The organism is Kitasatospora sp. YST-16 (assembly GCF_026802215.1).
GTDB classification, from domain to species: Bacteria; Actinomycetota; Actinomycetes; order Streptomycetales; family Streptomycetaceae; genus Kitasatospora; species Kitasatospora cineracea.
In genome coordinates this window covers 1134457-1190997 of record NZ_CP113837.1, presented here as the reverse complement: position 1 = coordinate 1190997, position 56541 = coordinate 1134457, and the positions used below count along the sequence as shown (strand labels likewise).

Genomic DNA, 56541 nt, shown 5'->3' with positions numbered 1-56541 from the left:
GGCGCGGACGTCCGGGATCCGGACCACCCAGGCGGCGAACAGGAAGCCGTCGACGGTGAAGAAGGCGGTGAGGGCGAGGCGTGCCGCCGACCAGGAGGAGCGTCGGCCGGACGGGGAGGTGGGGGAGGAGGGGAGGGCGGGACGGGCTTCTGTTTTGTTCAGTAGCGGCACAAAGTCAGAATAGGGGAGTGCCGCACACACCTTCAAGTCCGAATCCGAGCCAGAATCCGAGCCAGAATCCGAGCCGGAGTCCGAGCCGGAATCCGCCCGGGAGCCCGGAACCGCCGCCGGGCTCGCCGCCGGGACAGCAGGCGCCCCCGCGCCCGGCCCGGCGCGCCGCGCCCGACCGCGGCCGGACCCTGCTCGGACCGGCCCTGCGCCTGATCCACACCGGGCAGGCCCCCACCCGCTCCGCGCTCACCGGCGCCCTCGAGGTCACCCGCGCCACCGCCGGCGCCGTCACCGGGGAACTCGAGGCGCTCGGCCTGATCACCGTCGACTCCCGCCCGGCCGGCGGCGGCCGCGGCCGCCCCTCGCACCGCCTCGCCCCGGCCGACCCCGGCCCCGCCGTGCTCGCCGCCCGGCTGCACGCCGACGGCCTCTCCGCCACCCTGGCCGGGCTCGGCGGCCGCCTGCACGACCCCGTCCACCTGCCGCTGCCCGCCGACACCTCGCCCGCCGCGCTGCTCGGCGCCGTCGCCGAGACCGGCGCCCGGCTCGCCCGCGACAGCCGCCGCCGGATCCTCGGCTTCGCGCTCGCCCTGCCCAACCCCGTCACCGAACCCGACGGCACCGCGCTCGCCGCCCTGCACTTCGGCTGGCCCTCCGGCACCCCCGCCGCCGAACTCTTCGCCGCCGCCGTCGCCCGCGCCGACCTCGGCCCGCGCGCCCGCACCGGCCTGCCCACCGCCGTCGCCAACGACGCCAACCTGGCCGCCCTCGCCGAACACCGGCACGGCGCCGGCCGCGGCGCCCGCCACCTGCTGCTGGTCACCTCCGGCCACCGCGGCGTCGGCGGCGCCCTGGTCATCGACGGGCACCTGCACACCGGCAGCTCCGGCCTGGCCCTCGAGGTCGGCCACCTCACCGTCGACCCGCTCGGCCGCCCCTGCGCCTGCGGCAACCGCGGCTGCCTGAACGCCGAGACCGACACCGACGCGCTGTTCGCCGCCGCCAAGCGCCGCCCCGACCCGGACCGCCCGCTGCTCCCGCAGGCCCGCGCGCTGGCCCGCGACCCGGAGGCCGCCGACGCCCTCGACCACGTCGTCGACCGGCTCGGCCTCGGCCTCGCCGGACTGGTCAACATCCTCAACCCCGACCGGATCGTGCTCAGCGGCCTGCACCTCGACCTGCTCGCCGCCGCCCCCGACCGGCTCGCCGCCGTCGTCGCCGAACGCTGCCTGTGGGGCCGCAGCGGACGCATCCCGATCGTCCCCGCCCAGGTCGTGCACGCCGGACTGGTCGGCGCCGCCGAACTCGCCTGGGAGCCCTACCTGGACGACCCGCAGGCCGCCGCCGCGCCCTGAGTGTCCCGAGTGCCCCGAGTGCAGGGGAACGGGGCCGGGGGAGCCGGGGATCGGGGCCGCGGAGCCGGGAAAACGGAACGGCGCGGGTGACGAATCGTCGACCCGCGCCGTCCGGTGCGCCCCGGGGGTGCCGTTACTTCTTGCCGAACCGCAGCTTCCACGGGGCCACCGCGGACTCCAGCTGCACGCCCAGGCTCATCTTCGACATGCCCTCGACCCGCTCCTCGAAGCGGATCGGCACCTCGGCGATCCGCAGGCCCTGCCGGACCACCCGGTGGTTCATCTCGACCTGGAACGAGTAGCCGTTGGAGCGCACCGACTCCAGGTCCACGCTGCGCAGCGCCCCGGCCTCCCAGGCCTTGAAGCCGGCGGTGGCGTCCTTGACCTTCAGCCGGAGGATCGCGTTGACGTAGAAGTTCGCCCAGGCCGACAGCGCCTTGCGGTGCCACGGCCACTCCGAGGCGGTCGAGCCGCCCGGCACGTAGCGCGAGCCCAGCACCACCGAGGCGTCCGTCCCGGTCAGCTTCTCCACCATCGCGGGGAGGGCGGTGTGCGGGTGCGACAGGTCGGCGTCCATCTGCACCACGATGTCGGCGCCGTCCTCCAGCGCCCGGGACATGCCCGCGACGTAGGCCCGGCCCAGGCCGTCCTTCTCGGTCCGGTGCAGCACCGAGAGGGTGCCGCCCGAGTCGGCCGCCAGCTTGTCGGCGACCTCGCCGGTGCCGTCCGGGGAGTTGTCGTCCACGACCAGCACGTGCAGGTTCGCCATGCCGAGCTCGGCCAGCCGGCCGACCAGGACCGGGAGGTTCTCCCGCTCGTTGTAGGTCGGCACAACCACAACCACCTTCGGGTGGACCTCAGTCATGTTCTTCTTTCCTCGATGCCGTGCGAGCCGGATGCGGCAGTCTAGCGTTCTTGTCCGAACGTCCGTCCCACCGGGCCGTTCCCGCCCCCTCCCCGCCCTCTCCCCGGCCCGGGTCCGGGGAACCGCGGGCCCGGATCCGGGGAATCCCGGGCCCGGCCGCCCCGTTCAGCAGGCATGACCGACACCGCACCGGGCCACCGCCCCGAGCCGCTGCAGTACGCCGCCTTCACCGCCGACCCGGCCGGCGGCAACCCCGCCGGAGTGGTCCTGGACGCCGCGGCGCTCACCGACGAGGAGCAACTCGCCCTCGCCGCCCGCCTCGGCCACTCGGAGACCGCCTTCCTGACCGCCGACCCGGACCGGCCGCGCGGCTACGCCGTCCGCTACTTCAGCCCGCTCACCGAAGTCCCGTTCTGCGGCCACGCCACCATCGCCGCCGCGGTCGTCCTCGGCGAGCGGCACGGCCCCGGCGAGTTCCGCTTCGAGACCAAGGCCGGGCCGGTGCCGGTCACCGTCACGGGGGACACCGAACACGGCTACCGGGCCACCCTGACCAGCGTCCCCACCGCCGTCGAGGACGCCGCGGCGGCCGACGTCGCCGAGGCGCTGGCCGCGCTGCACTGGCGGGCCGACGAACTCGACCACCGCTTCCCGCCGCGGATCGCCTACGCCGGGGCGCGCCACCTCGTCCTCGCCGCGGCCACCCGGGCCCGGCTGGCCGACCTCGACTACGACTTCGACGCGCTCGCCGTCCTGATGCGGCGGCTCGACCTGATCACCCTCCAACTGGTCTGGGAACAGGACGCCACCACCTACCACGTCCGCGACCCGTTCCCGGTCGGCGGCGTCGTCGAGGACCCGGCCACCGGCGCCGCCGCGGCCGCCTTCGGCGCCTACCTGCGCGAGCTGCGCGGCCTGGGCACCGCCCGCCTCACCCTCCACCAGGGCCAGAACCTCGGCCGCCCCGGCGTGCTCACCGTCGACCTCACCGAGGGCGACAGCCGGGTCCGGGTCACCGGGCGGGCCGTGCGGATGTGACGGTCCGGCCCCGGCCGCCGCGTACGCCACTGGTCCGCCGCCGGGCTGCTGCGCTGCCGCACTACTGCGCGGGGAGTAGGCGTGTCTGCTCCGTGCGGACGATGGTGGGGCGCGGCGGTGTGGTTAGCCTTCGGGTATGGGTGAGACGCGGCTGTGGGTGCCCCCGTGGGTGCGGGCGGCGAAGGCCGGGTGGCCGGTGGCGGGCGCCGTCGTGGTGGCGGTGCTGCAGGTGGCCGGGACGACGGCGGCCCAGCGGCACCAGGGCGGCCGGGTGCCGTTGGACGGCTGGGGGTACCTGCTGCTGGTGCTCGGCCCCGCGCTGCTGGTGCTGCGCCGCCGGTGGCCGGCCGCCACCGTGGCCGCCGTCTCGGCGGTGACCGCCGGCTACCTGTGGGCGGGCTACCCGTACGGGCCCGGGTTCCTGGCGCTGGTGGTGGCGTTCTTCGGCGCGGTCCGGCACGGGCACCGGCGGGCGGCCTGGCTGAGCGCCGCCGGGTTCTACCTGGTGCACCTGCTGACCAGCTACGCGCTGCCCGACGCCTGGCTGCGGGCCCCGAACCACGCCGTGCGGGGCTGGCAGGAACTCGGCGTCACCGCCTGGCTGCTGCTGGTCTTCGCCGGGGCCGAACTGGCCCGCTTCCGGCAGGAGCGGATCGCCGCCGTACGGGCCGCCGAGGAGGAGGCCCGGGCCCGCCGCAACGACGAGGAACGGCTGCGGATGGCCCGCGAACTGCACGACATCCTGGCCCACTCGATCTCGCTGATCCACGTCCAGGCGGGCGTCGCCCTGGAACTGCTCGACGCCCGCCCCGAACAGGCCCGCGACGCCCTCACCACCATCAAGGCCACCAGCAAGGAAGCCCTCGGCGAGGTCCGCCAGGTCCTCGGCACCCTGCGCGGACCCGGCGCGGCCGCCCCGCGCACCCCCGCGCCCGGACTGCAGCGCCTGGACGAACTGGTCGAACAGGCCGGACACGCCGGACTGGCGGTGTCCGTCACCCGCCGCGGCCGCCCCGCCCGCACCGGGGCCGGACTCGAACTCGCCGCGTTCCGGATCGTCCAGGAAGCGCTCACCAACGTGCTGCGGCACTCCACCGCCCGCACCGCCACCGTCGAACTCGCCTGGGACACTGTCGGATTGACGGTCACGGTGACCGACCCCGGCCCGCCCGGCGGCGGCGACGCGGGCGGCAGCGGCAACGGACTCACCGGCATGCGCGAACGGGCCGCCGCCCTCGGCGGCAGCGTCGAAGCCGCCCCGACGGGGCCGGCGGCTGGCGGGTCCGGGCCCGGCTGCCGGTGACGGCGACGACGACGGAGAACGGGGACACGACGTGATCAGGGTGCTGCTGGCCGACGACCAGACCCTCGTCCGGGCCGGATTCCGCGCCCTGCTGGACGCCCAGCCCGACCTGGAGGCGGTCGGCGAGGCCGAGGACGGCGAACAGGCCCTCGCCCTCACCCGCGAACTGCGCCCCGACGTGGTCCTGATGGACATCCGGATGCCCCGCCTGGACGGCCTCGCCGCGACCCGCCGGATCTGCGCCGACCCGGAACTCGCCGACGTCCGGGTCGTCGTGCTGACCACCTTCGAACTGGACGAGTACGTCTTCGAAGCACTGCGCGCGGGCGCCGCCGGCTTCCTGGTCAAGGACACCGAACCCGGCGACCTGCTGCGCGCCGTCCGGGTCGCCGCCGCCGGCGACGCCCTGCTCTCCCCGGGCGTCACCCGCCGCCTGATCGGCGAGTTCGCCGCCCGCTCCAAGGAACCCGCCACCACCCGCCTGGACGTCCTCACCGACCGCGAACGCGAAGTCCTCGCCCTGGTCGGCCTCGGCCTCACCAACGAGGACATCGCCCGCCGCCTGGTGGTCAGCCCCCTCACCGCCAAGACCCACGTCAGCCGCACCATGGTCAAACTCGGCGCCCGCGATCGGGCCCAACTGGTCGTCCTCGCCTACGAATCGGGTCTGGTCCGGCCGGGGTGGCTGGGGTAGTCGGCAGGGCCGGGGCCGGGGGCCGGGGGCCGGTTGGCACGGGGTAGTGCGGGGGGAGTAGGGCGGGTGTCGCCCGGTGGGGGACGTGCCGGGGCGGGGTGCGGGGGGACGGTGGAGGGGCCGGCAGGGAGTCGGTGGCTCGACCGAAGGGGATGAGTGGTGATGGTGACGTTGCTGGCCGATGGGTGGTCCGGGCACGGGCCCGGGCCGTGGGTGCTGGTGTTCCCGCTGTTCTGGCTGCTGGTGGTGGTGCTGGTGGTGACGGTGCTGCGGCGGTCGGTGTGGCGGCGGCGCGGCTGGTGCGGCGGTGGGGAGCACGCCCCGCTGGCGGTGCTGGGGCGGCGGTACGCGCAGGGGGAGATCGACGAGGCGGAGTACCGGGAGCGCCGGGGCGTCCTGACCGAGGAGCAGGGCAGCGGCGGGGGGAAGCGGTGACGGCCGCGGCCCGGGTCGAGGGCGCCGTGAAGGAGTACGGCGCGGGGGAGACCCGGGTGCGGGCGCTGGACGGCGTCAGCGTGGAGTTCGCCGAGGCCCGGTTCACCGCCGTGATGGGGCCCTCCGGGTCGGGCAAGTCCACCTTGATGCACTGCGCGGCGGGCCTGGACACGCTCAGCGGCGGCCGGGCCTGGATCGGGGGGACCGAGCTGTCCGCGCTCGGCGACCGGGAGTTGACGCTGCTGCGCCGGGAGCGGATCGGGTTCGTGTTCCAGGCGTTCAACCTGGTGCCGACGCTCACCGTGCGGGAGAACATCACCCTGCCGCTCGACCTCGGGGGCACCGCCCCCGACCGGGAGTGGCTGGACACCCTGGTCGACGTGGTCGGCCTCGGCGACCGGCTGCACCACCGGCCCGCCCAGCTGTCCGGCGGCCAGCAGCAGCGCGTCGCCGTGGCCCGGGCGCTGGCCGGGCGGCCGCAGGTGGTGTTCGCCGACGAGCCGACCGGCAACCTGGACTCCCGCAGTGGCGGTGAGGTGCTCGGCCTGCTGCGCTCCGCCGTCGACACCATGCGCGGCTCGGTGGTGATGGTCACCCACGACCCGGCCGCCGCCGCGTACGCCGACACGGTGCTGTTCCTGGCCGACGGCCGCCTGGTCGACACCATGGAACGGCCCACCGCCGAAGGGGTGCTGGACCGGATGAAGGCCTTCGACACCCGTCGCGGCCGGGCGGCCGCCCGGTGAACGCGAGCGTGCGGATCGGGGCGCGCTCGCTGCTCGCCCACCGGCGCCGGCTGTTCGGCACCGTGCTGTCCATCGTCCTCGGAGTGGCCTTCCTGACCGGCACCATGGTGCTCGGCGACACCTTGCGGGCCAACTTCGACACCCTGTTCGCGGACGCCAACGCCGGCACCGACGCGGTGGTCCGCAGCGCCGAGGTGCTGGACGTCCCCAACGCCCCCGGCGGGGTCCGCGCCCCGCTGGACGAGGCGCTGACCGCGAAGCTGCGCGCCGCGCCCGGGGTGAGCGCCGCCGAACCGTCCGTGCAGGGCGCGGGCCAGCTGATCGGCGCCGACGGCAAGCCCGTCGGCGGGCAGGGCCCGCCCACCCTGGCCGGGAACTGGATCGCCGACCCCGGGCTCAACCCGTACCGGCTCGCCGAGGGCCGGGCCCCCGCCGCGCCCGGCGAGGCGGTGATCAACCGGGGCGCGGCGAAGACCGGCGGGCTGAAGGTCGGCGACAGCACGGTGCTGCGCACCCCCGACCCGGTGCGGATCACCGTGGTCGGCATCGCCACCTTCGGCGCCGACGCCGACGGCATGGGCCCCAGCACCTTCACCGCGCTGACCCTCGCCGACGCCCAGGCCCACCTGACGCCGAAGGGCGCCGGGCAGGTGTCCACCGTCCGGCTCCGCTCGGACACCCTGACCCAGCGCCAACTGGTCGACCAGATAAGGCCGTTGCTGCCGAACGGGGTGGAGGCGCTGACCGGCGCGGACGCCACCGCGCAGTCCACCGCCGACGTCTCCGGGGGGTTCCTGCGCCTGTTCACCACCCTGCTGCTGGTGTTCGCCGGGGTCGCCCTGCTGGTCGCCACCTTCACCATCCACAACACCTTCGCCATCGTCACCGCCCAGCGCACCCGGGAGAACGCCCTGCTGCGCGCCCTCGGCGCCGGCCGCCGCCAGGTGCTCGGCACCACCCTCGGCGAGGCCCTCGCCATCGGCCTGCTGGCCTCCGTGCTCGGCCTGCTCGGCGGCTTCGGCGTCGCCGCCGGACTCAAGGCGCTGTTCGCCGCGATCGGCTTCACGCTGCCCACCGGCGGCACCGTGGTCCACCCCGCGACGATCCTGCTCCCGCTGCTCACCGGCACCCTGGTCGCCGCGGTCTCCGCGCTCGCCCCCGCGCTGCGCGCCGCCCGCACCGCCCCGCTCGCCGCCCTGCGCGACACCGCCGTCGACGAGTCGGCGCAGGGCCGAAGTGCCCTGGTGCGGAAGCTGGTCGGAGCGGCCCTGGTGGCGGCGGGGCTGCCCGCCGTGGTGGTCGGCGCGACCCGCGGCCCCTCGCTGCCGCTCACCGTAGGCGGGGCGCTCGCGCTGCTCGCCGGGACGGTCGTGCTCGGGCCGGTCGCCGCCGCGCTCGCCGTCCGGGTGCTGGGCGCGCCGCTGCCCCGGCTGCGCGGCACCACCGGCGCGCTGGCCCGCCGCAACGCGGCCCGCAACCCGAAGCGGACGGCCGCCACCGCGACCGCGCTGATGGTCGGCGTCGCCGTGGTCACCCTGTTCACCGTGTTCGGCGCCTCGGTCAAGGCCACCCTGGACGACACCGTCTCGCGCACCTTCGCCGGCGACCTCGCCGTCACCGCCCCCGCCGCCGGGGCCGGCGGCAGCGGCGTCTCCCCGAAGCTCGCCCCCGCGATCGCCGCCCTCCCCGAGGTGCGCACCGCGGTCGGCCTCGGTCGGGGCGTCGCCCAACTCGACGGACACGGCACCCAGTTGGGCGTCGCCGACCCGCTCGCGCTGGCGCAGGTCACCGACCTCGGCCGGATCGACGGCTCGCTCGCCGCCCTGGGCGCCGACGGCCTCGCCGTCTCCCGCGCCGAGGCCGACGCGCACGGCTGGCGGGTGGGCAGCGCGGTGGCCATGCGGTTCACCGACGGCGCCGCCACCTTCACCGTCCGCGCGCTCTACCAGGGCGGCGGCGTCGCCGGGGACTACCTGGTCAGCCGCGCGGCCTGGCAGCCGCACCGCGTCCAGGACGCCGACACGCTGGTCGCCGTCGCGCTCAAGCCCGGCGTCACGGTCGAGCGGGGCAAGGCCGCGATCGGGCAGCTGGCCCGGGAGTACGGCAACCCGCAGGTGCAGACCCGCGCCGAGTACGCAGCGAGTTCCGCCTCCGGCGTCGACATGATGCTCTCGGTGGTCTACGCGCTGCTGGCGCTCGCCGTGCTGATCGCCCTGCTCGGCATCGCCAACACCCTCACCCTCGCCGTCCACGAGCGCACCCGCGAACTCGGCCTGCTGCGCGCCGTCGGCCAGACCCGGCCCCAACTGCGGGCCATGGTGCGGTGGGAGTCGGTGCTGGTCGCCGCGTTCGGCACGGCCGGCGGGCTGGCCCTGGGCGCCCTGCTCGGCTGGGCGCTCACCCGGGCCGCCGACACCGCCGGGACGGGCTCCTTCGCGCTGCCCGCCGGACGGCTGGCCGTCGTCGCCCTGGTCGGCCTGGCGGCCGGCGCGCTGGCCGGGCTGCGGCCCGCCGCCCGGGCGGCGAAGCTCGACGTCCTGCGGGCGGTGGCGAGCGACTGACCCGCCGTCAGGTGCCCCTCCCGCGCGGATCCGTGCGGGAGGGTCCGGTCCGGATCAGTAGGATGACCGCCATGGCTGAGACCCCGGAAGCGCTGATCGGCGGTCGCTACCGCCTGCTGGAGCCGGTCGGCCAGGGCGGGATGGGACGGGTCTGGCGGGCGCACGACGAACTCCTCGACCGCCGCGTCGCGGTGAAGGAACTGCTGCTCCCGCCGGGCGTTCAGGACGCCGAACGCGACGAGCTGGTCCGGCGGGTGGTGCGGGAGGCCCGGGCCGCCGCCAGGCTGCGGCACCCGGGCATCGTGTCCGTGTTCGACGTCGTGCAGCACCGGGGGGCGCCCGCCATCGTCATGGAGTACCTGAGCGGCCGCTCGCTCGCCGCGGAGATCCGCGCGGACGGCGCCCTCGCCCCCGAGCGGGTCGCCACCCTCGGACTGACCCTCCTCGACGCCCTCGCGGAAGCCCACGCCAAGGGCGTGGTGCACCGGGACGTCAAACCGGACAACGTCCTGCTCACCGAACAGGGCGCCGTCCTCACCGACTTCGGCATCGCCCGGTCCGCCGACGCGACGACCGCGCTGACCGCGACCGGCGTCCTCATCGGCACCCCCGCCTACCTGGCCCCCGAGCAACTGGAGGGCAAGGAGGCGACCGCCGCCACCGACCTGTGGGCTCTCGGCGCCACCCTCTGGCACGCCGCGGCCGGCCAACCGCCGTTCGCCGCCCCCACCTTGACCGCGCTGTACGTCTCCATCCTGACCCAGCCGCCCCAGCCCCTGCCGCCGGGCCCGGCCGGCCCGCTCGCCGCCGTCCTCGCCCCACTGCTGGCGAAGGACCCGCAGCAGCGGCCCCCGACCGCCACGGCCGCCGAGAGCCTGCGCGGCCTGCGGCAGACCCAGGACACGACGACGCTCCGCGCCGCGCCCGTACCGTCCCCGGCGCCCGTTCCGCCCCCGGTGCCGGACGCGCACCCGGTGACGGTGATCGACCGGACCGGTGAACCGGCCGCCTCCCACGGCCCGTTCCGCCCGTCCCGCCGGTTCACGGCCGGTGCGGGGTGGGCGGTGTACGGCGTCGCCTTCGGCCCGGACGGCAGGAGCGTCTTCGCGTACGGCAAGGGCGGGGTCCGGCGGTGGGATGCGGGGACGGGGGAGGAGCTCGCCGCTCCGCGCGTGCCCGGGGAGCCGCGGGTCGTCTCGGCGGTGCTCAGCCCCGACGGTTCCCTGCTGGCCACCGCCGGGGCCGAGAACGTGGTGCGGTTGTGGCACCCGGAGACCGGCGACCCGGTGGAGCCGACCGGGCGGGGCGCGCTCGCCCGGCTGCGGACGGCGCGCCACGGGCCGGCGGCACTGGCCGCCCCCGCCGGGCTGCGCACCCTGGCCATCAGCCCGGACGGGGCGCTGCTGGCTGCAGGCGGAGAACGGACGGTCCGGCTCTGGGACCTGGTCTCGGGCCGGGTCGTCGCCGATCTGAAGGGCCATTCCAAGCTCGTGCTCAAGGCGGCCTTCGCCCCGGACGGGCGGAGCCTGGTCACCAGCGGGGTCGGGGACGTCTTCCGGTGGGACCGGAACGGGCGGCTCCTGGGGAAGTGGGAGCGGGAGCACACGCCCCTGGAGTCGCAGACGCTGGTCTTCCACCCGAGCGGTGAATCGCTCACGACGGGCGTACTGAGCAAGGGCGGTTACCTGCGCGACGTCCGGACGGGGAAGCCGATGCCGGGGGCCATTGACCACGAGGAGGGGTTCGACTTCTCCCTCGCCTTCAGCCCGGACGGTCGGGAGCTCGCGGTGGGAGGGGGCCCGAGCGAGGGGAAGCGGACCAGGGTGTGGGAGCTGGAGTCCGGCCGGTGCGTCGCCCTCCTCGACCCGGGCATCGCCCCGGGGTAGATCAAGCAGGTGGCGTTCTCCCCGGACGGCCGCCTGCTCGCGGTGGCCGGTGGCCCGGTCGTCCAGTTGTGGAGCTGCTGAGGGCCGCCGTCCGCACGGGCCCGCCATAAGGGGAAGCTGGAACCCCGGTAATGGTTACTTATCGTAGTTGGCTGTTACACTCGGTGGCGTACCGGCGGGCGGCGAGGAGAGCGTGCGATGAGCGACCACACCCAGGACGTGGACCGGACCGACCCCGAGTACCGGGCCTGGCTGAAGGAGGCGGTCCGCCGCGTCCAGGCCGACGCCAACCGCTCCGCCGACACCCACCTGCTGCGCTTCCCGCTGCCCGCGGAGTGGGGCATCGACCTGTACCTCAAGGACGAGTCGACGCACCCCACCGGCAGCCTGAAGCACCGGCTGGCCCGCTCGCTGTTCCTGTACGGGCTGTGCAACGGCTGGATCCGGCCCGGCGCCCCGGTCATCGAGGCGTCCAGCGGCTCCACCGCCGTCTCCGAGGCGTACTTCGCCCAGCTGATCGGCGTCCCGTTCGTCGCCGTGATGGCCCGCAGCACCAGCCGGGCCAAGATCGAGCTGATCGAGTTCCACGGCGGCCGATGTCACCTGGTCGACAACGCGGGCGAGGTCTACGCCGCGGCCGCCGAGCTGGCCGCCGAGACCGGCGGCCACTACATGGACCAGTTCACCTACGCCGAGCGGGCCACCGACTGGCGCGGCAACAACAACATCGCCGAGTCGATCTTCGCCCAGCTGCGGATGGAGCCCCACCCCGAACCGGCCTGGATCGTCGCCACCGCCGGCACCGGCGGCACCTCCGCGACCATCGCCCGGTACGTGCACTACATGCAGCACGACACCCGGATCTGCGTCGCCGACCCGGAGAACTCCTGCTTCTTCGACGGCTGGGTCCAGCACGACCCGGACGCGCACTGCCCCAGCGGCTCCCGGATCGAGGGCATCGGGCGCCCCCGGATGGAGCCCTCCTTCGTGCCCGGCGCGATCGACCGGATGATGAAGGTCCCCGACGCGGCCTCGGTCGCCGCCGTCCACCTGCTGGCCGACGTGCTCGGCAAGAAGGCCGGCGCCTCCACCGGCACCGGCCTGTGGAGCGCGCTGCGGATCGTCGCCGAGATGCGCGCCGCGGGCCGCACCGGCAGCGTCGTCACCCTGATCTGCGACCCGGGCGACCGCTACCTCGACAAGTACTACTCCGCGCAGTGGCTCGCCGACGAGCACCTCGACCCCCGGCCGCACCGCGCCGCCCTGGAGGAGTTCCTCGCGGGCGGCGCCTGGCCGGAGGGCTGAGCGCCCGTCAGTCCTGCCGGGCCCCGCCGCGCTCGGTCAGCAGCAGGACGGCGGTGACGACCACGAAGACGGCGGTGGCGAAGTGCACGCCGAAGGCCGTCGCCGTGCTGCCGTGGTGCAGCAGGATGGTCGCGCAGTCCCCGAACGGCGTGACCGACTCCGCGAGCATCGCCCACCCGAGCGCCCGCCGGTGCCCGGTCAGCAGCAGGGCCAGCGGGACGAGCCCGGAGACGATGTCCCGGACGCCCTTGACGTTCAGGAACGCCGCCGCGTCCCCCCGCGGCCAGGCCGGCAGCCCGAAACCGGAGGCGGTGCTCTCCGGGGCGACCAGGAAGCTCACCCCGACGTAGGCGATCCCCAGCGCGACCACCAGGGTGAACCCGGTGGCGAGGTTGACGCGCAGCCGGCTGCTGACCGCGCGGGCGGTGCCGGCGGTGGCGGTGAGTGCGGACATGGTGGTTCCCCCTGCTTCCTCGAACTGCTCCGGTCCGCCGCGTTGTTAGCGGCGCTAGCGACAGGAACGATGCTAGGCCGACGGGCGGTCGGATGTCTAGCGCCGCTAGGATTCGGTTCGCAGCTATCGGATCGGGGTGCCGTCAGCCCCCGAGCCGGACACGGGCGGCGAGGAGGTCGGTGAAGGCGGTGGTGAGGCGGTCGGGGCGGGTGCGGGTGTAGGCGGCGAGGGTGCGGCGGACCGGGGGGTCGGGGCGCAGGACGGCGGCGTCCAGGGCGGCCGGGAGGATGGTGGCGGGGGCGAGGGTGGGGCCGAGGCCGGCGGCGGCGAGGGCGGGAGCGGCGGAGGTCTGCTCGGTGCGGACGGCGGCGCGGGGGGTGAAGCCGGCGCGGGCGCAGGCCGCGTCCAGGACTTCGGCCAGGCCGTGCCCGGGGGCGTAGTGCACCCAGTCGCGGTCGGCGAGCGCGGCGAGCGGCAGGGCGCCGCCCGGAGCGCCGGCCAGCGGGTCGTCCGGGGGCAGCACGAGGGCGAACTCCTCGACGCCCAACTCCCGTACGGGGCCGTCCCAGTCGTCCGGGAGCGGCCCGATCGCGAGGTCGGCCCGGCCGGCTGCCGCGGCGGCGCGCAGCAGCTCCGCGTGCGGGTGCTCGCGCAGCCGGATCCGCACCCCCGGGTGCCGGGCCCGCCAGGCCCGCAGGACCGGCGGGAGGATGCCGAGGGCCACCGAGTGGACGGTGGCGACCTCGAGTTCGGCCTCGGCCAGGCCGCTCGCCCGGCGGGCCGCCGCGTGCAGGCGTTCGGCGTCGGCGAGGACGGCCCGGGCGTGCGGGAGGACGGCCCGGCCGAGCGGGGTGAGCCGGACGGCGCGCGGCAGGCGTTCCAGCAGCGGGCCGCCCAACGAGGCCTCCAGGGCCCGGACTTGGTGGGAGAGCGCGGGCTGGGTGACGTGCAGCCGCTCGGCGGCGCGGGTGAAGGAGCCGGTGTCGACCACGGCGGCCAGGTACTCCAGCTGGCGAAGGGTTGCCATGAACAGATTCTATCGATCCGGTCGAAAACAAGCCTTGGACCTATCACCGCAGGTCGGAGCAGGCTGGTGGGCAGGCCGGGAGCACGACCCGGCCGTCCCGAGAACCGAGGAGGACCACCGTGTCCGCATCCCTGTCCGGCCGCCGCCTGGCCGTCGTCGGCGCCGGCTCCCGCACCGGCCGGCACCTCGCCCGCGCGGCCTCCGCCGCCGGTGCCGAACTGGTCCTGGCCGGGCCCGACCCGCGCAAGCTGGAGTGGACGGCCGGCGAGCTGTCCGGCCCGGCCACCGTGCTGCCCGTCGACCTCACCGACGAGGCGTCCATCGAGACGTTCGCGGCCGAGCTCGGCCGCCTCGGCGGCCTCGACCACCTGGTCTCCACCGCCGGACTGCCCGCCAACGGGCCGCTCGCCGAGCTGCAACTCGCCGACGTGCGGCGGGCGTTCGACGCCAAGGTGATCGGGCCGCTACTGCTCGCCAAGCACCTCGCCGGGCGGATCGCCGCGGACGGCTCGCTCACCTTCTTCTCCGGCGTCGCCGCCTGGCGCCCCGCACCCGCCCGCACCGTGATGGCCACCACCAACGGCGCGCTGGCCTTCCTGGTGCAGGCCCTCGCCGTGGAGATCGCGCCCGTCCGGGTCAACGCGATCTCCCCGGGCATCGTCGACACCGGCTCCTGGGACGGCCTCGGCGCCGACAAGGAGTCCTTCCTGGCCTCGGTCGCCGCCCGCAACCCGGCCCGTCGGGTCGGCACCCCCGACGACCTGGTCAAGGCCGTCCTGCACGCCATCGACAACCCGTACGTCACCGGCACCGTCCTGCACGTCGACGGCGGCGGCCGCCTGGTCTGACCGCCCGGGCCCGCCCCCGGCCGCCGGGGCCCGGCCCGCTGCCGCCGGGCGGGGCTCCGGGCGGGGCTCAGCGGCCGACCCGGGCCCAGTCCAGGTCGGCCGCGCGGTCCAACTCGCTGAGCAGGACGCCCTGCAGGCGGTCCCAGACGCCGGTGTCCTGCCACTCCCGCAGCCGCCGCCAGCAGGTCATCCCGGAGCCGAAGCCCAGCTCCTGCGGCAGCCACTCCCACTGGATGCCGGTGTGCAGCACGAACAGGATCCCCTGCAGGCACCCCCGGTCGCCCAGCGAGGGCCGCCCGGTGGCCGGGCGGCGCCGCACCGGCAGCATCGGCTCGACCACCTCCCACAGGTCGTCCGACACCAGCCACGGCGGTCGCTTTCCCACACCGGGCTCAACGAGCCGGCGGGCGATCGGACATGGGGGAGCCGGGGCCGGTCAGGGGAGGTCGGCGGGGACGAGGAGCTGGAGGTCCTCGGTGGTGGGGGAGGGGAGGTGGGCGACCCGGGAGGCGTGGCGTTCGACCATGGTCTCGAAGACCTGGCGGGCGGTGCGGCCGTTGCCGAAGCCGGTGGAGCGGTCGATGCCGGTGAAGTGGGTGAGCAGGGCGGTCTCGGTGGCGTCGGCGAGCCGGTACTCGTGTTCGGCGGCCTGCGCGCGGGCGATGTCGAGGAGTTCGCCGGCGGTGTAGTCGGGGAAGGTGACGGTGCGGGAGAAGCGGGAGGACAGGCCGGGGTTGGCGGCCAGGAAGCGCTCCATCTCGCCGGTGTAGCCGGCCACGATGACCACCACCTCGTCGCGGTGGTCCTCCATCAGCTTGACCAGGGTGTCGATCGCCTCGCGGCCGAAGTCCCGCCCGCCGTCCTCGGGGGCGAGCGCGTACGCCTCGTCGATGAACAGCACGCCGCCGCGGGCCTTGTCGAAGGCGGCGGCGGTGCGGATCGCGGTCGAGCCGATGTGCTCGCCGACCAGGTCGAGCCGGGCCACCTCGACCAGGTGGCCGCGCTGCAGCACGCCGAGCGAGGCCAGGATCTCGCCGTACAGGCGGGCCACCGTGGTCTTGCCGGTGCCGGGGGCGCCGGTGAAGACCAGGTGGCGGCGCGGCGAGGGGGCCTTGAGCCCGGCCCGCTGGCGGGCCCGGCCGACCGAGATCAGGTCGATCAGGGTGCGCACCTCCTGCTTGACGGTGGCCAGGCCGACCAGGGAGTCGAGCTCGGCCAGCGCCACGTCCGCGGGCCGGCAGTCCGGGATCGGGGCGATCACGGCGGCGGCCGGCAGCGCGGGGGAGGAGGTCTGCACCAGGGTGGCCAGCGGCGGCCCGGCCGGCGCGGGCACGGCGGGCACGGGCGGCACGACCGCGGGCGTCGGCGCCGCGTCGTCCGAGGTGCAGCCCTCGGCGACCGGGCCCGGCTCGGAGAACTCGAACCCGGCCCGGGAGTTGCGCTCGGCCCGGCAGCGGATCAGCTTCGTCCGGCAGCCGTCGATCACGTGGAAGCCGAAGCCGCCCTGGGAGACCCGGACGGTGTCGAACTCGCCGCGGCCCTGCGCCGACACGTACACCCCGGCCTCGCTGGCGCCGCGCACCGTGCACTCGCGCAGCACCGGGTCGGCGCCCTTGGTGACGATCACGCCGGTGGCGACGTCGGCGATCTCGCAGTCGGTGAGCAGGCCGCCCGAGCCGTGGTCGCGGAACCACAGGCCGGTGCCCGCGCCCTGGATCCGGCAGCCCGACAGGTCGACGCCGGCGCCGCCGCTGACCGAGACCGCGGAGGAGCGGATCGCGCTGAACGAGCAGTCCCGGGCGGTGGCCGTCGAGCCCTGGTCGAGCACGAACAGGGCGTCGGGCAGGTCGTCCAGGGCGCAGTCGGCGAGCTCCAGGGCGGCGCCGTCGCTCACCCACAGCGCCGGGTAGTCGCCCTGCGCGGAGTGGAAGCGGCAGCCCTCGGCGAGCACCCGGGTGCCGCCGTCCCAGACCGAGAGCGCGCCCCGGCCGAAGCCGTGCACGGTGACCTGGCGCAGCGTCAGCTTGGCGCCGCCGCGCAGGTCCGCGGCGTTCTCCGGCACCTCGTGCACCCGGCAGGAGGACAGCTCCAACTCGGCGCCGGTGTCCAGGCTCAGGCCGTTGCCGGAGACCCGGTGCACCGTGCAGTCGGTGAGCCGGCCCACCGCCTGCGCCTCGGCCTGCACGCCCGAGCCGCGCACCTCGGAGACCTCGCAGCCGATCAGCTCCGCCAGCGTCCCCGGGTCGGCCAGCAGGACGCCGGCCCCGCCGGTGCGGCGCACCTTGACCCGCTCGGCGTGCAGCCGGGAGCCGGCCAGCACCGCCAGGCCGCTCTGCCCGGCCGCGGCGACCTCGCAGTCCAGCAGTTCGGCCCGGGACTGCGCGCGCAGCCGCACCCCGAGGCCGGACGGGTTCTCCACCACGCAGTCGACCAGCCGGGCCCGGGCGCCGTCGGCCAGCTCCACGCCCACCGCCGAGGAGGTCTCCACCCGGCAGCCGGACAGCACCGCGCCGTCCGCGCCGGCCACCAGCACGGCGGGCGCGGAGCGGTCGGAGCCCTCCACCACCAGGCCGCTGACGGTGGCCGCGGCGGTCACGGTCAGCGCGGTGCCGCCGCGCACCGCGCTCTCCGGCGGGGAGATCCGGACGCTGCCCGGGCCCTGCTCGGGGACCAGCGTCACCGGCTTGTCGACCAGCACGGCCTCGCGGAACGTCCCGGCGCGGACCGTCAGGGTGTCGCCCGGCTCGGCGACCTCCAGGGCCTCGCGGAGGGTGGCGTACTCCCCGCTGCGCCGGCGCCACCGCGAGGCGCTGTCCTGCGTGACCCGGACCCTGAGCTCAGCCATGACGATCTGTCATCCCCGCCTTCGTCGGTTACGTCGGTTGCGTCGGGACGCCGCGCGATCACCCCACCGTAGCGCGCGGTGCGGACCCGGCGGACCGCCGTCCGGCTTCGGCGCCCGGTTCAACGAGCGGGGCCGGGGGTGGTTCCGGGTGCACGGAGCTGACGGCGCCGGGGAGCGGCGGCGGCGCGGTGGTTCAGCGGCGGTCCGGCAGCGGCGCCGGGACCTCCTCCAGCACCTCGACCCGGTCGCCGACGGCCAGGGTGCCCAGCACCTCGGCGGCCGGGTCGGCGCCGAGCGGGCGGACCGGGACCAGGTTCTGGCCGAACACCAGCTTCTGTCCGAAGCGGTGGTGCCGGCCCAGCGCGCGCAGCGGCTCGGGGCCGCGCCGCTCGCCGGTCTCCTGGTCGGTGGTGGTCATCACGCAGCGGCCGCAGGGCTTGGCCACCCGGAACTCCAGGCCGCCGACCCGGATCCGCCGCCAGCCGTCCTCGGCCCACGGGGCGGTGCCGGAGACCACCAGGTTGGGGCGGAAGCGCTCCATCGGCAGCGCGGCGGCCTTGCGCGGGTCGTCGGGGTGGTCGGCGGCGATCCGGGCGTTCAGTTCGTCGAGCGAGGCGGTGGTGGTGACCAGCAGCGGGAAGCCGTCGGCCATCGAGACGGTCTCGTCCGGGGCGGCGTAGTCCGGGTCGATCGGGCGGCTGGTGGCCGGGCGGTCGAGGTGGACCAGCCGGACCTCGCCGTGCTTGGCCGGCAGCCGTCCGGCCAGCCAGGCGGTGGTCTCCTTGCCGGTCAGGGCGGCGGAGAAGCGGGTGCCGAAGACGTCGACGGCGGCCTCGGGGGCGCCGGTGGCGAGGGCGGGCACCGGCAGGGTGTGGACGTCGCCGTCCGGGCCGGTCAGGGTGAGCGCGGTGCCGTCGGCGGACGGGGCGGGGCGGAACTGTCCGATCGAGGGCTCGTCGCGCTGGGTGAGCGCGGTGCCGTCGGCGTCGACCAGCATCCAGCGGCGGTCCCCGGCCAGGCCCCAGGGCTGCACCACGGCGGACGGCGGGCTGAGCCGGTACATCGACTTGACGGGGTACAGGTGGAGCGCGGCTAGACGGGGCATGGGGCCATCCTGCCAGGCCCGCTCCGGCCGGAGCGGGCGGGTGCGACGGTTCCCCGTGCCCCCGGGCCCTGTCCGGCAGGATCGACCGGACAGGGCTTGGCGCGGGACACGGGGAACCGTGGTGGTGCGGTCCCGTCCGGGCGGTGTGCGCGGGCGGGGGTGTGGGGGAGAAAACGCTCCGTTGCGTGGTGACCTCGCCCCCTCGGGAGGGGTCCTCAGCCGGCCTGGGGGTACTGCCGGTACTGCGGGTACTGCTGGGGGGCGGCCGCCGGGCGGAGCGTGTTGCCGCCGAACGACTGGTCGCCGAACGACTGCTGCTGCGGGGCGGGTTGGGCGCCGAACTGCTGGGAGTTGAAGGTCGGCGTGAAGCTCTGCGGGGCCGCGGCGAAGCCGCCGGGGGCCTGCGGGGCCGGGTACGCCTGCCCGGGCTGCTGGTAGGACGGGGCGGCCGGGCGCTGGCCGAAGCCCTGGGGGGCGCTCGCGTAGCCGGGCTGCGGGGGCTGCGGGGCGTTCGCGTAGCCGGGCTGGGCCGGGATGTACGGGGCCGGGGCCGGGGTGCTGCTCGGGCCGGGGCCGAGGGCGAGACGGGCCGGGGGCAGGGCGGGCAGGTTCGACTGGGGGGCGTCGAAGCCGGTGCCGAAACCGCTGCCGTAGGCGGAGGACCAGGAGGAGGCCGGGAGGGCCGGGGGCACGTTGATGGGTGCGATCTGCGGAATGCCGCGCTCTGCGACCAGGCTGTCGTAGATGGGCGTGCCGGAGGAGAAGGACGGAGAGGGGTAGCCGACTCCGTCGTAGGAGCGGGGCGAGGTCATGGGGCATACCGTAAGCCCACAACGTGCCTGCTGAGGAGAGCGGAACGGCCTGGAGTTCAACTGTTTACAGACTCTTCGCTCGCTTAAATCGGGCAATGCCGGACACAGCCGGGCGAACTGACGTCCCGTTTCGGTCATCCGGGATCCATCGTCCGTACCCCACCCGCTCATCCGGGGTGGACAAAAGCCCTCCGATCGGACGGCCGAAAGGCTGCGCCAAGGTTCCGTTAAGCCGCAGTGGTCCAGACCGCCGTCCGCGGGACGCCGTCCGGGGCGCCGTCCGGGGCGCTGTCCGGGGTGCCGTCCGGGACGGGAACGGGCCGGCCCGGACGGCGGGTGCCGTCCGGGCCGGGGTGGCGCGGGGTGGTGCGGGGTGGTGCGGGAGGGGGCTCAGCGGGCGGCCGCGGCGGCGGCCTGGGCCGGGAAGCCCGGGCGGCCGGCCAGCTCGGTGGTGCAGTGCGCGCAGCGGGTCGCGGCGACCGGGACGGTGCTGAGGCACTCGGGGCAGTCGGCCTTGGTCACCGGGGTGTCCTTGACCGGGTTGAAACGGTTCTGCAGCTTGCCGACCGGCATCACGACGGCGAAGTAGATCACCGCGGCGACCAGCACGAAGCTGATCAGGGCCTGGAGGAACGCACCGTACGGGAAGGTGACCCCGGCGACGGTGAACGCCTCCTTGCTGAAGTCGCCGACCGCGCCGGCGGCGATGCCGATCAGCGGGGTCAGGAAGGCGGAGACGAAACCGGTGACGACGGCGGTGAAGGCGGCGCCGATGACGATGCCGACCGCGAGGTCGACGACGTTGCCGCGCAGCAGGAAGCTGCGGAATCCCTTGAACATGTCAGCCATCCTGGCGCCCCAACCTCCCATCGGTCCAACCGAGTTCACCTGATCCGACTAATCCCCGAACCGCCTTGCGAGACTCGATCGGACGGGCTCAGCCGCGCGCCGTCCCCGCCGCCAGCTCGGCCGCGAAGGGTTGGATGCGCACCACCGCGTCGGCGACCCGCCGGACGGTCGCCGGGTCCATCTGCGACCACAGCGGGACGGTCAGCACCGCGGCCGCCAGCCGGTCGGTGCGCGGCAGGTCGTCCGCCTGCCCGAGGTGGGCGTAGGCGCGCTGCCGGTTGACGGGCGGGAAGAAGTAGCGGCGGGTGTCGATGCCCTCGGCCCGCAGCGCCCCGGCCAGTTGCCGGTTGTCCAGGCCGAAGGCGGCCGGGTCCAGGATCAGCGTCAGGTCCTTGAAGGTGGAGGTGTCGCCGTCCTCCGGCAGGGCCAGCCGCAGGCCGGGGACGCCGGCCACCGCGCGGGCGAACTCGGCGACCAGCGCGCCCCGGTGGGCGACCCGCTCGGGCAGGTCGGCCAGCCAGGTCAGGCCGACCGCGGCGTGCAGCTCGCTCATCCGGGCGTTCAGGCCGGGGAACAGGGTGTCGTAGTCGCCGGGGTTGCCGTAGTCGCGGGCGGTGCGCAGGGTCCGGGCGAGCGCGGCGTCCCGGGTGGCGACCAGGCCGCCCTCGCCGGCCACCGCGACCTTGGTCGGGCTCATCGAGAACACCTCGGCCAGGCCGAAGTTGCCCACCGGCACGCCGCGCCGCTTCGAGCCGAGGCCGTGCGCGGCGTCGTACACCAGCGGCACCCCGGCCGCGTCGGCGACCCGCTGCAGCTCCTCGACCTGGCAGGGCGTCCCGTACACGTGGGTGGCCATCAGTGCGGCGGGGGCGTCGGCGGCCTTCAGCCGGGCCTCGGCGTCGGCCGGGTCCAGGGTGATGTCCCGCTCCCGGGCCTCGGCGAACAGCGGGGTGCCGCCGGCCCAGTGCGCGGCGTGCGCGGTCGCCGAGAAGGTGAAGCCCGGCATCAGCACCGGTCGCCGGTCGCCGACCCCCGCGGCCTGCAGCACCAGCATCAGGCCCGCCGTGCAGTTGGACACCGCCACCACGTGCGGCACCTCCATCAACTCGGCCGCCCGCTCCTCGAGTTCGCGCACCAGCGGGCCGTTGGTGAGCATCCCGGAGTCGAGCACCGCGCCGAGCCGCCCGAGCAGCCCCTCCCGGTCGGGCACCCGGACCCGGGTCAGCGGCAGGCCGTCGGGGAAGGCGGGCGGGCCGCCGAGGGCGGCGGGGCGGTTCTGGTCGGTCGTCATGAGGTCGAGCCCCCCTGGGTTCGGGACGGATCCGGCGCGCCGACGGCGGCCGGAGGTTCGGGGCCGGGCCGGGCGGCGCCCCACGGGGCCGCCCGGGCCGGGCCGGGCGCCGCCGTCGCCGCCGCACCGGGCGGTCGGCGGCCGGCCGGGGCACCGCCAGCAGCACCAGGACCAGCGGCAGCACCTGCACCCGCTCGCGGGACAGGATGCCCATGTTGTTGATGGTCGAGAACGCCCAGCAGAACAGCAGCGTGTACACCACCGCGAAGGCCACGTACGAGCGCTGGACGAACAGCCTGGGCACCCGGGCCAGCTGCGGCCAGGCCCGGACGAACATCACCAGCAGCGCGAAGCACTCCACCGACTGGATCAGGTTCTGCACGTTCGACGCCTCGAACGGGAACGGCCGGAACAGCACGCTCACCACCGACACCGGCAGCTTCACCGGATTGAGGCTGAACCCGGGCGCCGGCTCGTCCGCGGCGGCCGCGTTGATCACCGAGTCGCCCTGCGAGGTGCGCCGCGAGGTCTCCGACAGCACCTGGTTGACCGCGTCCCCGCCGGTGCCGCTGGTCCCGAAGAACGTCGACACCTGCTGCAGCATCAGCATCACGCCCGCCGCCAGCACCGCCGCCGTCAGCACCGTGCGCAGCGGCCCCAGCGCCGACACCTGCCGCGGCCGCTGCCGCAGCAGGTACGCCACGCTCAGGCCCGCGCCCGCCAGCACCGTCACGTGCGGGCGGACCATCGCGGTGCCCAGCGAGCCCAGCGCGATGCACGCGAACGCCCCGAACCGGCGGTCCAGCAGCCGGGCCACCCCGTACGTGGTCAGGCCCAGGCAGAACATCATCCAGGCGTCCTTGCCGATGCTGGACGGCCAGAACAGCAGCGAGGGCAGGAAGAACACCAGCTTCGCGTAGCGCCGCGAGTCCGCCTCCGGGAAGGCGATCTGCAGCGCCCGCCAGAAGAACAGCAGCCCCCAGAAGCCCAGCCAGGAGAACACCAGGAAGCCGCCGACCAGGGTCGGCCCGGTGACCGCGTAGACCACGCCGGTCACGATGATCACGAAGCCGGTGCCCGCGACCTTCATCCCCAGGTCGTAGTGCAGGCCGGCGGAGAAGTCGGTGGTGGTCAGGTAGCGGGCCAGCTCGGAGCCCTTCCGGTCGTACATCTTGGCGTCCGCCGCGCCGCCGTACAGCACGAACGCCATCAGGTAGCGCGGGAAGGCGCAGCCCAGCTTCGCCGCCATCGCCACCATCAGCAGCCGGAACACCCCGCGCTCCGGGTTGGCCGCCGCCACCCGGGCCAGGATCGGCGTGCCGACCGCCATCAGCGCCGGGGCCACCAGCAGCGCCCCCCAGGTGTCGTAGGTGGTGTGCACCATCGCCAGCACGAACACCGTCACGTAGCCCAGCACCACCGCCCAGGCCAGCGCGGACGGGCCGCCCCGGCGCAGTGCCGCGTGCAGCCGCGCCGCCGGGCGGGGGCGGCGCGGGCGGCGGGCGGCGAGCAGCGCCGCCATCAGAAGACCTCCAGGTCGCCGAGGCTGAACCGCCAGTCGGCCAGCGACCGTTCGGCGGGCAGCGGGCCGGTCGGGGTGCGGGCGGCCAGCACCATCCCGGTGCGCGGCGCCCGCACGCAGCCCGCCCGCAGCGCGGCCGCGGCGGCCTCGGTGCCGGGGGACAGGTGGGTGGCGGCGTGGTCGCAGCCGGCGGCCGCGGCGGTGCGCAGCAGCCGGGCGGCGGCGGCCCGGTCGCCCGGGCGGACGATCAGCTCGGCCAGCGTGAACTCGGCCAGCGGGCCGCGCCGCCGGGGCCGCCCGAACGCCACCCCGACCAGCTCGCCGCCCCGCTCCACCGTCGCCACCCGGTAGTCCAGGCCCGGCGCCGCCCCGTACCGCCAGGCCAGGTACTGCGGGGTGCGCACGGTGTGCAGCCGCGGGTCGGCGGCGTCCGCCCGCTCGCGCTCGGCGAGCAGCTCGGCCAGCCGCGAGGCCGTCCGGGCGCCGGGGGAGGCCAACCATCCGGCGGCGGCGGGCAGTTCGCAGCGCGGCGGCCCCGAGGGGCCGGGGCGGCGGGCCAGCGCCGAGCGGGCGCCCCGGGCGAACGACACCGGCCGGGCCACCCGCAGCGCCACCGGGACGCGGCCCAGCTCCCGCCAGCCCATCCCCAGGTAGCCGGGCAGGCTGCTGCCGTTCGGCGTGTTGAACACCAACTCGGCCTCGCCGCGTACCTGTTCGAGCAGGTCGGTGGTCAGCCGGCGGAAGATCCCGCGGCCCCGGAAGTCCGGGTGCGTCGCGGTGTCCACCGGTCGCACCGCCCGCACCTCGCGGCCGCCCGCCCCGCGCCAGCACCAGCGCAGGAACAGCCGCACCCCCACCACCCGCCCGCCGTCCGCCACCGCGACCAGGCCCGGGCTCGACCCGAACGGGTTCTCCCGGTGCTTCCAGTCGAAGAACTCCGCGCTGCGCCGCCCGGTCGGGCCGCCCGCCAGCGAAGCCGTCAACAGCTCCAGCACCGCCGGAACGTCCGCCGGCTCCAGCCCGCGGTACGTCAGTCCACCACCCACGTCGTGCTCCGCCCCACCCGTCGGTTCAGTTCGCCAGGACCCGCGCGTACACCCGCTCGACCGCCCGCTGCGCGCCCGCCACGTCGAAGGACGCCGACCGCTCGCGGGCCGCCGCGCCCATCCGCCCGCGCAGCGCCGGATCGGCCAACTCGCCCAGTGCCGCCGCCAGCCGGGCCGGATCGCCCGGCGGCACCAGCCGGCCCTGCACGCCGTCGTCCAGGATCTCCGGCACGCCGCCGACCGCCGTCACCACCGACGGCAGGCCCGAGGCCATCGCCTCCATCAGCGCCACCGGCAGGCCCTCCTGACGGGAGCTCAGGCAGAACACGTCCCAGCCCGGCAGCAGCGCCGGGACGTCCGCGCGCATGCCCGCGAACAGCACGCCGCCGCCCGCCCGGGCCTTCAACTCGGCCTCCAGCGGTCCCGACCCGACCAGCACCAGCCGGGCGTCCGGCTCCCGCTCGCGCAGCAGCGCGAACGCCGCCAGCAGCGTCGCCTGGTCCTTCTTCGCGGTCAGGTTGCCGACCGTGCCGACCACCAACGCATCCTCCGGCAGCCCGAGTTCGGCCCGCGCCGCGCGCCGCGCCGCCGGGCCGGACGGCGCGCCGCCCAGGTCCGGCCCGTGGTGCACCACCGACAGCCACTCGCCCGCCCGCCGCCGCCCGACCCCCGCCGCCACCGCGTGCGACACCGCGATCACCGCGTCGTTGCGCCCGTAGGTGAGCGCGTTCGCCCAGCGGGTCGGCAGCCGGTAGCGCTCCCACAGGTTGTGCTCGGTGTGCACCAGCCGCGGCCGGGGCCGCCCCGCCAGCAGCCGGGCCGCCACCGCCGGCACCGGCATGTGGGTGTGCACCAGGTCGTAGCGCCGCTCGGCCAGCAGCCGCCGCAGCCGCAGCGGCCAGCGCCGCCCCGGCGCACCGCCCAGGCAGTGCACCGGCACGCCCGCCGCCGCCAGGTCCGGCACCAGCGCGTCCTTGTGCGGCAGCACGTACGCCACCTCGACGGCGTACCGCTCCCGGTCCGCGTGCCGCACGCAGTTCAGCAGCAACTGCTCCGCGCCGCCCCGGCCCAGCCCCTTGGCCAGCCAGAGCACCCGCGCCCGCCCCCCGGTCACCGCTCCTCGCCCAGTCGCAGCTGCAGCGTGGTCTCCACCGGCTCCTCCGGCGGCAGCTCGGCCGGCCGGCGGCCCCAACTCGCCGCCCGGTCCCGCCGGTCGGCGTCCTCGCCCCGCTCGCCCTCGCCGTACACCGGCTCGCGCCGCCGGGTGTCCGCCGCCCGCTGGTGCTCGGCCCGGCCCGGCTCGGCCCGCCGCGGCTGCGGCCGGGACGGCCCGGCCGCCGTCGGACGCGGCAGCTCCGCCCGCTCCGGCGCCGGAGGCAGCGGCGCCCGCCCGCCCGGCCGCCCCGGCCGCAGCCGCGGCGAACGGTTGCGCCGCCCGGTGGCGACCTCCGCGCCCAGCAGCGCCACCCCCGCCACCGGCACCCCGGTGCGGGCCAGCAGCTCGGACACCCGGTCCGCCTCCTCGGGGCGGACGTTGCCCGCCATCACCGTCACCAGCACCGCGTCCGCGTGCCGCACCAGGTCGTACGCGTCGTTGGCGTTCAGCAGCGGCGAGGAGTCGATCAGCACCACGTCCGCGTGCCGCCGGGCCAGCGCCAGCACCTCCGCGGCGCGCAGCACCAGCGCCGCCGGGTACGCGGTGGCGTGGCCGCCCGCGATCAGCGCCACGTTCGGCACCCGGGTCGGCCGGATCAGCTCCACCAGCGAGGCCGGCTGCTCCCCCGACAGCAGCTCCGCCATGCCCGGGCCCTCGTCCAGCCCGAAGTGCGCGTTCAGCTCCGGCTGCCGGAAGTCGCAGTCCAGCACCAGCACCTGACGGCCCGTCTCGCCCAGCGCCGCCGCCAGGTTCGCCACCGTGGTGGTCCGCCCGTCGCCCGAACGCCCCGACATCACCAGCACCACCGGCGCCGGCTCCACCGCCCGCCGCACCCGCCGCTCGTCCTGGTCCAGGCCGCCCTGCCCGAACTGCGCGGACAGCGCCTCCGGGCCGGTCAGCAGCAGCGTCGAGCGCAGCGAACGGAACGCCTCGGTCGCCGGGTCCGCCGGCCGGGCCGTCACCAGCGGCTCGCGCAGCCGCCGCAGCCGCCGCGACAGGCCCGGGATCTCGCCGACCACCGGCAGGTTGAACGCCTCCTCGACGCCGTCCCGGGTGCGCAGCCGGGTGTCCATCCGGGACAGCATCAGCGCCGCCACCACGCCCAGCGCCAGGCCCAGCACCACCGCCAGCGCCAGCCGCACCCCGCGGGTCGGCGAGGTCAGCAGGCTGCCGCCGAGCTCCTTGGTGTCGATCGAACCCCACTGCTGGATCGCGTCGGTCTGGCTGTAGTTCTGCAGGTCGGCGATGGCCCCGAGGGTCTTGGTCAGCGCCGCCGTCGCCGTCGACAGCTGCGGCTGCAGCTTGGCCTGATCGCTCGCGTTGGCCTTGCTGAACGACTTCTGCAGGTCGTCCAGCTGCGACTGCTGGGCGTCCGCCTGGGTGCGCAGCCGCTTGATCGACTCGTCGGCGCTCTTGCGCGACTCCTGGGCGTAGCCGGTGATCGTCGCCTCCGACAGCGCCGCCGCCAGGTCCGCGCAGGACTGCTGGGTCGGGCCGGTGGTGGTGAACAGCAGCATCTGGGTGGACTCCGCCGCCACCGTCCGGCGAGCCGTCAGCCCCGCCACGTCCGTCAGGTGCAGCTTCTGCGCCGCCGCCGTGGTCACCGCCGAACCCTGCGCGTACGACAGCACCTGGTCGGCCCGCACGGTGTCCGCCGCGCCCGCCACCGGCGTGATCGCCACCTTGCACTGCCACTTGCCGTTGTCCACGGCGTCACCGGCCGGCGTCAGCAGGTACCCCACGACCAGCGCGGCCGCCGTGCAGGCCGCCAGCAGCCGCCAGTACCGCCGCAGAACGGTGAACAGATTTGCCGGTTCCACCGGTTGGTTCCCCTCGCCTCGTCACGGTGCCCACGCGCCCACGGCCGCACCCGCCCCATGGGCGGCGCGCATCGGTACGGCCGGCCCGGCCACCCCGGACCTCGGATCCCCCGGGAACGGCACCGGACCCCGGCCCCGTACGCGCCCCCGGCTGCGGCGGAAAGAAAAAGTCGAAACGAACGAGGCCGCCCCCACGGCCCTCCCCTGCGCCCGATGCTTCCCGCCCCGGACCTGCGGCGCAAGCACTTTGGCCATACTGACACCTGCCGTTGGGCCGAATCCGGACGCCCGTACCCGAACTGACGAACCGTCATCAAAAGCCCGCACGGGACGGACCGACGGGCCGGCGGCCCGCCCGGTGGCCGAACCGCCCGCCCGCCGTCAGGACAGTGCCCGCCCGCCGTCAAGCCGGTGCCCGCCCGCCATCAGGACAGTGCGCGCCCGTAGAACTCCACCATCCGCGCCGACACCCGCTCCAGCGTGTACCCGGCCAGGAAGCGCGCCCGCGCCGCCTCCGCCCGCAGCAGCGCCTCCCCGCGCCCCTCCAGCACCCGCACCAGCGCCCCCGCCAATGCCTCCGGCCGCTGCGGCGGCACCAGCAGCGCGCACTCCTCCCCGCCGCCCACCGTCTCCCGCAGCGCCGGCACGTCCGCGCACACCAGCGGCACCCCCACCCCCATTGCCTCCAGCGCCGCACTCCCCAGCCCCTCCCAGCGCGACGGCACCGCGCACACCTCCACCGCCGCCATCAGGTCGAACACGTCGTCCCGCGGCCCCAGGAACCGCACGCCTCCGGTCTCGGCCGCCAACCCCTCCAGCCGGGCCGTCTCCGCCCCCCGGCTGCCCGCCAGCAGCAGCACCGCGTCCGGCCGCGCCGCCCGCACCCGCGGCCACGCCGACACCAGCACGTCCAAGCCCTTCTGGTACTGCTGCCGGGCCGCCGCCAGCACCACCGGCACCTCCTCCGCCAACCCCAGCGCCCCCCGCACCGCCGCCCGCCGCTCCGCCGTCACCCGCCCCAGCAGCAGCGGGTCCCGCCCCCGCGGCACCACGTCGATCCGCCGCCGCGCCACCCGCAACCGGGCCGCCATCACCTCCGCCACGTGCTCCGTCAACGCGTGGAAGCGCCGCACCCCCCGCGCCGTCACCGCGTCCACCGCCTGCGCCGCCCGCACCTTCCACGGACTCAACCCCCGCGCGTGCACGTGCTCCGGCCCGTACGCCGAGTTCACCAGGCTCGACACCACCGGCACCCGCGCCGCGAACGCCGCCGACCGCCCCAGCACGTCCGACTCGTACAAGGTCGTGTGCACCAGGTCCGGCCGCAACCCCCGGAACAGCCCCCGCAACCCCGCCACCCGAGCCCCCCGCGAACCCCCCGGCACCGGGTGCACCCCCGCCCCCGCCGCCGCCAACTCCTTCTGGAACCCGCCCGGCGACTCCTTCAGGAACGCCACGTGCAACTCCACCCCCGCCCGCACCAGCAGCGGAGCCATCGCCACCAGCCCCTGCTCCGCACCCCCCACCCGGCTCACACTGTCGATCACGTACACCACGCGCACCACAGCGACCCCCTCGCCCGACCCGCCCCCCGACCGCCGCCCAGCATCCCAGCCCGCCCCGCCCCCGTCCCCCGAACCCCCGGAAAGCCCGTGCTGCCACGGGCTTTTGAACATCAGCGCCCCCCGCCGGCCCCTGCTCGATATGGTCACGCCATGGCCGACCCCCGGGTACTCCACGTCATCACCGACCCCAGGGCCCGCGGCGCCCAACGCCTCGCCCACGACCTGCACGGGGAACTGCTGCGCCGCGGCCAGCCCTCCACCCTGGCCGCCCTGCACCCGCACCCCGACGCCGACCCCGCCACCGCCGTCCCCGTCCTCGGCCCGTCCCGCCACCACCCCGCCACCCTGCGGGCGCTGCGGCGGGCCGCCGCCCGGGCCGACGTGGTGGTCGCGCACGGCTCCTCCACCCTCCAGGCGTGCGCGCTGGGGCTGTTCGCCGCCCGCACCCCCTTCGTGTACGTGAACATCGGCGACCCCCGGCACTGGACCGCGACTCCGCTGCGCCGCCTGCGGGTGGGTGCGTTCCTGCACCGGGCGGCGGCCGTCGCCGCGATCTCCCCGCACGCCGCCGAGGTGCTGCGCACCCGGTTCCGGCTGCCCGCCCGCCGACTGCGCACCCTCCCCAACGCCCGCCCCGCCGACCGCTTCCGGCCCGCCGCCGACCCCGCCGACCGGGCCGCCGCCCGCACGGCCCTCGGCCTGCCCGCCGACGCCCCGCTGATCGCCTGGGTCGGCGCGCTCAGCCCGGAGAAGCGCCCCGACCTGGCGCTCGCCGCCCACGCCCTGCTCCCGGCGGACGTGCACCTCGCGCTGGCCGGCGAGGGCCCGCTGCGGGCCGCGCTGGCCCCGGGCCCGCGCACCCACCTGCTCGGCCCGCTGGCCGACCCGGCCCCGCTCTACCGGGCCGCCGACCTGCTGCTGCTGACCAGCGACTCCGAGGGCGTCCCGGGCGTGTTGATCGAGGCCGCGCTGGCTGCCGTCCCGGCCGTGGCCACCGACGTCGGCTGGGTCTCGGACGTGGTGCGCCCCGGCGAGGGCGGCCTGCTGGTCCCGCCCGGCGACCCGGCCGCGCTGGCCGCCGCCCTGCGCACCCTGCTCGCCGCTGACCGCACCCGCTACGCGGCGGCCGCCCGGGCGCACGCCCTGGCCCACTTCGACCTCGCCCCGGTCGCCACCGCCTGGCAGCACCTGCTGCGCGAAGTCGCCCGCCCGCGCTGACCGGCGCCCCTGCCTGTGCCCCAGCCTGTGCCCCTGCCGGCGCCCCCGGTTGCGTCACAGCCGGAACCCGCCGGGTGTACGAACCACCCGCTGCCGGACGGGTGCCTGACGGAGCGTCCGGTCTCCTGTGTAACGGCCCGTGTAACAGCGCTGTACCGGACGTTCCGGCCCGCAACCGCCCGATAGCCGGACGCCGTGGTGATGCTTGCCGCCGACCGGCGGCCACCGCAGCGCATCGCAGGAGTCCGAGATGAACGTTCGCAAGCCCGTCGCCCTGGCCGCCCTCGCCGCCTGTGCCGTCCTGGCGCTGACGGCCTGTGACCCCGAGGACAGCGGCAGCGCGGCCCCGGCCGCCTCCACCGCGGCGAGCGCCCCCGGCGCCGCCCCGGCCGCCTCCACCGCCCCGTCCGGCGGCACCGGCGGCAGCACCGCCGCCCCCGCCGGGAACACCGGAGGCACCGGCGGCACGGTCCCCGCCGACATGCCGATCTGCGGCAACTCCGAGAAGGAGAGCGACGTCAAGGCCGAGCTGACGCTCGACAAGAGCGCCAACCCGCGGATGAACGGCATCATCAAGCTGACCAACACCAGCGGCCACGACTGCGTCGTCTACGGCGCCCCCGACCTGCGGATCAACCACGTGCCCACCACCTTCATGAAGCTCAAGAGCGGCGTCCTGGGCGCCGGCAGCTTCGCCACCGACAAGGCGCACGGCACCGTGCTGCGTCCGGGCGTCCCGGTCTACCAGGCCGTCAGCTGGCTCGCCTCGCCGCCGGTCGCCGCCAACGCCACCTGCGCCACCGCCGACGTACTGGAAATGGTCCGCAACGGCGAGGTGCTCGCCCTGCAGATGCAGGTCAAGGACGGCCGCTACTGCCCGATCGCCGAGGACGGCTCCGACCAGATCCAGATCGGCGTCCCGAAGGCCAGCGAGGCCGAGGCCCGCGCCCAGTGGAAGCACGACGGCAAGTAACCGGCCGTCCCCCGACGCAGGTGGGCGCCGGAGCGGGGGCGCGCCCGCCCACCGGAGCCGAGGGGGCCGAGCACCGCAGCCGCGACGGCCGCGGCAGCCATAACAGCCGCGGCAGCTGCAACAGCCAGGACGGCCGGGGCAGTCGGGACTTCGAACGCCCGACGCCCGTTCGAACCGCCGTGCCGCCGTGCTGCTCCGATCCGGCGAACATCCGGCGAATTCCGCCGTCCGGGGCCCGATCGCCTGGAACGCCGCATCCCGGCCTGTCAGTCTGCCGGGGTGAAGTCGCTGCTCAGAACCACTGTCCTGCTCGCCGTCGCCGGGGGCCTGCTGGCCGCCCCGGCCGTCGCCGAGGCCGCGCCGGCCCTCCCCGGGCTGCCGTCCGGCCCGAACGGCCAGCAGTTGCTGACGCCCGGTCACCAGCTTCCCGCCGTCCGGCCGACCGGGCCCACCCAGCAGCACGCGCCGGTGCCCGCGACCCGCCCGCTGGACGCGGCGGCCCCGCTGCCCGCTCCGCTGCCGGCCGCGCCGAAGGCCCAACGGGCCCACGAGGCGGTCGAGTTCTTCTGGTACGACTGCTCGCACTCGGCGCTGCTCGAACAGCCGCTCACCCGCTGGGCCGCCGAGCACCAGGCGGACGTCACGCTGCGCCGCGTCCCCGCGATCTGGGTCGGCAGTCCCGACGAGGCCGAACAGCGGGCCCACGCACGGCTGTTCTACGCCCTGGACCGGCTCGGCGAGGTCGACCGGATGCAGGCCGCGGTGTTCCGCGCGGTCCGCGAGCAGCACACCGACCTGACCACCGAGCAGTCCGCCGCCGACTGGGCCGCCACCCAGGGCGTCGACGCGGCGAAGTTCCGGGCCGCGTACCGCTCCGCCGAGGTCGACCGGGCCGTCGAGGACGCCCCGAAGCTGTTCACCCAGAACCGGATCACCGAACTGCCCACCGTGGTCGTCGACGGCAACGGCCGCACCTCGCCCACCAGGGCCGGGGGCGTCGACGGCATGCCCTCCGCCCTCGACCAGCTGGTCGCCGACTGACCCCGGCCGTCTGACCCCGGCCGTCTGACCCCGGCCGCCTGGCCCCGGCCGTCCCTCGTCGCCCGAACTCCCTGGCCGGAAAGGGCGGTTCGGTCCGGAACCGTCCCGTACCCGGCCGAGTCGCCGCAATCTTCACCGAACCCGCCCCCCGCCCGCACACTCTGTGTCATTGTGGTCGGCGGGTCGGCCCGGCCGGGGGGATCGGCCGCCCGCACCGTCCGCGCGGCGGACGACAGGCAGAGGACAGGCGGACGGCGCGGCCAGCGGGCGCAGCCGGACGGCACAGGCACCGGGGGAGGCCACCGCCCCCCGGGGAGGGCGGGAGTCCGTGGGGGGACAGCGCGCGCAGGTCATCGACGAGCAGCCGGGCCGGGTCGCCCCACCGGGTGCCGCCACCCCGACCGGGCCGCCGCCCGAACTGGTCTTCAAACGCCGGCTTCGCCCCGTCCGGGTCGCCCACGAGCTGTGGGCCGCACGGGAGTTGGTGCGGGCCCTGGCCGAACGCGACCTGCGCGCCCGGTACAAGCAGGCGGTGCTCGGCTTCGCCTGGGCGGTGCTCACCCCGCTCGCGCTGTGCGCGATCTTCACCCTGGTGTTCCACCGGGCGGTCAAGATCGAGACGGGCGCCGTCCCGTACACGCTGTTCGCCTACCTCGGCCTGATCGTCTGGCAGTTCTTCTCCAACACGATGAACCAGGGCGCGCTCAGCCTGGCCAACAACCTCAGCCTGCTGAACAAGGTGTACTGCCCGCGCGAGGTGTTCCCGCTCGCCACCATGCTGGTCGCCACCGTCGACATGGCGATCGGCGTCGGCGTGCTGGGCCTGATGTTCCTGGTGTTCTGGACGGCCCCCGCCGCGACCTTCCTGTGGGTACTGCCGCTGCTGGCCGTCCAGTTCGCCTTCACCTACGGCATCGCGCTGGTCCTCTCGGTCGCCGTGGTCTACCTGCGCGACGTCCGCCACCTGCTGCCGATCATCACCCAGATGGGCGTCTTCGCCACCCCCGTCGCCTACCCGCTGGCCAAGATCCCGCACCGGTTGCAGGAGGTCTACGTCGGCGTCAACCCGCTCGGCGCCGTCATCGAGGGCTACCGCAAGGCGCTGCTGTACGGCGAGGCGCCGAACGCCCAGCTCACCCTGATCGCCGCGGCCAGCTCGCTGGTCTTCCTGGTCGGCGGCTACCTGGTCTTCAAGAAGCTGGAAACGGGGATCGCCGATGTCGCGTGACTACCCGCCGGGCACCATCCGCACCGAGCAGGTCTGGAAGCGGTTCCGCGCCGACCAGCAGCGCATGCTGCTGCGCGACCGGGTCGACCAGGCCGCCCGCCGCCTGCGCGGCGACCGCGGCGAGGACTGGCGCTGGGCCCTGCGCGACATCAACCTGCACGTCGAGCCCGGCGAGTCGGTCGGCCTGATCGGCTCCAACGGCTCCGGCAAGTCGACGCTGCTGAAGATGCTCACCCGGGTCATGTACCCGTACGCGGGCGTCATCGACGTGCGCGGCCGGATCGGCGCCCTGATCGAGATCCGGGCCGGCATCCACCCCGACCTGACCGGCCGGGAGAACATCTACCTGTTCGGCGCGCTGCTCGGCCTCAAGCGCCGCGAGGTCGCCGGACGCTTCGACGACATCGTCGAGTTCGCCCGCCTCGGCGGCGCGATCGACCGGCAGGTCAAGTTCTACTCCTCCGGCATGCAGATGCGCCTGGGCTTCGCGGTCGCCGCCTACCTGGAGCCGCACGTCCTGCTGGTCGACGAGGTCCTCGCGGTCGGCGACGCCGTCTTCCAGCAGCGCTGCCTGGACCGGATGCGCGAGGTCGCCGAACAGGGCACCACCATCGTCTTCGTCTCGCACGACCTGCCCGCCGTGCAGTCCATCTGCCGCCGCGGCATCTGGCTCGAACAGGGCACCGTCCGGGTGGACGCCGGGATCACCGACGCGCTGGCCGGCTACCGCGACTCCATCGAGGCCCAGTCCGAGGCGAGCGCCCGGGTCGGCGAACCCCTGCAACTGCTCACGTACGAGGTGCGCGGCGAGGACGCCGACGACACCACCCTGCACACCGACGAGCCCGTCACCGTCGAACTCACCCTCGGCGGCGACTACCGCGGCGACGCCACCCTGCACCTGGGCGTCAGCGAGGGCACCTCCAGCCCGATCTTCCAGATCAGCCACGAGATCCGGCTCACCGGCGGCGACCACCGCGTCGCCTGCGTCATCCCCCGGCTCCCCCTTCCCCGCGGCCGCTACACCCTGTGGACGGGCGTCTACTCGATCGGCAAGACCGACGGCGGGACGCTGATGAGCTGGCACTCCGCCGGGCAGTTCGACGTCTTCGGCCCGATGCTCGACACCCCGCCGCGCGCCGTCGTGATGGCCGCCCCCGTCTTCGTCCCGCACCAGTGGGAGGACTGATCATGCGCTCCGTCCGGGTCCTGGTCCACCTCAACAACCTCGCCCTCGGCGGCGCCCAGCTCAACGCCGTCGACATCGCCCGCACCCTGCGCGACCGCGGCCACCAGCCCGTCCTGTTCGCCCAGGGCGTCGACGGCCCCGCCCCGCTGGTCGACCTCGCCGCCGGACACGGCCTCGACCTGGTCGTCGCCGGCGACCCCGCCACCCCGCACGCCGTCATCCGCGCCCGCCTCACCCGGCTCGCCGACGAACACGGCTCCCAACTCGTCCACGCCTGGGAGGTCCGGGCCGCCCGCAACGCCTACTTCGGCCCCGGCCGCCAGGGCCGCCTCCCCGTCGTCACCACCTTCTACGGCATCCGGATGCTCCGCGGCATGCCCCGCCACCAGCCCCTGGTCCTCGGCCTCGGCGCGCTGCTCCCCGACGGCCGCGCCTTCGGCCACCGCGACCTGCGCCTGATCGAACCCCCCGTCAACACCGACTCCGACGCGCCGGGCGCGGTCTCCGGGGACGCCTTCCGCGCCGAAGTGGGGGCCTCTCCCGACCAGCTCCTGCTCTGCATCGTCACCCGCCTGGTCTCCGGCCTGGAGAAGGACGCCGGCGTCTCCCGCACCATCGCCGCCCTCCGCCTCCTCGACGACCCGAACCTCGTCCTCGCCGTCGTCGGCGGCGGCCCCAGCGAGGAACGCCTGCGCGCCGAAGCCGCCGCCGCCAACGAGGAACTCGGCCGCCGGGCCGTCGTCCTCACCGGCCAGCGCCCCGACCCCCGCCCCGCCTACCAGGCCGCCGACCTCGTCCTCGGCATGGGCGGCTCCGCCCTCCGCGGCCTCGCCTTCGCCAAACCCGTCATCGTCCACGGCGCGAGCGGCTACACCGTCGTCCACGAACCCGGCCCCCTGGTCGAACCCCACGCCTCCCGCTGCATGTACGGCCACGGCGACCACCCCGCCGACGCCAAGGCACTGGCCGCCCAGATCCGCACCCTCGCCGACAGCCCCACCCGCCGCGCCGAACTCGGCAGCTGGGGCCGCGACTGGGTCGTCGACCGCTTCTCCCTCGCCCACGTCACCACCGCCTTCGAGGAGATCTACCGCGAACTCCTCCACCAGCCCCCCGGCCGCACCGCCTGGCTCCGCGACCTCGAACAGATGTCCCGCTACGAGTTCGTGAAGCCCACCGCCCGCCGCCTGATCGGCCGTTGACGCAACGTCAGCCCTCCGCGAGCGGAATGAACGGGATCGCCTCGCGGATCATGACGGCCGGGTCGGGGGCGTCGTAACCGAGCAGGCGCGCCCACTCGGCGACCTGGGGCAGCGTGGTGCCGAAATCCTGGGCGGCCTGGAGCAGGCTCCAGACATTGGTGCGCCGGTGGCTGTACAGCAGGCCCTGCAGGCGGAGCGCGGCGTGCTCCGGGAGCCCGGGCGGCAGTTCGTCGTTCGAGGTGGGAATCCCCAGGGCCCGCAGTCGCCGGGCGAGCTGCGACGGGGTGATCCGCAGGTTGCCCGCGATGGGGACGAGCAGGACGAACGGAACGGCATCGGTGACCGGGGGATACGGGTTCTGGCCGAGGTTGTTGATGAGCTCCGTCACGGCCAGGTCGAACGGGTCGTCACCCGGGAAGGCTGCGACCGCGGAGCTCCTCCGGGCGATCCAGCGCATGATGCCCCGGAACAGCGGGCTGTCGAACCCGGGGCCGAACCGGAACGGGAGCGGATGGTCGTCGGGGGCGAGGAACCGGACGGCCAGGGAAAGCAGTTCGGCATCCGGCAGGTCTTCGGGGAGACTGCAGCGCAGGCCGATGTCCTCGAACGCGCGGGCCATGGCGGCGGGGGACTGCCCGGTGAGTGCCGAGGCCCTGAGCAGGTGGTCCAGCGGAACGTCCGGGCCGATCCACGGCGGCAGCCCGCCGAAGTCCCGGCTCAGCAGCGGTACCAGGTGTTCCGGGACCGATCGGGGAAGCGCCGGGGCGGCCGGCAGCCCCAGCTCTGCCAGCTGGTCCGCGACCTCCGCCAGCGGAAGCCCGGTCCGCTGGGCGGCCAGCGCGAGATGGCCCAGCGGCACCGGTTCGCCGGGTTCCAGCCTGTGGGGGGAACGCGTGCGGTCCGGCCACGGGAGGAGGAGCTGGTCCCGGTCGCCCCGGTCGTACGTGGACGCGAGGGTGAGGACCGGAACGGGCACCGGGATTCCGAGCTCGTGCAGCAGCCGGGTGGTCGCGGCAGCGTTCCACGGGGATCTGCCCAGTTCGCCGACGCTGGCGGGACCCAGGCCCCACCAGTCGAGCACCCGCAGGGCCTTGATCCGGGGAAGGGTGCTGTGGCGCGAGTCCCGGAGAACGGACTGCCCATTCAACATGCGGGTGAGCCCGCCGGCCCGATTGAGGGGGTCCGCCCGGTAGTGGAACCCCGAGTGCTCCAGCTGGTTGAGGATCGTCAGATCGGAGGGGAACGCGGTGAGCAGCCGGCCGATTTCCGCCAGTTCGGGGACGAGCGAGGTCAGGAGGTCCGCCAGCGGGTGGGGTCGGTGCGCCAGCACCCGCCACAGGAACCAGGGGGCGGGCAGGTCGTTCAGGGAGAACAGCCAGGTGAGGGGCGGTCGTAGTCGGCCGCCCTCGTGCAACCGGCCGCCGTGGTCCTCGGGGAAGAACCCCTGGCGGCGGATCAGCTCCGGGAGCGAGCCCGGCCGGTCCTGTGGTGCCGAGCCTCGGACCGCCTCGGTGATCAGGTCGCAGAGGTAACGGTTGTCCTGTCCGAGGTCGAGCAGCCACCGGTCGCGGAGCAGCCCCCGGTCGTCGTGGACCAGCGTGTGGGCGGCGGAGCGGAGCAGTCCGTCCATGGTCGCGGACAGGTCGTCGAGGACCTCCCGCCGGTCGACGGACAGCCGTTCGGGCGTGGCGGGGCCGGAGAGGTTCACCACAACACCGCGCAGGGCATTCTCGGTGGGGCCGCCGGCGCTCCCCCGCCCCAGCGAGACGACCAGGCCGTCGACCAGCAGGCCGCCGCCCTCCTCGCACCAGACCACCTGCACACCCGCCGGCGCCCCGTCCCACGGCACGAACCGCCCGTACGCGGTCAGGCCGTACTGGTCGGTGCTGCGCGGGTCCCGGGGCCGCAGCACCCCCGGCTCCCAGCGTGCCGCGTAGCCCCGGTGGGTGGCCGTGGTCTCGAACTCGGCGATGCCCAGCAGCCGTTCGAGGACTCCCACCGCCGACCAGTCGTCCGGCAGCACGCCCTCGTCCAGGTACAGGCGGACGGCCGTGCCGGGCTCGGTGCGGGCGGTGGCCTGCGGGGTGATGCGGAACAGGTGCCCGGGGCCGTGGATGGAGGCCGCCAGCTCCGGGCCGAGGCCGCTGTCGCGGCCCATCCGGCAGGTGGTGACGGTCATCCGTTCGGCCAGCATGAAGTAGCTGAGCACGCCGATGCCGAACCGGCTGTTGGGGTACAGCTCGACGGGCGGGTCGACGCCCTGCCACAGGGCCCGTTCCTCCAGCAACTCCTGCTGTTCGGCGAAGCGTTCGCCGGCCTTGGAGAAGACGCCGCGCAGTTCGGCCTCGCCCATGCCGATGCCGTTGTCGCGGCACTCCAGGTACGGGCGGCCCCGCTCGTCGACGCCCTGTTCGAGGGTGATCAGCCCCCGGTAGCCCGAGCTCTCGCCGCCCGCCTTCCGCACCAGGTAGTCGGCCCGGGCCTTGCGGTACCGGCAGGCGTCCAGCGCGTTCTGGTACAGCTCGCGGACGGCCAGGTCCCGGTCGTGGTAGAGCTGTTCGCCCATCAGCAGCGAGCGCATCTGCCGCTCGTTGAGCCGGAACCGGGCCGACTCCTTGAACGTGCCGGGCGCCGGTGCGACGTTCGCGGAGGACAGTCGCAGCGGCAGGCCCGTCACCGCCTCGGACCCCAGGGTGCGCTGGACGGCGTGCAGCAACTCGTCCGCGTGGGCGACGTACTCGCGCAGCGCCTCGGCCACCGCCTCGTGGTGGCACTCGGCCCGCAGCACGGGCAGCCCGGGGGCGCCGCCCCAGTGCATCTCCCGCAGCGTGGACAGGAGTTGCGGCAGCAGCACCGGGTCCTGGATGCCGAGGTGGTCGGCGACGATCTCGGGCAGCGCGGTGGCCTCGACGGCGAGCGCGTACGCCAGCGCGGTCAGCAGCACCAGCCGGGGCGGCCGTACGGTCTGGTGGCCCTCGCAGTCGATCAACTCCCGCTCCGTCAGGTCGTGCAGGAACTCCCGGTTGGCCACCCCGGCGCCGCGCCGCAGCCCGCCGAGTGCGGTCCGCACCGTCAACGGGGTGAGTGCGGCCCGCAGTTCGGCCCCGGGCAGGGCGGCAAGCAGCGCGGTGACGGCGGCCGGTTCCGCGAGGTCGGCGTGCCGGGCCAGGTGGCGGTGCCACAGCCAGTGGGCGAGGGCGGGCTCGGTGCGGGCCCGGTCCGCGAGCTGCCGGTGCTCCTCGCCGTACCGTTCGGGCCGTTCGCCGCAGGCGAGTTGGAGGGCGCGGACCCGGTAGACCATGGGCAGCAGGACCAGCACGGCGGCCTCCGCCGGGTACAGGAACCCGTCTCCCGGTTCCCCCAGCAGCCGGCCCACCGCGCGGACGAAGCGCCGCACCACGTCCGGGTCCTGCCACGGATCGTCCGCCAGCAGCGGCGCCAACCCGTCCCGGAAACAAGCCAGTTCGGTCGCCGCCCGGACGGCTTGCCGCTTCCACGGCTCCGCCTCGCTGCCGGGCCGCAGTCGCGACCACACGGCCGACTCGGCGACCAGCCGGGCCCACTCCTCCCCGGGCGCGGACGGCTCCGCCGGGGCGGCGTGCACGTGGACGGTGCCGATCCGCCCGGCCTGGACGACACTCCCCGCCGTCCCGCCGCTGAACACGTTCCCGCCGTCGAGGCTCCCCGCCGTCCCGCCGTCGAAGACGTTCCGGCCGTCGAACACGTCGCTGTTCCGCTCCACCCGCGCCTGGCTCCCCTCCGGACTGGGAGGACGAGCCTACCGGTCCGGCGGGACGGGGACGCCGAGGGCGCGGAGCAGGTCCCAGGCGGCGTGTTCGGCGTACAACTCATCCGATTCGACGGCCAGTTCGACCTGTCGGGGGTCGAAGGGCAGCCCGGCGGCGCCGGCCCAGGCGAGGGCGTGCCCGAGGGCCTCGGCGCGCTGCTGCTCCCACTCGGCGGTCACCTCGTCGACGCACTCCTGCCACTCCTCGGCGCTCAGCCCCTCGTCGTCCTGCTCGCAGCCGAACCGCTCCCGCACGGCCTGCTCCACGACCAGGTGGACGGCCTGCTCGAACATCCAGGCCGGGCCGCCGGGCAGGCAGCCGTGGATCTCGGACCAGTCGCTGTGGAAGACCCGGGCCACCAGCGCGGGGGCGGCGGTCCGTTCGGCGAGGCGGGCGGCGAGGTCGCCGGGAGAGCCGGAGGCGGCGGTGCCGGAGCCGGTCAGGACGTGCCAGCCACCGGGGCAGGAGAGGACCTCGGCCGGGTCGGGCACCTCGGGCAGTTCCGCGCTCCCGGCGCGGAAGACGATCAGGTGGCCGGTGAAGCCCACGGGTTCCCCCTCGGAACGCTGCCGGGGCTCAACTCCCCGGCCGGAGCACCAGTGTGACGAAGCCGAAGCCGTCGCGGTACCCGGTCAGCCACTCCTCCCGGTGGGTGTCCGCCGCGCGCAGCGCGGCCTCGCGCTCGGGCCCCGGCGGCCGGTCGAGGGCCCAGTCGGCGAGGGAGCCGGTCCAGGCCCACTCGTAGGCGTCGAGTTCGGCCCGGCTGGAGGTGTGCCCGGCGACGGGCAGCCAGCCGGCGTCCCGGACCGCGGCCACCGTCCCGGCCAGGTCGGTGAGGCCGTCACCGAACAACTCCCTGGCGCGGGGCGCCGGTTCGCGTTCCCAGTAGGACTCGCCGAGCAGCACCGCGCCGCCCGGCGCGAGCAGCGGGCCGATCGCGGCGAGGGCCGGGCCGAGCCCGCCGAAGGCGTGGGTCGCGCCCACGCACAGCACCGCGTCGAAGGGCTCGGCCGTAGTGAACTCCCGGGCGTCGCAGTGGTGCAGGCCGATCCGCCGGGCCACGCCGAGCCGCTCCGCGGTGCGCCGGGCGGTGCGCAGCGCGGCCGGGTCGGTGTCGACACCGACCGCCCGCAGGGCCGGGTGCGCGGCCAACGCCCGTACCAGCCACGGGGCTTCGCCGCAGCCGAGGTCGAGCAGCCGCCCGTCCGCCCGGCCGCGCAGCAGCCGCTCCAGCAGTTCCCGCACCGCCTCGTCCGACAGCGGCGCGGCGACCGGGTGGTCGCGGTGCGCGATCCGTGAGATCTCCTGACGCTCCATCGTCGGATCCTTCCCGCCGCGCCGCCCGGCTATTCAGTCCGCCGCGCCGCCCGGCTGCTCGGCGCGCTGCGGCCGCGGGTAGGTGCGGCCCTTCCAGGCGGCGCCCCGGCCGCGCCAGTGCTGGACGGCGGAGTCGACCGTCATCAGCAGGTACAGCAGCGCGGTGAACGGCAGCAGCGGCGCGGCGGCCACGGGCTGCCCGTAGTAGCGGAGCATCGGCGCGTACGTCCCGGCCATCACCGCCCACCCGGCCAGGCCCGCCCCGGCCGTCCACCACGCCCCGGCGGCGGCCCCGGCAACGGCGGCCACCGGCGGCACCAGGTAGACCAGCGCCAGGCCCGCCACCGTCCCCGCCAACAGCAGCGGCGAGTACCGGAGTTGGGCGTACGCGCTGCGCGAGACCATCCGCCACAGCGGGCCCAGCGCGGGGTAGGGGCGGACCGAGTCGACCAGGTCCGCGAGGCCCAGCCAGGTCCGGCCGCCGGTGCGCTTGACCGCCCGGGCCAGCGAGACGTCGTCGATCACCGCCCCGCGGATCGCCGCGACCCCGCCCGCCCGCTCCAGCGCGGCGCGCCGCACCAGCGAGCAGCCGCCGGCCGCGGCGGCGGTCCGGGAGCCGGGCCGGTTGGCGCGCCGGAAGGGGTACAGCTGGGCGAAGAAGTACACGAACGCCGGGACGATCAGCCGCTCCCAGCCGCCGGCCACCCGCAGCCGGGCCATCTGCGAGACCAGGTCCAGCCGGTGGCCCTCGCCGGCCGCGACCAGCGCCCGCAGCGAGCCGGGGCGGTGCGCGATGTCGGCGTCCGTCAGCAGCAGCCACTCGGCGTCCCCGGCCTGCCCGACGCCGTGCCGCAGCGCCCACAGCTTGCCGGTCCAGCCCTCCGGCAGCGGCGGGGGAGTGGTCACCGCCAGCTCCAGCCCCCCGGTGCGCTCCGCCAGCTCCCGGGCCAGCCCACCGGTGCCGTCGGTGCTGTGGTCGTCCACCAGCACCACCCGGGCCCGCCCCGGGTACTCCTGCGCCAGCAGGCTCGGCAGCGACACCGGCAGCACCCCCGCCTCGTCCCGGGCCGGGACCAGCACCACCACCGAGGGCCAGGACGCGGGCTCGCCACCGCCCCGGGGCAACCGCTGGTCCGTCCGCCAGAACCCCCCGTGGCACACCGCCAGCCACACCCACGCCAGCAGCGACACCACCGAGACCCACCACAGCACCGTCACCCGGGCAGTCTGCCCGATCCGCCCCCAACCACCCCCGAGGCACGACGGCCCGGGGCACGACAGCCCGGGCGGCGGCAGGTTCAGACCCGGGCGGGGGCCGTCAGGAGTGCGCCCTGCGGGTAGGCGAGGGCCTCGGGCTGGAGGGCGGACGGGCGGCCGGAGTGCAGGACGGTCAGCGTTCCGTCGCCGGGGCGGGTGCCGGGGCCGAGGCGGCGCAGGGTCTGGGCGGCGATCGCGTCCGCGGAGCCGTGCAGGCGGACCGGGTGGGCGAGGGCGGCGGCGATCAGGTCGTCGATCAGTTCGTAGTGGGTGCAGCCCAGCACCACGTCGGTGGTCCCGGCGGGGGTGCGGGCGGCGGCCGAGGCGACGGCGGCGGCGATCGCGGCCCGGTCGGCCCGCTCGACGGCTTCGGCCAGTTCGGGGCAGGCCACCTCGTGGACCTCGGCGGCCCCGCCGAACTCGGCGATCAGCCCGCGCTGGTACGCGCTGCCGGTGGTCCGGGAGGTCGCCCAGATCGCCACCACCCCGCCGGCCGCGGCCGCGGGCTTGATCGCGGGCACCGTCCCGACCACCGGCAGCCCCGGCTCGAACTCGGCCCGCAGCCGGTCCAGCGCGTGCACCGTCGCCGTGTTGCAGGCCACCACCAGCGCCTCCGGGCGGTGCGCCATCGCGGCCCGGGCGCAGGCCAGCGCGTGCTCGGTGATGTCCTCGGGCGTCCGCGGCCCCCAGGGCATGCCGTCGGGGTCGCAGGAGACGACCAGGTCCGCGTCGGGGCGCAGCCGCCGGATCGCGGCGGCGGCGGCGAGCAGTCCGAGTCCGGAGTCCACGAGGGCGATCTTCACGAGCACCGACTCTACCCCGTGCCCCCGCGGCCCCCGCGGCCCCCGCGGAGCCGCCGTCCCCGCCCCGGGCGCCCCGGCACGAGCCGCCGCCCTACGGCCCTGGGAACCCGGGTCTGCTCCGTTTGACTGACAGTATGACCGCGATCTTGGCGTGTCCCCGGCCAGTGGCGGCGCCTCCTCCGAGGCTTGGGTCCCATGGGACAGCTGACAGCATCGAACGAACGGGTGCCAGCCGACAACAAGGTGTCGGGCACGGCCTACACCAACCTGGTGGTCGCCACCATCGGCTTCGCGCTGACCTTCTGGGCGTGGAACCTGATCGCCCCGCTGGCGGGCGAGTTCGACAAGACCCTGCACATGTCGTCGTTCGCCCAGTCGTTCCTGGTCGCGGTGCCGGTCATCGTCGGCTCGCTGGGCCGCGTCCCGGTCGGCGCGCTGACCGACCGGTTCGGGGCCCGGCTGATGTTCCCGCTGATGTCGGCGCTGACCATCGTCCCGGTGCTGCTGCTGATCCCGGCCCGCGAGTCGTACGGGGCGCTGCTCGCGGTCGGGTTCTTCCTCGGGCTCGGCGGCACCACCTTCGCCATCGGCGTGCCGCTGGTGAACTCCTGGTTCCCGGCCAGCAAGCGCGGCCTGGGCATCGGCGTGTTCGGCATGGGCATGGGCGGCGTCGCGCTGTCCGGCTACTTCACCCCGCGGCTGTGGAAGCACAGCCACGACCTGCCGTTCTGGGTGATGGCGATCGCCCTGGCCGCCTACACGGTGGTCTCCTTCTTCCTGCTGCGCGACCGCCCCGACCGGGTGGTCCCGACCGCCTCGCTGGCCTCCCGGCTCGGGCGGGCCGGGCGGCTGCGGGTGACGTGGGAGCTGTCCGCGCTGTACGCGATCGGCTTCGGCGGCATCGTCGCGTTCGGCGTCTACCTGCCCACCTACCTGAAGACCTGGTACGAGCTGTCCGCCACCGACGCGGGCACCAAGGCCGCCGGGTTCGCGCTGGTCACGGTGGTCTTCCGGCCGTTCGGCGGCTGGCTGTCGGACCGGATCCACCCGGCCGTGGTGACCTGCTGGGCGCTGGCGGTCACCGCACTGTTCGCCGTCGTCCAGGCCTTCGACCCGGCCCTCAGCCCGGTCGGCACCATCGCCTTCATGGTGATGGCGGCCGGCCTCGGCACCACCAGCGGCTCGGTGTTCGCGCTGGTCGCCCAGGTCACCCCGGTCGCCCAGGTCGGCTCGGTGACCGGCATCGTCGGCGCGATCGGCGGCCTCGGCGGGTTCGTCCCGCCGCTGGTGATGGGCGCCATCTACAGCGCCAAGAGCAGCTACTCGATCGGCTTCATGCTGCTCTCCGACCTGGCCCTGGCCGGCGCCGTCTACGCGATCGGCCGGATGCGCGGCATCCGCCCCACCGCCACCGACTGACCCGGCCCGGCCCGTGCGCGAGCGGCCCGCACCCCTCCGGAGGGGTGCGGGCCGCTCGCCTGCCGGACGGGGTCAGGACTGCGCGCCCAGCAGCCGCTGCACCGCCGGCTCCAGGCCGGACAGGATGGTGTCGAACCGGCGGGTCGAGGTGGTCGAGTCGACCTGGAGGCGGCTGATCCGCAGCGGGTGCGCGGGCAGCCGGGGCCCCAGCCGGTGGTCGGAGAGGAAGCCGAGCCGGTAGCCGAGCTGGCGCAGCACCGCGTCCGCCCGCTCGTCGAAGCCGCCGTCCGGGTAGGCGAACGCCGACGGGGCCTCGCCCAGCCAGCGGGTCAGCGCCCGGTGCGCGCCGGTGATCTCCGCGTGCACCGTCGCCTCGTCGCAGCGCCGCAGCGAGGGGTGCCCCAGGGTGTGGTTGCCGACCGTCACGTCCGCCTCCCGCAGGGTGCGCAGGTCCTCCGGGCGCAGCTGCTCCTGGGACGGCGGGCGGCGGTTCGCCGAGACCCGCAGCTCGGCCAGGCTGCGCCGCCGGTCCGGGTCGGGCATCGCCTTGAGCAGGGCCAGCACCCGGGCCGGGTCGGCGCCGCGGGACAGCAGCCGGGCCCGGCCGCCGTGCCGGGACAGGAACGCCGCCTCGTGCCACCAGAACGGCTTCTCGGTGCCGACCAGCTCGGCGATCACGAACGCGGCCGCCGGGATCCGCCGGGCCACCAGCTCCGGCAGCGCGTGCCGCAGCACGGTGCGGTCCGGGTCGTCGAAGGTCACCAGCACCGAGCGCGGCGGCAGCGGCCGGCCCTCGGCCAGCGCCCGCTCCACGTCCTGCACGGACACCGGCGTGGCCAGCCGCCGCAGCCGGTCCAGCTGGGCGCCGAACGAGGCCGGGTCGGTGATCCCGTGGTAGGCGAGCACGGCGAGCCGCTGCGCGGCCCGGGCCCGGAACAGCGGCTGGGCGGGGCTGAACCGCAGCCAGCTGCTCCGGTCCCGCCCCTGCTCCCGGGGCCGGCGCGGGGCGGGCGCGGCGGACGGGACGACGGGCTGGGGCGGGGCGCAGACGGCAGCGGCGGTGGTGGCGTACGACACGGTTCCCCCCTCGGTCGCCGGCAAGCGGCGTGGCGGTACCGTCGGCAGGCGGAGCCCGGCCTCCGACCCCGGGCGCGGCGGCTCCGCACCCGAGTGATCTAGCCCGCGGCGGGGGTACTCCCGACCCCGCTCGTCAGGCGGCTCCTGGATCGCTCAATGTAGTGGAGACCCACGACGCCCCGGGATGGTTGTACGCCGGACGGCGAGATTTCGCGGGCGGTCCGGAAACGCTCCGCAAGGCGGCCCGGCAGCCGCCGGAAGCCCTTGCAGCGGCCCCCGCCGGGCACCCGTCCGGCCCCCGCCGGGCACCCGTCCGACACTGCCCGGCACCGCCCGGCGGCGTTCCGGCGGCGTTCCGGCGGGGAGGAGGACCATGGCCCGCGCCCCCGCACCGGGTTACCGTTGAGGGCATGGCAGACACCCGAAGTGACCGTGCCGCTACCCGCCGCTCCGCCCTGTTCAGCGGCTGCGCGCTGCGCCGCCACCAGCCGCTGCTGGCCCTGCTCGGCCTGGTCTGCGTCGGCATGGGCATCGCGGTGGCCGTGCTGGTCCCGCAGACCGACGGCCCGGCCTGGGTGATGGCGGTGGCCGGCTGCCTGGCCGCCGGGGTGCTGGTGCTGGTCCGGATCGGCGTCGCGCTGCTGCGCCCGAGCGGCGGCGCCACGTCCTGAACCGCCCGGACCGGTCGGGTTGACCGACTGTCGACCGGAAAACGTCCACCAATGGGACAGGACCGGTCGGACCGGCTGATTTTCGGCCTACCTACGCACTTCTTTCACGTTTCCGGGGCACCAGCCTCACACTTCCCCCTACTGTGATTCGCATCGCCCGCGGCAGCCGCGGGCCGGGGGAGTCACAGTCCGGTGCGGGGGCACCGCGAGGGGGATCCATGCCGAGCAGCGCCGCCGGGGCCGGAGGCGTCCGGACCAAGGTCAAACAGCAGCTGGCCCGCGCGGCCGGCCGGGTGCCCGGCGAGGGCGCCACCCTGCTGATCTACCACCGGGTGGGCGGCGGCACCGCCGACGAGCTCGACCTCGCCACCGCCGACTTCACCGCCCAGGCCGACCTGCTCGCCGAGCTCCCGCCCGGCCGGGTCGTCCCGCTGGACACCGCCGCCGACCGCCTCACCGCCGGCCTGCGCACCCCCAGCACCGTCCTCACCTTCGACGACGGCTTCGCCGACACCTACGAGACGGCCTGGCCGCTGCTCAGGGAACGCGGCCTGCCGTTCACGGTCTACCTGGCCAGCGGCCTGGTCGGCGCCCCGATGCGCTGGGAGGGCTCCACCGCCAAGGGCGCCCCCGCCACCGGCCTCAGCTGGGAGCAGCTGCGCGAGATGACCGCCTCCGGGCTGTGCACCGTCGCCAACCACACCCGCAGCCACGCCCGCCCCGAACTGCTCACCACCGCCGAACTCGACGCCTGCGGCGACGACGTCGAGGAACACCTCGGCACCCGCCCCGCGCACTTCGCCTACACCTGGGGCCGCCCCGTCCCGCACCTGGACGCCGCGCTGCGGGCCCGCTTCCGCACCTGCGCCACCGGACAGGTCGGCCGCAACCTGCCCGGCTACGACCCGGTCCGCTTCCACCGCGTCCCGGTCCGGCGCACCGACCCGATCGACTTCTTCCGGGCCAAGCTGTACGGCCGGCTCGTCCCCGAACGCGCCTACGCCCGGATCGTCGCCACCGCGAAGGCGGTGGGCGCCGGTGCCTGACCAGCTCCCGCTCCGCCTGCGCGGCGAGGGCGGGCGGCCGCTGCGGGTCGCCCACCTCACCACCGTCGACATGTCGCTGCACCTGCTGCTCGCCACCGAACTCGCCGTCGACGTCCAGCACGGCCTGCACACCTACGGCATCAGCGCCCCCGGCCCCCACCTGGAGCGGATCGAGCAGCTCGGCGTCCGGCACCGGCCGCTGCCCTCGCTCACCCGCGCCTGGCAGCCCGGCGCCGACCTCGCCGCCGCCCGCGAACTGCTCGCCGAACTGCGCCGGATCCGCCCCGACGTGCTGCACACCCACAACCCGAAGACCGGCGTGCTCGGCCGGATCCTCGGCCGGCTCGCCCGCGTCCCCGTCGTCGTCAACACCTGCCACGGCCTGTGGGCGCAGGCCCACGACCCGCTCGCCAAACGGCTCGCCGTGCTCGGCGCCGAGGCGTTCGCCGCCCGCTTCTCGCACGCCGAGCTCTACCAGAACGCCGAGGACCGGGCCGCGCTCGCCAGGTGGGGCGTCCCCGCGCGGCGCTCCCGGGTGGTCGGCAACGGCATCGACCTCGACCGCTTCCCCGCCCCCGGCCCGGCCCGGGACGCCCTGCGCACCCGGCTGCGCGCCGAACTCGGCGTCGCCGAGGACGAGTTGCTGGTCGGCGGGGTCGGCCGGCGGGTCGCCGAGAAGGGCATCCGGGAGTACGCCGAGGCCGCCCGGGCCCTGGCCGGCAAGGCCCGCTTCGTGTGGATCGGCCCCGACGACCCCGACAAGCCCGACGCGCTGCGCGCCGCCGAGGCCGGCGTCGAGTTCCTCGGCCCCCGCGACGACATGCCCGCCGTGTACGCCGCCCTCGACGTCTTCGTCCTCCCCTCCCACCGGGAGGGCTTCTCCCGCTCCGGCATGGAGGCCGCCGCCAGCGGCCTGCCCCTGCTGCTCAGCGACATCCGCGGCTGCCGCGAGATCGGCACCCACGACGAACACCTGCTGCTCGCCCCGGCGGCCGACGCCGCCGCCCTCACCACCGCCCTCGACCGGCTCCTCACCGAGCCCGCCCTGCGGATACGCCTGGGCGCGGCGGCCCGCCGCCGCGCCCTCGACCGGTTCGACCAGCGCGCGGTCGCCCGGGTCTCGCTGGAGACCTACGCCGCCGTCGCCCGCCGCCGCGGGCTGCGCTGGACCACCGACTGACCACCGACCGCGCACCGACTGCGCACCGCGCGGCACCACGGCCGCCCGCACCGTCACCACCGCCGCGCGCCGGGCAGCCCCGGGCGCGCCCACCACACCACGACGCACCGACCCAGTTGGGGGAGAAATGAAGCGAGGGGGGGACCTCGCGGTCACCGTGCTGGCCGGGATCATCGCCGTCCCGCTCGGCCTGCTGATCGCCCTCCTGATCCGCGCCACCACGGGCGGACCGGTGATCTTCCGTCAGACCCGCACCGGCCGGCACGGCCGGGAATTCGCCATCCTCAAGTTCCGCACCATGCGCGACAAACGGCACGAGGACGAACCCGACGCCCCGCGCATCACCCGCCTCGGCGCGCTGCTGCGCAAGACCAGCCTGGACGAACTCCCGCAGCTGTGGAACGTCCTGCGCGGCGACATGGGCGTCATCGGCCCCCGCCCCACCCTGCCCGAGCAGGTCGTCCACTACTCCGACCGCCAGCGCGGCCGGCTCGCCGTCCGCCCCGGCCTCACCGGCTGGGCCCAGGTCCGCGGCCGCAACTCCATCACCTGGCCCGAACGCATCGAACTCGACCTCTGGTACATCGAGCACCACAGCCTCGCCCTCGACCTGCGCATCCTCGCCCTCACCGTGAAGGTGCTGCTGCGCCCCGCCGGCATCACCGCCGCCGGCGGCGTCAACCCCGGCTTCCCGGCCCCCGCCCAGCCCCCGGCCCCCGCCCCCGCCGAACCGGCCCCCGCCGAACCGGCCGCCGCCCGGATCGTGCTGCCCCGGCAGGCCACCGCGACCGCACCCCGGCTGGCCCGGGAGGAACTGCGCGGCTGAACCGGTACCTTCCGGAAGGAGGAGCCGACACGACGGACGGAGCACGGCACATGGTGTGGATCGCGGGCGCGGGCGGCGTCGGCCGGGAGGCGCTGGACGTGGCGCTCGCCGCGGGCGTCGAGGTCTCCGGGTTCCTGGACGACCGGCTCGCCGGGGGCCCGGTGCGCGGCCTGCCGGTCCGGAAACCCGCCGAACTGCCCGCCGGCGCACCGTACTTGATCGGCATCGCCGATCCGGCGGTCCGGGCCCGGCTGGCCGCCCTGCTGGACGCGGCCGGCGGCCACCCCGTCACCCTGGTGCACCCCCGGGCGATCATCGCCCCCGAGACCGAACTCGCCCCCGGCTGCCTGGTGATGGGCGGCGCGCACGTCTCCAGCAGCGTCCGCCTCGGCCCGCACAGCCAGGTCCACTACAACGCGACCGTCGGCCACGACACCCGCCTCGGCGCCCGGGTCACCGTCTACCCCGGCGCCAACGTCTCCGGCGCCGTCTACCTGGAGGACGACAGCACCGTCGGCTCCGGCGCCGTCGTCCTCCAGGGCCGCACCGTCGGCCGCGCCGCCTTCGTCGGCGCCGCCGCCACCGTCACCCGCGACGTCCCGCCCGCCACCACCGTCGTCGGCACCCCGGCCCGCCCGCTCACCCGCTGAGCACCGGTGCCGGAGGGCGTCGCCTAGGCTTCCCCGCATGGGAATTCCTGCGTTTCTGGCGGAGCTGCGCGAGGTGGTCGGGCACCGGCCGCTCTGGTTGTCCGGGGTGTCGGCCGTGGTGGTCGACGAGGACGGGCGGGTGCTGCTCGGGCAGCGGGTGGACAACGGGAGGTGGGCGCTGATCGGCGGCATCATCGACCCGGGGGAGCAGCCCGCGGACACCGTGGTGCGCGAGTGCCTGGAGGAGACCGGCGTGACGGTGCTGCCCGAGCAACTGGTCTCGGTGTCGGTCTCCCCGATGATCGAGTACCCGAACGGCGACCGCTCCCAGTACCTGGACCTGGTCTTCCGCTGCCGCCCGCTGTCCGGCGAGGCCCGGGTGAACGACGACGAGTCGCTCCAGGTCGGCTGGTTCCACCCGGACGCGCTCCCCGACATCGGGGACCGGCACCGCGACCACATCGCCCGCGCCCTGGCCGGAAAGGACGAGGCGCACTTCGAGCTGACGGGTCGTTAGCGAGGCGGGGGCGCGCGCCCGGCGCGCGCCCCCGCCCGCGGGTCAGAGCGTCCGGAACCAGTCCGCGGTGCGCCGCAGCCCCTCCTCCAGCGGGACGGGCACCACGTCCGGGAACAGCCCGCGCAGCCGCGCGTTGTCGGCCTGCGAGTCCCGCACGTCCCCCGGCCGCGGGTCGACGTGCGCGGCGGCGACCGGCGCGCCCAGCACGGCGCCCATCAGGTCGATCAGCTCCAGCAGCGAGGTCCGCGTCCCGAAGGCCAGGTTCACCGGGTCCGCGCTGACCACCCGGCGCAGCACCGCCTCGGCCAGCACCTGGGCGACCGTGCCGACGTAGGTGAAGTCGCGGCTCTGCCGCCCGTCCCCGTGCACCGTCACCGGCCGGCCCGCCAGCGCCGCGTCCAGGAACGCCGGGACCACCGCCGCGTACGCGTGCCCGGCGGCCTGCAGCGGCCCGAACACGTTGAAGAAGCGCAGCGGCAGCACGCCCAGGCCGTAGCAGTGGTGGTACGCGCCGAGGTAGGACTCGGTGGCCAGCTTGGAGACCGCGTAGGGGCTCATCGGGGCGGCGCGCATCGTCTCGCGCTTGGGCAGCTCCCGGTTGGCGCCGTACACCGAGGACGAGGACGCCGCCGCGACGTACAGGCCGCCCGCGCGGCGGGCCGCCTCCAGCACCTCCAGGGTGCCGGTGGCGTTCACCCGGTGGCTGGCCAGCGGGGCGGCGACCGAACGCGGCACCGACGGCAGCGCCGCCAGGTGCACCACCGCGTCGGCGCCGGTGAACGCCGCGTCCAGCAGGGCCGGGTCGAGGATGCTGCCCTCGAAGAAGGAGACGTCCACCCCCGCCAGGTTGGCCTTGCTGCCGGTGGACAGGTCGTCCACCACCCGGACCTCCGCCACCTCCTGACGCGACGTCAACTCCCGGGCCAGATTGGCCCCGATGAACCCTGCCCCACCGGTGATCACCACACGCACGGCCGCGCACCACCCCTCTGCTCGGGCCCGGGGAATCCCCCCGCCGGGCCATCGCCCGACTCTAGCGGCGGTCCCGTGCCCGCCGTGCGCGAAATCCCCACATGCGCAACCGAACCGCCGCATCCGGTGCGGCGGTCCGGAAGCGGAGGGTCCGGAAGCGGAGGGTCCGGAAGTCGGCGGTCCGGAAGCGGGCGGGCCGGGTCAGCGCTTGGGGCGGCGGGCGGTCTCCTCCGCCGCGTCCAGCACCGCCGCCAGGTCGCCGCCTGCGGTCGCGGTCGCCACCGCCGCCACCGCGCCCTCCACGAACGGGGCGTCGGCGAACCGGGTCGGGAACGGCAGGCCGTGCTCGTCGGCCGCGGCCAGCACCGTCAGCACGGTGCGCACCGGGCCGTCCAGGTCGCACAGCACCGCCACGCCGTGGCCCTGGTCGACCCGGCGGGCCGCCGCGGCCACCAGCACCGCGCTGCTGCCCGGCCCGTCGGCCAGCGCGCCGCCGGTCGCCGCGACCGGAGCCGGATCGTCCGCCTCCGTCACAGCCAGGGCCACCGCCCGCACCGCGTCGGCGAGTTCCTGGCTGTGCGACACCAGCACCAGGCCCACCCGCCCGTGCCCGGCCGGCCGGGCCGGGCGCGGCACCGAGGGCACCGGCGCGGTCACCGTGCCGGTCGCGGCGCCCACCGGCGGGGCCGACGGCGCGGTGGAGATCGGGATGACGTCGGCGCGGCTGCGGTCCCGCTGGTCCATCGGCTGCTCCCGGGTCGGTGGCGGACTGCTCGACCCCATCCTCACCCCGAGGCGGCGGCCGGGACGTCCTCTTAGCACAGGTGTCGCCGCCGGACGGCCGGATCGGCCCATCTGCACCGCCCCGCGGGCCGCGCGGGCCCCGATCGGCCCGCCCGGGCGGCCCGGGTGGCTAGGCTGGCCGCTCGACCACAGCAGGACCCAGCGGGAGGGTGAGCGGATGACGCCGGCAGAGGCGGCCCAGGCGGCGAACGAGCGGCGCAAGATCGAGCTCGACGTGAGCGGGGCCGAGTGGCAGAACGCGGCGGGCGACGAACAGGGCGTGCAGATCGCCTTCGTCGACGGGTACATCGCCATGCGCAACGGCGCGGAGCCGGACGGCCCGGCGCTGATCTTCACCCCCGCCGAGTGGCGGGCCTTCGTCCTGGGCGCCCGGGACGGCGAGTTCGACCCGCAGAAGTAGCGGAAGCAGCGGCGGCGGTCGCCGGACGTGCCCGGAATTCGGCCAACCCCGGCCCGCCGGTTGGCCCGGCGTTCACCGGCCCGCCACGCCCCGGACCAGGAGTTCCGGGGCGCGGCGGAGCGGGCCGGAACCCGCGCGCAGGTGACGACTGGGCATACGCCGAGGTTACAAAAGAGTTCTGATGGACCGAATCTTGTTGACTGGTCGACAAGCCTGCCAGCACAGTAAGAGCAGGCAGACGCCGTGCCTACCGCCCCCACGCGGTATAGGCACGGCGCCCGCTTGTGCTGCCCGTCAACGGCGCCGCTGACGGGCTCTCCCAGTCCCTGTGCCGCACAGGGGTGCGGCAGCCGTCGCAGCGGGAGTTGGCCCGACCGGGAAGAGCGACTCCCCGGGGTGGGCCGGAGCCCGGATTCCGCACGCCCCCACGCGGCGGTGATCCGGGCAAGGTTCGCGGACGCGACGGCACGAGGGCCCCGCGAACCTGGCTCTGGGTTTGTTTTATGTGGCTGTTGTGGCGCCGACCTGATGGCACCTCGACCGCCCGGAGCCCGCCGGAATCACCCGCAGGCTCAAGGAACCGTCTAAGGACCATTGAATCAGCAAATGGTGCTTGGAGTTCACACGACCGCGTGCGCAGTGAGGGAATGCGCGCAAGGCACGCTGCGACAAGCCACCCCCTGTGGATCTCGCCCCGGAGCGGCCGTCGTGCTGAACCGAACGTAGCCCGGACGGTTGCTCAGAGTCAACATTGGTCCCTGAGCGTAGATCTCGGCCTGATCGCGGACCCGCGCACCGGCCCCCACCCACCGGACACGTACGATGGGCCCATGTCATTTCTCCGCCGTCGCTCCGGACAGCCCGCCGGCCCGGACTTCGACGTACTGGCCATGGATCCGGGCGACTGGCCCGGCGACTTCGGCGCCATGATCCTGGCCGGTCAGGACGGTTCCTGCCAAGGCATCTTCCTGCAGTACGACCTGCTCGGCGGCCGCGGCCCGGCCATGCTGATCGGCAACGTCCCGCAGGAGTCGCCCGCCCGCGAGAGCGAGGACGGCGTGCCGATCGAGGCCCGCCAGCTGCTCGCCTCGCTGGAGAACGAGGAGCAGGTCGACTTCGTCTCGGCCGAGGACTTCCCGGTCATGCTCGGCGACGACCTGCTGATCGTCCGCAAGGTCAAGGTCACCGAGGAACGGCTCTACTGCTCGCAGTTCGGCCGCAGCGACGGCGTCCAGGTCACCATCGCCTCCTGGGACCGACCGATTTCGGACGACCTCTACCAGCTCCTCAAGCCGCTTCCGGCGGAGATGTTCCAACAGGGCTGACGCGCGATGCCCCGGCCGCCGCTGCTCACCCGCCGCCTGCACGTGGACCTCCGGCGCACCGCCGGCGCGGCCTGTCCGGCGTCCTGAACCACCCAGTCACGGACGCCCGACACCCCCCACGCCGCCCGCCCGGAGGCCCCGCCATGACCCGCACCGCAGCGCAGCCGACCGTCCCCACCCCCGCTCCCGCGGACCCCGCCGCCGACGGCGCCGTCGAACGGGCGCTCGCCCGGCTGCCCCGGGTCGTCGACCTGCTGGCCGCCCGGGCCGCCGAGCACGACCGCGACGGCACCTTCCCCTACCAGGGCGTCGAAACCGTGCACGAGGCCGGGCTGCTCACCCTCACCGTCGGCCGGCGGCACGGCGGGCCCGGCGCCGGACTGGCCGACACCGTCCGGGTGCTGGCCCGGCTCGGCCGCGGCGACGCCTCGGTCGCCCTGCTCGCCGCGCACACCCTGCTGCACCACGCCGAACAGGCCCGCACCGCGCCCTGGCCCGCCGCGCTCTACCGGCGGCTGCTCACCGAGTCCCGCCGCGGCCCCGCCCTGGTCGGCACCCTCCGGGCCCCCGCCGGACGCCCGCCCGCCGTCACCGCGCACTGGCAGGGCGACGCCTGGCGGCTCGTCGGCCGCGCCCCGCACTGCCCCGGCGCCGAGGCGCTCGCCTGGCTGGTCGTCGAGGCCCGCACCGCCGAGGACCGGACCGATCGGAACCGGCCACGCACCGGGCTGTTCCTGGTCCGCGCCGACAGCCCCGGACTGGAGATCGACCCCGCCGCCGACCAGCTCGGCCTGCGCGCCGCGGCCGGCCACGACGTCCTGCTGGAGGACACCCGGATCGGCACCGACGCCGCCCACCTGCCCAAGGGGCCGGCCTTCCCCGCCGACCCGCTCGCCGCGGCCTGGCGCCAACTCGCCCTGACCGCCGTCCTGCTGGGCACCGCCCGGGCCGCCCTGGACTGGTCCGCCGGGCGGCTGCGCGGCACCGCCGCCGTCCACCGCCGCCCGCTCGGCGAACTCGACGCCGCGCTCACCGGCGCCGAGGAGCTCGTCCACGGCCTGGCCGCCCGCACCGACGCCGACCCGGCCGCCGCCACCCGGGCGCCCGCCGTCCAACTGCTCGCCGCCCGCACCGCCGCGGACACCGTGCAGCGGACCCTCACCCTCACCGGCAGCACCGGTCTCGACCGCCGCCACCCGCTGGAGCGCCACCTGCGCGACACCCTCAGCCTGCGCACCCAACTGCCCGCCGAGGACACCGTGCTGGACGCCCTCGGCGAAGCCCTGCTGGGTGGCTGAAACCCGCCGGTCGGGTCTCCGGCGCCGGACTAGCGGGTGCCGACCGCCGCGCGGACCGCGCGGCGGGCCAGCGCCGAGTCGTCGTACAGCCGGCGGATCATGATCCGCTGCTCCTCGCCCGCGCCCGGGACGTCGTGCAGCCGCAGCTCGCGCATCAGCACCAGCACCAGGTTCACCAGGAACGCGTCCCGGGCCAGCGTGCCGCCGGACTGGGCGAGTTGGCTGATCTGGCGGCGGGCCGCGGTGTCGCCCGACAGCACGCTCCACAGCACCGCCAGGTCGTAGCCCGGCAGGTACCAGCCGGCCTGCTCCCAGTCCAGCAGGACCGGGCCGGACGGGGCCAGCAGGATGTTGCCGAGCAGCGCGTCGCCGTGGTTCAGCTGCCACGGCACCGAGGACAGGCCGTGCAGCAGGCCGCGCAGGTCGCCCGCGTCCCGGTCGGTCAGCAGGCCCAGCGAGTGGTACCGGGCGATCTCGGTCTGGTAGTCCATCGGCTTGCCGAACACGTCGGTCGGCGGCCGCCACAGGTTCAGCGTGCGCACCGCGCCCAGCACCGCGCGCACCTCGCCCGGGGTCGGCGCGTTCACCGGGTGCCGCTCGCGGGCCGCCGGCCGACCCGGCACCCGCTCCAGCACCAGCACGCAGCGGTCGTGGTCGGCCGCCACCAGCCGCGGCAGCCGCACCGGCGGACGGTGCCGGACGAACGCCCGGTACACCGCCACCTCGTGGTGGAAGCGCTCGATCAGCTGCTCCGCCCGCTCCCCGCGCAGCGCCGCCGGCGCCAGGCACTTCGCCACCACCGGGGCCCGGCCGATGGTGCCCGCGATCAGGATGTGCCGACTGCCCTCCCGCAGCACCTGGCGCGGCAGGAACGCCGGACATATCCGCGCGACGTTGGCGAGCACCGCCCGCACCGCCGGGGTCTGCAGCGCGGCCGGGTCCACCCGGTCCACGAACGCCTCCGGGGCCCGGCCCGCGGCCGGCCGGCCCAGCCGACCGGCCTGGTCCGCCACCGGACGGGTCACCAGGGTGGTGCGCCCGCGCGGGTCGCGCAGCTCCGCGCCGCGCGGCGCGGGCGGCCCGCACCGGCGGTCGGGGGCGCAGGGGGAGCGTGACGGGCGTGCGGCCGCGGCGTCCACCCCGTTCGGGGACGACGAGCGGGTACCGGTGCTGGCTGTGGAGTACATGGGCTGGTGAGGGTCCTTCCTTGACCGGCGGCAAAGCTGAGGGTGGCCCGTCGACTGGGGTCGGGCCCGCCGGGTGGGGCGCGGGCGCCGGGCACGGCCCGCGGCCCGCCGGAACCGTCCGCACCCTGGGGAAGTACGTCCGTCCCGACCACCGCGCCCTGCCCGGCGCCCCCGCGCCACCCGGTCGCGCCACCCCCCGCTGCACCGCTCCCGGAAGGCCGTCCGACACGCCGTCGGATCGGGATCCGGGCCGGTCGGGGGCCGTTCCGGCGCGGAGCCGGGGTGGCGCATACCTACCTGACACCCGGACGGCACTGGCACACCACGTAGCGCACCCTGGCGAACCCTGGCGAATGGTCGCTTGGCATGTGACAGAGCCACTAGGGTCGGGAACCAGCCGAGGATCCTGGGGGCTTCAGTTGAGCAAGGGGCCGAACACCAGACTGGCCGACCA

Annotated in this window: 52 protein-coding genes (2 of these 52 cut by a window edge); 29 read left to right on the top strand and 23 right to left on the bottom strand. The window is 75.6% G+C overall.

Features of this window, described 5'->3' with window-relative positions:
* Positions 1-171: the 5' end (the start) of an MFS transporter gene (locus OU787_RS05435; RefSeq protein ID WP_268658712.1), read on the bottom strand. The gene continues 1077 nt to the left of window position 1, outside the view; the window shows 171 of its 1248 coding nt (coding positions 1-171); the start codon lies at positions 169-171; its stop codon lies off the left edge, out of view.
* 188 nt (positions 172-359) lie between these two features.
* Here OU787_RS05435 and OU787_RS05430 point away from each other — a divergent pair, with 188 nt between their 5' ends.
* On the top strand, positions 360-1526 hold the full coding sequence (locus tag OU787_RS05430; protein WP_268661810.1) for an ROK family protein: 1167 nt from the start codon (positions 360-362) through the stop codon (positions 1524-1526).
* 133 nt (positions 1527-1659) lie between these two features.
* Here OU787_RS05430 and OU787_RS05425 read toward each other — a convergent pair whose 3' ends face one another.
* Positions 1660-2391, bottom strand: coding sequence for a polyprenol monophosphomannose synthase (locus OU787_RS05425; protein WP_030462888.1), 732 nt, complete (start codon positions 2389-2391; stop codon positions 1660-1662).
* 174 nt (positions 2392-2565) lie between these two features.
* Between OU787_RS05425 and OU787_RS05420 the strand changes: the two genes are divergently transcribed.
* The 8 genes from OU787_RS05420 (at position 2566) to OU787_RS05385 (ending at position 12359) form a co-directional block, all read left to right on the top strand.
* Entirely contained in the window at positions 2566-3429 is an 864-nt protein-coding gene (locus tag OU787_RS05420; RefSeq protein ID WP_268658711.1) for a PhzF family phenazine biosynthesis protein, read from the top strand.
* A 136-nt stretch (positions 3430-3565) separates the two neighbouring features.
* Entirely contained in the window at positions 3566-4732 is a 1167-nt protein-coding gene (locus OU787_RS05415; RefSeq protein ID WP_268658710.1) for a sensor histidine kinase, read from the top strand.
* 31 nt (positions 4733-4763) lie between these two features.
* Positions 4764-5426 (top strand): response regulator, encoded by a 663-nt coding sequence (locus OU787_RS05410; protein ID WP_030462884.1) that lies wholly within the window; start codon positions 4764-4766, stop codon positions 5424-5426.
* A 162-nt stretch (positions 5427-5588) separates the two neighbouring features.
* Positions 5589-5861 (top strand): SHOCT domain-containing protein, encoded by a 273-nt coding sequence (locus tag OU787_RS05405; protein WP_030462882.1) that lies wholly within the window; start codon positions 5589-5591, stop codon positions 5859-5861.
* Complete coding sequence (locus tag OU787_RS05400; RefSeq protein ID WP_030462881.1) at positions 5858-6607, top strand: ABC transporter ATP-binding protein; 750 nt, start codon at positions 5858-5860, stop codon at positions 6605-6607. The genes OU787_RS05405 and OU787_RS05400 overlap by 4 nt, the downstream gene beginning before the upstream one ends.
* Positions 6604-9168 (top strand): ABC transporter permease, encoded by a 2565-nt coding sequence (locus tag OU787_RS05395; RefSeq protein ID WP_268658709.1) that lies wholly within the window; start codon positions 6604-6606, stop codon positions 9166-9168. The genes OU787_RS05400 and OU787_RS05395 overlap by 4 nt, the downstream gene beginning before the upstream one ends.
* Before the next feature lie 71 nt (positions 9169-9239).
* Positions 9240-11054: a WD40 repeat domain-containing serine/threonine protein kinase gene (locus tag OU787_RS05390; RefSeq protein WP_268658708.1), complete on the top strand. Its 1815-nt coding sequence runs from the start codon at positions 9240-9242 to the stop codon at positions 11052-11054.
* A gap of 198 nt (positions 11055-11252) precedes the next feature.
* Positions 11253-12359, top strand: coding sequence for a PLP-dependent cysteine synthase family protein (locus tag OU787_RS05385; protein WP_030462879.1), 1107 nt, complete (start codon positions 11253-11255; stop codon positions 12357-12359).
* Between the two features lie 7 nt (positions 12360-12366).
* Here OU787_RS05385 and OU787_RS05380 read toward each other — a convergent pair whose 3' ends face one another.
* Together OU787_RS05380 and OU787_RS05375 are read right to left on the bottom strand one after the other, a co-directional pair.
* Complete coding sequence (locus tag OU787_RS05380; RefSeq protein ID WP_268658707.1) at positions 12367-12813, bottom strand: DUF4267 domain-containing protein; 447 nt, start codon at positions 12811-12813, stop codon at positions 12367-12369.
* Between the two features lie 142 nt (positions 12814-12955).
* A complete protein-coding gene (locus OU787_RS05375; protein WP_268658706.1) occupies positions 12956-13840 on the bottom strand; it encodes a LysR family transcriptional regulator in 885 nt (294 codons plus the stop codon).
* 119 nt (positions 13841-13959) lie between these two features.
* On the opposite strand from OU787_RS05375, the gene OU787_RS05370 reads away from it, so the two are divergent.
* Positions 13960-14688 (top strand): SDR family oxidoreductase, encoded by a 729-nt coding sequence (locus tag OU787_RS05370; RefSeq protein WP_268658705.1) that lies wholly within the window; start codon positions 13960-13962, stop codon positions 14686-14688.
* A gap of 67 nt (positions 14689-14755) precedes the next feature.
* Here OU787_RS05370 and OU787_RS05365 read toward each other — a convergent pair whose 3' ends face one another.
* From OU787_RS05365 to OU787_RS05340, 6 genes are all read right to left on the bottom strand, one after another.
* The gene (locus OU787_RS05365; protein WP_442788423.1) at positions 14756-15073 is read right to left on the bottom strand and encodes a transposase; all 318 of its coding nucleotides are present in this window, start codon (positions 15071-15073) and stop codon (positions 14756-14758) included.
* A 51-nt stretch (positions 15074-15124) separates the two neighbouring features.
* Positions 15125-17533, bottom strand: coding sequence for a right-handed parallel beta-helix repeat-containing protein (locus OU787_RS05360; RefSeq protein ID WP_268658704.1), 2409 nt, complete (start codon positions 17531-17533; stop codon positions 15125-15127).
* Positions 17534-17726: 193 nt separating this feature from the next.
* On the bottom strand, positions 17727-18638 hold the full coding sequence (locus OU787_RS05355; RefSeq protein ID WP_268658703.1) for an MOSC domain-containing protein: 912 nt from the start codon (positions 18636-18638) through the stop codon (positions 17727-17729).
* 215 nt (positions 18639-18853) lie between these two features.
* Entirely contained in the window at positions 18854-19450 is a 597-nt protein-coding gene (locus OU787_RS05350; RefSeq protein ID WP_051817514.1) for a DUF6643 family protein, read from the bottom strand.
* Positions 19451-19840: 390 nt separating this feature from the next.
* Positions 19841-20290, bottom strand: coding sequence for a large conductance mechanosensitive channel protein MscL (gene mscL, locus OU787_RS05345; RefSeq protein ID WP_035956795.1), 450 nt, complete (start codon positions 20288-20290; stop codon positions 19841-19843).
* Between the two features lie 97 nt (positions 20291-20387).
* A complete protein-coding gene (locus OU787_RS05340) occupies positions 20388-21590 on the bottom strand; it encodes a DegT/DnrJ/EryC1/StrS family aminotransferase (RefSeq protein WP_268658702.1) in 1203 nt (400 codons plus the stop codon).
* A 212-nt stretch (positions 21591-21802) separates the two neighbouring features.
* Between OU787_RS05340 and OU787_RS05335 the strand changes: the two genes are divergently transcribed.
* On the top strand, positions 21803-22510 hold the full coding sequence (locus tag OU787_RS05335; RefSeq protein WP_268658701.1) for a hypothetical protein: 708 nt from the start codon (positions 21803-21805) through the stop codon (positions 22508-22510).
* A 601-nt stretch (positions 22511-23111) separates the two neighbouring features.
* On the opposite strand, the gene OU787_RS05330 is transcribed toward OU787_RS05335, so the two are convergent.
* From OU787_RS05330 to OU787_RS05315, 4 genes are all read right to left on the bottom strand, one after another.
* Positions 23112-24158, bottom strand: coding sequence for a GNAT family N-acetyltransferase (locus OU787_RS05330; protein WP_268658700.1), 1047 nt, complete (start codon positions 24156-24158; stop codon positions 23112-23114).
* 25 nt (positions 24159-24183) lie between these two features.
* Positions 24184-25272: a glycosyltransferase gene (locus tag OU787_RS05325; RefSeq protein ID WP_030462867.1), complete on the bottom strand. Its 1089-nt coding sequence runs from the start codon at positions 25270-25272 to the stop codon at positions 24184-24186.
* Positions 25269-27134 carry an AAA family ATPase gene (locus OU787_RS05320; protein ID WP_268658699.1) on the bottom strand — a complete coding sequence of 622 codons (1866 nt, stop codon included), beginning with the start codon at positions 27132-27134 and terminating at the stop codon, positions 25269-25271. Before OU787_RS05320 ends, OU787_RS05325 begins: the two co-directional genes overlap by 4 nt.
* A 425-nt stretch (positions 27135-27559) precedes the next feature.
* Positions 27560-28699 carry a glycosyltransferase family 4 protein gene (locus tag OU787_RS05315; protein WP_268658698.1) on the bottom strand — a complete coding sequence of 380 codons (1140 nt, stop codon included), beginning with the start codon at positions 28697-28699 and terminating at the stop codon, positions 27560-27562.
* Positions 28700-28849: 150 nt separating this feature from the next.
* Between OU787_RS05315 and OU787_RS05310 the strand changes: the two genes are divergently transcribed.
* From OU787_RS05310 to OU787_RS05285, 6 genes are all read left to right on the top strand, one after another.
* A complete protein-coding gene (locus tag OU787_RS05310; protein ID WP_268658697.1) occupies positions 28850-29917 on the top strand; it encodes a glycosyltransferase in 1068 nt (355 codons plus the stop codon).
* Between the two features lie 250 nt (positions 29918-30167).
* Positions 30168-30890 carry a hypothetical protein gene (locus OU787_RS05305; protein WP_268658696.1) on the top strand — a complete coding sequence of 241 codons (723 nt, stop codon included), beginning with the start codon at positions 30168-30170 and terminating at the stop codon, positions 30888-30890.
* Positions 30891-31169: 279 nt separating this feature from the next.
* Positions 31170-31931 carry a thiol:disulfide interchange protein DsbA/DsbL gene (locus OU787_RS05300; protein WP_268658695.1) on the top strand — a complete coding sequence of 254 codons (762 nt, stop codon included), beginning with the start codon at positions 31170-31172 and terminating at the stop codon, positions 31929-31931.
* 328 nt (positions 31932-32259) lie between these two features.
* Positions 32260-33159, top strand: coding sequence for an ABC transporter permease (locus OU787_RS05295; protein ID WP_030460167.1), 900 nt, complete (start codon positions 32260-32262; stop codon positions 33157-33159).
* On the top strand, positions 33149-34348 hold the full coding sequence (locus OU787_RS05290; protein ID WP_268658694.1) for an ABC transporter ATP-binding protein: 1200 nt from the start codon (positions 33149-33151) through the stop codon (positions 34346-34348). Before OU787_RS05295 ends, OU787_RS05290 begins: the two co-directional genes overlap by 11 nt.
* 2 nt (positions 34349-34350) lie before the next feature.
* The gene (locus tag OU787_RS05285; RefSeq protein WP_268658693.1) at positions 34351-35550 is read left to right on the top strand and encodes a glycosyltransferase family 4 protein; all 1200 of its coding nucleotides are present in this window, start codon (positions 34351-34353) and stop codon (positions 35548-35550) included.
* Positions 35551-35557: 7 nt separating this feature from the next.
* Here OU787_RS05285 and OU787_RS05280 read toward each other — a convergent pair whose 3' ends face one another.
* The 5 genes from OU787_RS05280 to OU787_RS05260 form a co-directional block, all read right to left on the bottom strand.
* Complete coding sequence (locus OU787_RS05280; protein WP_268658692.1) at positions 35558-39292, bottom strand: wHTH domain-containing protein; 3735 nt, start codon at positions 39290-39292, stop codon at positions 35558-35560.
* 36 nt (positions 39293-39328) lie between these two features.
* Complete coding sequence (locus OU787_RS05275; RefSeq protein ID WP_268658691.1) at positions 39329-39886, bottom strand: hypothetical protein; 558 nt, start codon at positions 39884-39886, stop codon at positions 39329-39331.
* A gap of 28 nt (positions 39887-39914) precedes the next feature.
* Positions 39915-40655 (bottom strand): SAM-dependent methyltransferase, encoded by a 741-nt coding sequence (locus tag OU787_RS05270; protein WP_268658690.1) that lies wholly within the window; start codon positions 40653-40655, stop codon positions 39915-39917.
* 33 nt (positions 40656-40688) lie between these two features.
* On the bottom strand, positions 40689-41873 hold the full coding sequence (locus OU787_RS05265; RefSeq protein WP_268658689.1) for a glycosyltransferase: 1185 nt from the start codon (positions 41871-41873) through the stop codon (positions 40689-40691).
* An 80-nt stretch (positions 41874-41953) separates the two neighbouring features.
* Positions 41954-42715, bottom strand: coding sequence for a glutamate racemase (locus tag OU787_RS05260; protein WP_030460175.1), 762 nt, complete (start codon positions 42713-42715; stop codon positions 41954-41956).
* Between the two features lie 195 nt (positions 42716-42910).
* Here OU787_RS05260 and OU787_RS05255 point away from each other — a divergent pair, with 195 nt between their 5' ends.
* Positions 42911-44134, top strand: a complete 1224-nt coding sequence (locus tag OU787_RS05255) for an MFS transporter (protein WP_268658688.1) — start codon at positions 42911-42913, stop codon at positions 44132-44134.
* Positions 44135-44206: 72 nt separating this feature from the next.
* On the opposite strand, the gene OU787_RS05250 is transcribed toward OU787_RS05255, so the two are convergent.
* Positions 44207-45211 (bottom strand): polysaccharide deacetylase family protein, encoded by a 1005-nt coding sequence (locus OU787_RS05250; RefSeq protein ID WP_030460177.1) that lies wholly within the window; start codon positions 45209-45211, stop codon positions 44207-44209.
* A 410-nt stretch (positions 45212-45621) separates the two neighbouring features.
* Here OU787_RS05250 and OU787_RS05245 point away from each other — a divergent pair, with 410 nt between their 5' ends.
* The 6 genes from OU787_RS05245 (at position 45622) to OU787_RS05220 (ending at position 50101) form a co-directional block, all read left to right on the top strand.
* Complete coding sequence (locus tag OU787_RS05245; protein WP_030460178.1) at positions 45622-45882, top strand: hypothetical protein; 261 nt, start codon at positions 45622-45624, stop codon at positions 45880-45882.
* Between the two features lie 218 nt (positions 45883-46100).
* Positions 46101-46928, top strand: coding sequence for a polysaccharide deacetylase family protein (locus tag OU787_RS05240; RefSeq protein WP_268658687.1), 828 nt, complete (start codon positions 46101-46103; stop codon positions 46926-46928).
* Positions 46921-48108 (top strand): glycosyltransferase, encoded by a 1188-nt coding sequence (locus OU787_RS05235; protein WP_268658686.1) that lies wholly within the window; start codon positions 46921-46923, stop codon positions 48106-48108. Before OU787_RS05240 ends, OU787_RS05235 begins: the two co-directional genes overlap by 8 nt.
* 127 nt (positions 48109-48235) lie before the next feature.
* Entirely contained in the window at positions 48236-48934 is a 699-nt protein-coding gene (locus tag OU787_RS05230) for a sugar transferase (protein ID WP_268658685.1), read from the top strand.
* A gap of 50 nt (positions 48935-48984) precedes the next feature.
* Entirely contained in the window at positions 48985-49584 is a 600-nt protein-coding gene (locus OU787_RS05225; RefSeq protein ID WP_268658684.1) for a NeuD/PglB/VioB family sugar acetyltransferase, read from the top strand.
* A gap of 37 nt (positions 49585-49621) precedes the next feature.
* Complete coding sequence (locus OU787_RS05220) at positions 49622-50101, top strand: NUDIX hydrolase (RefSeq protein ID WP_123557214.1); 480 nt, start codon at positions 49622-49624, stop codon at positions 50099-50101.
* A 42-nt stretch (positions 50102-50143) separates the two neighbouring features.
* Here OU787_RS05220 and OU787_RS05215 read toward each other — a convergent pair whose 3' ends face one another.
* Both OU787_RS05215 and OU787_RS05210 read right to left on the bottom strand, forming a co-directional pair.
* Entirely contained in the window at positions 50144-51073 is a 930-nt protein-coding gene (locus tag OU787_RS05215) for an NAD-dependent epimerase/dehydratase family protein (protein WP_268658683.1), read from the bottom strand.
* A gap of 201 nt (positions 51074-51274) precedes the next feature.
* Entirely contained in the window at positions 51275-51817 is a 543-nt protein-coding gene (locus tag OU787_RS05210; RefSeq protein WP_081966911.1) for a PTS-dependent dihydroxyacetone kinase phosphotransferase subunit DhaM, read from the bottom strand.
* Between the two features lie 217 nt (positions 51818-52034).
* Between OU787_RS05210 and OU787_RS05205 the strand changes: the two genes are divergently transcribed.
* The 4 genes from OU787_RS05205 (at position 52035) to OU787_RS05195 (ending at position 54900) form a co-directional block, all read left to right on the top strand.
* A complete protein-coding gene (locus OU787_RS05205; protein WP_268658682.1) occupies positions 52035-52277 on the top strand; it encodes a DUF397 domain-containing protein in 243 nt (80 codons plus the stop codon).
* 830 nt (positions 52278-53107) lie between these two features.
* Positions 53108-53602: a hypothetical protein gene (locus OU787_RS05200; protein ID WP_030460187.1), complete on the top strand. Its 495-nt coding sequence runs from the start codon at positions 53108-53110 to the stop codon at positions 53600-53602.
* 6 nt (positions 53603-53608) lie between these two features.
* The gene (locus tag OU787_RS34775) at positions 53609-53689 is read left to right on the top strand and encodes a putative leader peptide (protein ID WP_359783877.1); all 81 of its coding nucleotides are present in this window, start codon (positions 53609-53611) and stop codon (positions 53687-53689) included.
* A 56-nt stretch (positions 53690-53745) separates the two neighbouring features.
* Positions 53746-54900: an acyl-CoA dehydrogenase family protein gene (locus OU787_RS05195; RefSeq protein WP_268658681.1), complete on the top strand. Its 1155-nt coding sequence runs from the start codon at positions 53746-53748 to the stop codon at positions 54898-54900.
* Positions 54901-54929: 29 nt separating this feature from the next.
* Here the strand turns inward: OU787_RS05195 and OU787_RS05190 are convergent, their stop codons facing one another.
* Positions 54930-56087: an aminoglycoside phosphotransferase family protein gene (locus tag OU787_RS05190; protein WP_327059354.1), complete on the bottom strand. Its 1158-nt coding sequence runs from the start codon at positions 56085-56087 to the stop codon at positions 54930-54932.
* A 419-nt stretch (positions 56088-56506) separates the two neighbouring features.
* Between OU787_RS05190 and OU787_RS05185 the strand changes: the two genes are divergently transcribed.
* On the top strand, positions 56507-56541 hold the beginning of the coding sequence (locus OU787_RS05185) for a DNA-binding protein NsdB (protein WP_268658680.1). Its footprint extends 1453 nt past the window's final position; the window shows 35 of its 1488 coding nt (coding positions 1-35); the start codon lies at positions 56507-56509; the stop codon falls past the right edge of the window.

What these genes read in the sequence shown, in the direction of transcription:
- OU787_RS05390 (WP_268658708.1), top strand. Translation starts at nt 9,240, where the DNA reads ATGGCTGAGACCCCGGAAGCGCTGATCGGCGGTCGCTACCGCCTGCTG.
- OU787_RS05385 (WP_030462879.1), top strand. Translation starts at nt 11,253, where the DNA reads ATGAGCGACCACACCCAGGACGTGGACCGGACCGACCCCGAGTACCGG.
- OU787_RS05305 (WP_268658696.1), top strand. Translation starts at nt 30,168, where the DNA reads ATGAACGTTCGCAAGCCCGTCGCCCTGGCCGCCCTCGCCGCCTGTGCC.
- OU787_RS05350 (WP_051817514.1), bottom strand. Translation starts at nt 19,450, where the DNA reads ATGACCTCGCCCCGCTCCTACGACGGAGTCGGCTACCCCTCTCCGTCC.
- OU787_RS05360 (WP_268658704.1), bottom strand. Translation starts at nt 17,533, where the DNA reads ATGGCTGAGCTCAGGGTCCGGGTCACGCAGGACAGCGCCTCGCGGTGG.
- OU787_RS05340 (WP_268658702.1), bottom strand. Translation starts at nt 21,590, where the DNA reads ATGACGACCGACCAGAACCGCCCCGCCGCCCTCGGCGGCCCGCCCGCC.
- OU787_RS05255 (WP_268658688.1), top strand. Translation starts at nt 42,911, where the DNA reads ATGGGACAGCTGACAGCATCGAACGAACGGGTGCCAGCCGACAACAAG.
- OU787_RS05380 (WP_268658707.1), bottom strand. Translation starts at nt 12,813, where the DNA reads ATGTCCGCACTCACCGCCACCGCCGGCACCGCCCGCGCGGTCAGCAGC.
- OU787_RS05310 (WP_268658697.1), top strand. Translation starts at nt 28,850, where the DNA reads ATGGCCGACCCCCGGGTACTCCACGTCATCACCGACCCCAGGGCCCGC.
- OU787_RS05190 (WP_327059354.1), bottom strand. Translation starts at nt 56,087, where the DNA reads ATGTACTCCACAGCCAGCACCGGTACCCGCTCGTCGTCCCCGAACGGG.
- OU787_RS05375 (WP_268658706.1), bottom strand. Translation starts at nt 13,840, where the DNA reads ATGGCAACCCTTCGCCAGCTGGAGTACCTGGCCGCCGTGGTCGACACC.
- OU787_RS05290 (WP_268658694.1), top strand. Translation starts at nt 33,149, where the DNA reads ATGTCGCGTGACTACCCGCCGGGCACCATCCGCACCGAGCAGGTCTGG.
- OU787_RS05210 (WP_081966911.1), bottom strand. Translation starts at nt 51,817, where the DNA reads ATGGACCAGCGGGACCGCAGCCGCGCCGACGTCATCCCGATCTCCACC.
- OU787_RS05405 (WP_030462882.1), top strand. Translation starts at nt 5,589, where the DNA reads ATGGTGACGTTGCTGGCCGATGGGTGGTCCGGGCACGGGCCCGGGCCG.
- OU787_RS05420 (WP_268658711.1), top strand. Translation starts at nt 2,566, where the DNA reads ATGACCGACACCGCACCGGGCCACCGCCCCGAGCCGCTGCAGTACGCC.
- OU787_RS05225 (WP_268658684.1), top strand. Translation starts at nt 48,985, where the DNA reads ATGGTGTGGATCGCGGGCGCGGGCGGCGTCGGCCGGGAGGCGCTGGAC.
- OU787_RS05205 (WP_268658682.1), top strand. Translation starts at nt 52,035, where the DNA reads ATGACGCCGGCAGAGGCGGCCCAGGCGGCGAACGAGCGGCGCAAGATC.
- OU787_RS05425 (WP_030462888.1), bottom strand. Translation starts at nt 2,391, where the DNA reads ATGACTGAGGTCCACCCGAAGGTGGTTGTGGTTGTGCCGACCTACAAC.
- OU787_RS05200 (WP_030460187.1), top strand. Translation starts at nt 53,108, where the DNA reads ATGTCATTTCTCCGCCGTCGCTCCGGACAGCCCGCCGGCCCGGACTTC.
- mscL (WP_035956795.1), bottom strand. Translation starts at nt 20,290, where the DNA reads ATGTTCAAGGGATTCCGCAGCTTCCTGCTGCGCGGCAACGTCGTCGAC.
- OU787_RS05240 (WP_268658687.1), top strand. Translation starts at nt 46,101, where the DNA reads ATGCCGAGCAGCGCCGCCGGGGCCGGAGGCGTCCGGACCAAGGTCAAA.
- OU787_RS05270 (WP_268658690.1), bottom strand. Translation starts at nt 40,655, where the DNA reads ATGGAGCGTCAGGAGATCTCACGGATCGCGCACCGCGACCACCCGGTC.
- OU787_RS05415 (WP_268658710.1), top strand. Translation starts at nt 3,566, where the DNA reads ATGGGTGAGACGCGGCTGTGGGTGCCCCCGTGGGTGCGGGCGGCGAAG.
- OU787_RS05195 (WP_268658681.1), top strand. Translation starts at nt 53,746, where the DNA reads ATGACCCGCACCGCAGCGCAGCCGACCGTCCCCACCCCCGCTCCCGCG.
- OU787_RS05220 (WP_123557214.1), top strand. Translation starts at nt 49,622, where the DNA reads ATGGGAATTCCTGCGTTTCTGGCGGAGCTGCGCGAGGTGGTCGGGCAC.
- OU787_RS05335 (WP_268658701.1), top strand. Translation starts at nt 21,803, where the DNA reads ATGTTGTTGATGGTCGAGAACGCCCAGCAGAACAGCAGCGTGTACACC.
- OU787_RS05285 (WP_268658693.1), top strand. Translation starts at nt 34,351, where the DNA reads ATGCGCTCCGTCCGGGTCCTGGTCCACCTCAACAACCTCGCCCTCGGC.
- OU787_RS34775 (WP_359783877.1), top strand. Translation starts at nt 53,609, where the DNA reads ATGCCCCGGCCGCCGCTGCTCACCCGCCGCCTGCACGTGGACCTCCGG.
- OU787_RS05355 (WP_268658703.1), bottom strand. Translation starts at nt 18,638, where the DNA reads ATGCCCCGTCTAGCCGCGCTCCACCTGTACCCCGTCAAGTCGATGTAC.
- OU787_RS05230 (WP_268658685.1), top strand. Translation starts at nt 48,236, where the DNA reads ATGAAGCGAGGGGGGGACCTCGCGGTCACCGTGCTGGCCGGGATCATC.
- OU787_RS05245 (WP_030460178.1), top strand. Translation starts at nt 45,622, where the DNA reads ATGGCAGACACCCGAAGTGACCGTGCCGCTACCCGCCGCTCCGCCCTG.